The organism is Halorubrum xinjiangense, assembly GCF_049604745.1.
In the GTDB taxonomy this organism is placed as follows: domain Archaea; phylum Halobacteriota; class Halobacteria; order Halobacteriales; family Haloferacaceae; genus Halorubrum; species Halorubrum xinjiangense_A.
This window is the reverse complement of record NZ_CP187140.1, coordinates 1,374,211-1,429,624: the sequence shown is the minus strand read 5'-3', so window position 1 is coordinate 1,429,624 and position 55,414 is coordinate 1,374,211. Positions and strand designations below refer to the sequence as shown.

Below are 55,414 nucleotides of genomic sequence, written 5' to 3'. Positions count from 1 at the left end.
GCCCGACGTTCCAACACCAGAACGCCGCGCGGAGCCACGAGCCGTCCCAGCGCTCGGGGTCGATCGACAGCTGGAGCATGTACGTCACCATGCCGAGCGCGAGGAAGCCGAACGCGCCGAACATCGCGGCGTGGGCGTGGCCGACGGTGAGGTACGTCCCGTGCTCGTAGTAGTTGATCAGCGGGAGGTTGATGAAGAAGCCGAGGACGCCGGCCCCGACGAAGTTCCACACTCCGCTGGCGACGATGAACATGAAGGGGAGCTTGTACGGGAAGCCCGTCTCGCTCATCGCGCGGTACTGCCCGATGGCCTCGTAGAGGATGAAGATCAGCGGGAGCAGCTCTAAGGTCGAGAAGACGCTGCCGATCGGCACCCAGTAGTCGGGCATCCCGATCCACCAGTAGTGGTGCGAGACGCCGATGACGCCCGTCCCCATCACGAGGAGGGCCTGAAGCATCACCGCCTTCTCGGCGCTGCGCCGCGAGAGCAGGTTCATCGACACTAGAGTGAGCCCGATGATGGCGACGATGAAGAACTCGAAGGCGCCCTCGACCCACATGTGGACGACCCACCAGCGCCAGAACTCCGTGACGGCGATGTTCGTCGACGGCGTGAACATGAACCCGGCGACGAACAGCAGGGTGATCGAGCCGCCCGCGTAGAGGATCATGTGCGCGAGCCCGTACACCGGCTCGCGGTCGAGCAGCGGCTTGAGCCCGCGGATCGCGAGGATCGCCCACAGGATGAACCCGGCGAGCAGGCCGCCCTGCCACACCTTCCCGACTTCGAGGTACTCTAACCCCTCGTTGCCGAGCAGCCACCAGAGCTTGCCCGGGAGGTAGCCGTTCGCGCCGAGCCAGATGCCGCCCATCCCGCCGACCACGACGACGACGAGCGCGCCGAGGAGGACGCTCACGTACGTCCCCTGCCGCTTCGGCTCGTGGCCGGTGAGCAGCGGCGGGAGGAACAGCCCGGCGCCGAGCCACGTCGACGCGATCCAGAGGATGCCCAGATCGATGTGCCACGTCTTCGCGATGGAGAAGGGGAGCAGCTGGAGGATGTGTATCCCGAAGGCCTGCTCGATCCCGAAGAACCCGGCCCGCTCGATGTAGAAGTGCGCGAGCAGGCCGCCCAACAGCACTTGGGCTAAGAACAGTCCCGCCGCGATGGGGATGAACCGGAGCGCAGCGCGCTGGCTCGGGAAGACGCTCACGTCGCCGGGCTTGGGAACCGAGATCCCCTCCGAGGAGGGCTCGGGGAGCTTCACCGATTTATAAAGGAGGATCGCGGCGCCCGCGGCGCCGACGAGTAACACCATCGCGATGACGCTCCATATCATCGCCGAGCCGGTGGCGTCGTTGCCGGCGCCGGGCGCGTAGGGCCACTCGTTGGTGTACGAGTGGTCGGCGTTCGGGCGGTCGGTGTGCGAGAACCACGCGGTCCACAGCGCGAAGTCCGCGAACGCCTCGGCCTCCGCCTCCGAGCCGATCATCTCGACCGGGACGCCGCGGTCGTGGTCGCCCTCGTGGTAGCGCTCGACGTACGTCTCGCGCACCTGCTCGTGGGCGTACAGCTCCGCGGCGGAGTACTCCACGACGTCACCGCCGTCGTGCGACTCGTCAAGCTCGTCGCGCACGAGCGCGTCGACCCGCGACTGCTCGCCTGAGTCGAGATCGTCGTACGCCGCGCCGTACTCGGCGTCGGCGTAGTACTCGCGCATGTGTTGGGTCTTCAGCTCCAGCGTCTCGGCGGTGTAGTCCTCGCCGTAGTACGCGCCGTTGCCGAGGATCGACCCGTGGTTCATCAGCCCGTACTGCTGGAACGCCTCCTTCCCGTCCTGGACCTCGGCCCCTGTGACGACCGTCTCGCCGTCGGGGCCGACGACCTCGTCGGGTATCGGCGGCGCCTCCTGATACGCGAACCACGCCCCGGCGCCCATCACGACCAGGTTGAGCAGGAACGCCGCGACGATGACCTTCGCAATCGTCTTGCGTGTGAGCTCCATCGGGTGTGCGTACCGCCGAGACCGCCTATGCGTTTAGCGGCAACATGTTCGGTCGGATTCTCGACCGTCGAAACCGCTTCAGTCGGGCGATTTCGACCCTCTCGGACCGGTGTCGTCGAGGCCCCCGAACGAGACCCGCGCGTTCGAGGGCGCAGCCGACCGATCTCGCCCCGAACCGGCCGACATCTCTGCGAACATGTTCGCAACCCGTCTTACCCGGGACGGTCGCGTACGGTCGCGTATGTCTCAGACCAGCGAGGTGGCCGAGCCGGCGGCGACCGAGTCAGAGCGGAGCGCGGCCGAAACGGAGACGGGTGGAGACGAGACGGAAGCGACCGCGACCGAGGCGGAGACGACCGTCACCGTGCGGTGTACCGGTCACGTGCGCACGGAGCTCGACGTGTACGAGTTCGAGTACACCTTCGAGGGCGACACGCTCCGCGCGTTTCTCGACGAGTTGTTCGAGGACTACCCGCAGCTCCAGGACATGCTGATCGCGGAGTCGGAGTCCGACGCGACCCACAGCGGCTGGGCGCCGACGCCGGAGGAGCTGCCGGGCACGTGGTCGAAGAACCCGGTCGGCGAGCAGACCATCGCGTACGCCCGGATCCTCGTCAACGGCCACTTCAACGAGAACGAGAACGGCTTCGACACGAAGTTGGAGGAGGGCGACCGCGTCGCGCTCGTCTACCCCTTCATGTTCTGCTGTTAATCGGGCCGGATCGATGTCCCGGGGTCGCGGTGATATTCTCAAACCCCTTCAGTCGTTCAGTTCTAACTGGTTGCGAGGAGATCGGCGGCAAACACCTCCAAAGCCCCAGTCGCGAGGACTCGCGCGGCTCGCTGTGCGCTTCAGTCGCTCGCTTCGCTCGCTCCTTCCAGTGCTTGCGTCGCCGTGCTTCGTCCTCGCGACTGCCCCTTTGAGTCCCGCCCCGCCACGGCACCGCACAGCACCTCTCACCTCCCCAGCCTCGTCGCTGGCGGCTGTTGCCGCCAGCGACTCCCTCGCGCGTGCTCCTCGCGCCCGGTGGGCGCTCGGAGGCACGCAGTGAGGCGCGACGCGCCTCTTGCAGCCGGCGGCGGAGCCGCCGGCGACGCCACCGCGTCCGGTTTATAAGTGGCCGTGGCTGTCACTCATGAATCGCTCGCCGCAGCAATGCGGGGGAAGGGATTCGAACCTCACTCACTCCGCTCGCTGCGCTCGCTTCGTTCCCTGCTTCGAATCCCTTTTGTCTGATTGCTGTCGCTCGCGAGTTGCTCGCGACAGCAATGCGGGGGAAGGGATTCGAACCAACGAAAGACGGTCCGGGCATGCGGCTCGCTCCGCTCGCCGGTCCGGGCTGCGACTTTCTGGGTTCGAACCCTTCCTTGTCTACACCTGCGGCTCGCGAATTGCTCGCCGCAGGAGTGCGGGGGAAGGGATTCGAACCCTCGAACCTCTACAGGAGCGGATCTTAAGTCCGCCGCTTTTGGCCAGGCTCAGCCACCCCCGCGCGGATTCGGCTACCGGCGGCGGGGTAAAACCCCTTTCGGAAGTCCGGGCGCTACCAGTCGACCGAGAGCGTCCCGTCGCCGTGGGGGTCCGGCGCGATCTCCTCGTCCGTCCGGCGGTCGACGACGTGGATCACGCCCGCGTCCTTCTTGGCGGGACACGCCTCGGCCGCGCGGACGTTCTCCTCTAAGTCCTCCTCGCCGATGTAGTACGCCTCCGGCTTCGCCATCCCGCTCACGACGTCCATCACCCAGTTGTCCGCGACCTCCGCGCACTTGCCCGCCCCGAAGCACTTGTTCGCCTCGAAGACGATCTTGTACGGCTTCTCCTCGATCGGCGGCCCCTCGCCGCCGATGTCGCTGGCGCGGAGCACTTCGTCGCCCCCGTCGGTCGCGGCCTCGTCGCCGTCGGCCTCGTCGCTCATATCGCTCCCTCGGCGGCCGCGGAACTTTCGTCTGTCGGTCGTTCCCGTGCGCTCGGGAGGGGTGGAGCCGAAACGGGCGAGACCGTCACTCTTCGACGTGGTCCGCGAGCAGCCGCTCGGCGTGGTCGGGCGAGTCGGCCAGCTCCCAGCGCACCTTCGCGGCGTCGCCGTACGCGAGCGCCTCCTTCAGCTCGTCGCGGAGGACGCCCGTGCCGAACCCGACCGTGTCGCCGTCGGCGTCGCCGAGCTCGTACAGCGCGTAGCGGTCCGGGGCGCTCCCGACCGTCGATCGGTCGAGGTCGCGCCAGGGTTTCGCGAGGCTCATTTCGGTAACTACGGGGCGATCACCGGTGCGCGTCGAGACCGTCCTCGGGGCCCTCGACGATCTCGTAGCTCCCCTCGGTCCAGCCGTCCTCGACGAAGACGAACACGCGCCCGCCGGCGACCTCGGGGTCGGCGACGACCTCGTTGCGCTGCCCCTCGCGGCCGACGATCACGCCGGGGAACACCTCGTCGCGCTCGCCGTCCTCGACGATGACGCGGCCGACGCCGGACTCTTCGAGGATCTCGTCGTCGGTCTTGTAGTCGTTCACGTACGTCATCACGCCCTCCGTCTCCGTGGGGTCGGTGACGAGGACGTGGGTCTCCTTGCCGGGGCCGGCGGTCACCGATCCCTCGGCCGACTCGGGGACGCCCCGGTAGAGGGTCGTCCGGCCGTCGAGGTACTCGATGACGACGCCCTCCTCGCGGAGGTCGACGCCGATCGACGTCGGCGGCACGTCGCTGCGTGATGGCGCGGACATACGCGACGCTCGGAGTGCCGGCCTCAAAAGGGACGCGCTCGGGGGTCGCGCCGGACCGCGCCCGCAGACGACTCGACCGAGACGGTGCGTGACGGGGCGCCCTCAGGCGCGAGAATCGGCGTGCCACATTTAAGTTCCTGCCGCGGGGAGTGCGTGTCATGGAACGGACGCGACGGACGCTTCTCGGCGTCGGCGCCGCCCTCGTCGGGACCGCCGGGTGTCTCGGCGTCGAGGGCGTCGAATACCCCGACGACCCCGAGGGCGCCGACGCGCCGGGCGACGGGGACGACCCCGGCGACCCGCCCGAAGACGGCCCTCCCGACGACCCGCCCGAGCAGACCGACGGCGATCCGCCGGCCACGAACGCCGCGCTCGCGGACGCGACCCGCGCGGTCGTCGACGACGCGGTGTGGTTCGCGACCGAGTACCCGGACGCGGTGGCGACCTACCGCGACGCGGTCGCCGACGCGGCCTCGACCGTCCGGTCGGTCCGCGAGACCGTCGACGAGGAGGCGGAAATCACGTCCGAACAGGTCGACGCGGTCGCGACTGCCGGCGAGACTGCCGCCGATCGCGCGAGCAAGGCCCTCGAACCGCACTTCTCGCCCGGCCCCCGGATCCGCGCCCGCGTCGACCGCCACGTCGAGGTCCTCCGTGAGTTCGCCCCTCGCGGGGACGTCGACCGCGCCCTTGAGGAACTCGATCGGATGCGCACCGGACTCGCGAGCATCGGCACGGCCACGTACGTCGAGGAGGCCTTCTCTCGAAACCCGATTCACAACCGGCTGTTTCGACGGCTGCTGGCGCCGCTACCGCCGGACGATCCCGAGCGCGGACGCGTCACCACCGGAACGCTCGTCGAGCTCGCCGTCGCGAGCCGCGACTTCTCGACGTTCGCGCACCGACCGTACGACCGGGACGAGGTCGACCGCGACCGGATCCCGCGGATCTACGGGGACGCGTTCGCCCCCGAGCGACGACGAGAACTGCGCGCTCGCCTCGGCCCGATCCCGCAGCCGGAAGACCGCGTCGAGGAGCTGTTCGTCGCGTTCGCCGACCGCCCGCCGCTGGGGAACCGCCGCCGGGAAGCGTTCGAGGGCTGGGCCCGCGAGCTCGACGGCGTCCCGGTCCACGTCCAGCGGTACCCGGACGCCGAGACCGCCGAGGCGCGGCTCTCGACGGCCCTCGACGAGGGCGCGACGGAGGGCCGCGCGTCGATCGACCCCGAGGCCACCCTCGCCGGCTCTGACTTCGACGGGAACGCGTCCGATGGCGGGAACGCCTCCACGGAAGAGAACGGTTCCGGGCCGGACGACGGTCCGACCGCCTGGCACCGCTTCTACCACCGCGAGGCGGAGGGCGAGCGGTACGGCTTCGACGAGCACGCCGGCGTCCAGTACGGCTACGTCGTCCGGGCGGGCGAGTTCCTGCTCGCGACCGGCTTCTCCGGCGACGCGTGGGAGGAGCGGACCGGCTGGCACGGCCGATTACGGCACGGGTGGGTGACCGGCGCATGAACGCGAACCAGATCGGCCTCGTGGCCGCGGCGTTCGCCTTGGTCGGCGCCGGCGTCGGGATCGTCGCCGCGGCCGCGACGGGCTGGGCGGAGGCCGCGCTCGCGACCGCCGCGACCGGCGAGACGGCGCGGTTCGGGCCGGTGTTCGTCGCGCAGTCGTACCTCGCCGCGACCGCGACCGTTCTCATCGCGGCGGTCCCGCTGGCCGGCTTCCTCGGCGTCCTCGTCGGATCGCGGGCTCGCAGCGTTGTCGGCGCGGCGACGACCTGCGGGCTCGGGACCGGCCTCGGCGCGCTGGCGTACGGGCTGATCGCGGTCACGGTGATCGTCGTCTCGCAGGGCGACGCCGCCGCGCAGGCGCACGGGCTCGCGGATGCGGCCCTGCCGACGCTCGCGACCGCGTTCGTCTCCGGCGCCGTCGGGGCGTCGACCGGGGTACTCGGGACGGTGATGCGATGACCCCCGACCGAGACGGAGCGGACCGGAGCGGCGCCGACAGCCGCGACGCCGGCCGATCCGACCGACCGATCCGACGCGCGTCGCGCCGGGGGGTCATCGCGGTCGGCGCTGCCGGGCTGCTCGCCGGCTGTCTCGTGACTTCCGAGGAAGAGGGCTCCGACACCCGACAGACGGACGACGGCGACGGCGGTGACGATTCGGACGCGGACGGCGACGGCGGCGACGGGTCGAGCGACGACGGAGGATCCGGTGACGGCTCGGGAAGCGACGACGCCGACGAATCGACCCCTGATGAGGTCGGTCCCGACGGATCGGGACTCGTCGTCACCGACGCGTCGGTCTTGGGAGTGAGCGACGACGGGGGACGCACGACCGTTCGCGCGCGCCTGACCGTCGAGAACGCGGGGCGGTTCGAGTACGGCGTCGTCGAGTTCCGCGTCGACGCGTACGCGACGCCGGCGGGGTCGGACGAGCGCGAGGCGGTCGGGTTCGAGTACGACACCGAGCGGTTCACCGCCGAGAACCGGTTCGACGGCTCGCGGCCCCGACGGTTCACCGTCGAGATCACGTTCCCGAGCCGACGGAGCAACGTTCGGCCCGAGACGGACCGCTACGCCGTCGACGCGGCGGTCAGGCGCGCCGAGCCGATCTGAGGCGGCGGGTAGGGACGCAGCCGTGTTCCGCCCGGGAGAGTCTCGCCGTGATCGCTACCTCTTTGTCCGCGCTCGCGAGCCGTGAACCCATGGAGGGACGGGCGGCGGCGCTCGGCGCCGGGACGGTGTTGAACGCGCTCGCGACCGGCACGGGCGCGGCGTTCGGTATCGACGTCGAGACGCGCGCGACGGTCGAGCTCGACCCCGCGGCCGACGGCGTCGACGGGGAGATTGCCGAGGACGCCGACGCCGACACCGACCTGATCGAGCGCTGCGTCGCGCTCGCGACCGAGCGCTGGGGCGACGGCGAGGGCGGCCGCGTCCGGACCGACAGCGACGTGCCGCTGGCGGCCGGCCTCAAGAGCTCCAGCGCGGCCGCCAACGCGACCGTCCTCGCGACCTGCGACGCGCTCGGCCTCGTGGTCGGCGACGGCGACCGCGCAAGTGACGACCCGGACGACCCCGCGGTCGACGTCACCCGCCTGGAGGCGTGCCGGCTCGGCGTGCGAGCGGCCCGGGAGGCCGGCGTCACCGTCACCGGCGCGTTCGACGACGCGACCGCGTCGATGCTCGGCGGCGTCACCGTCACCGACAACGACGCGGACGAACTGCGCGTCCGCGAGGCGGTCGACTGGGACGTGCTGGTCTGGACCCCGCCCGAGCGAGCGTACAGCGCCGACGCCGACGTGGCGCGCTGCGAGGCTGTGGCGCCGATGGCCGACCTCGTCGCCGACCTCGCGCTCGACGGCCGGTACGGCGAGGCGATGACCGTGAACGGGCTGGCGTTCTCGGCCGCGCTCGGCTTCGACGCCGACCCCGCCGTCGAGGCGATGCCGCACGCCACCGCGGTGTCGTTGTCCGGCACCGGGCCGAGCGTCGTCGCCGTCGCGGACCCCGGCGACCCCGAGACGGACCTTGACGCGGTCGCCGACGCGTGGGGCGACCGCCCCGGTACGCTGCGCCGAACGACGACCAGAAACGACGGCGCGGCCGTCGAGTGAACACCCGCGAGTACACCACCCACCGACCCCACTATCCACCAATGAGCGACACACCCAACGCGGAGGACCGGAGCCTCGACGAACTGCGACAGGAGATCGAAGACATCGACCGCGAGATCGTCGAGCTGATCGCCCGCCGAACGTACGTCGCCGACACCGTGGCGGCCGTGAAAGAGCAGCGCGACCTCCCGACCACCGACGAGGGACAGGAGGAGCGCGTGATGGAGCGCGCCGGCGAGAACGCCGAGCGCTTCGACGTGGACGCGAACCTCGTAAAGGCGATATTCCGGCTACTTATCGAGTTGAACAAGGTGGAGCAAAGAGAGAACCGGTAGCTCAGTCGAGGTCGAGACTCAGCTGTAACGCCTCGTCGACTTCAGCCATCGTGGGCCCGTCGAGCGAACCGACGACCGAGTGAATCCGTTTCGGAACCGAGACTGTTCGAATCTGGTCGAGCCGGATTGCCGAATCCTTTTCGAGCGGTGACCCGCTCGCCTCGACGAACACCTCGAACGGATACTCGCGGTAGGTCCCCGTGACGGGCGCGACGATGGTCGTACTGGAGTTCCGGTTTCCGATATCGTTTTGAATGACCACGGCCGGCCGCGTCTTCTTCATCTCGTGTCCTTCGGCGGGGTCGAGTCGGACGATAACCACGTCGCCCCGTCGCACGTCCGTGCCGTCACTCATCGAGGCTTTCCCACGCTTCGTCGGACGTTCCGCTCCACTCCTCGGCGAGTGCCTCCGCGCTCTCGGAGGCCTCCCGATACGCGGCTGCCAGCTCGTCGTCGTCCGGCCGGTCGGACTCCACCTCAACGACGGCGACGGTTACGCGCTTGTTCGCGTACTCGGTGCCGAGATAGACTCGCCCTCGGTCGTCCGTTTCGTTCGTTTTGAGGTCTGTCGCGTCGACTTTCATCGATGAACAGTACGGACCCACCGCTGATATGTGTTGCCCACTATTACCCACGAATTTCCCCGTAGCGGGTACAGGTGTATTATGGATTTCAGCTACCTGAACAAAGTCGAACAGCGGGAGAACCGGTAGGCCGGGAACGCTCTCGAACCGCCGTCGACGCCGCCGAATTGGGAACGGAGGTGCCACTGTCGGGACTCTCGGGCGGTCACCGAAAGAATGAGAGGCGCGGCCGGCGCGTGCGGATCGCCGCGACCGCACCGCGGACGCGCTCTCCTACGTGTTGTCGCTCGGGCTGAACACCGATCGCGCGGTCGACAGCACCTCCGGAACGGCTCCCTTCGGTTGGTCGACCCACGGTGAGCGGACGGTTTTTTCCATGATGCGTTCAGGGGGAGAGTCCCCGGTGGTCTCTGGTCCCATAGTGAGTTCGCGGTGGATTTTGACGGCCCGACGCGAACGGCGCGTCGCCGCCTTGGCGGCGTTGCTGCGTCGCCCGATCCGGCGTGAGCGCATTCGGCTCCTGCCTGAAATCGCTGGCGGTCGAACGCCACCGGTTTCGTCACGCTTTACACCGCCCCGAACAGAGTCGCCGGCAACGACGTGGTATCGGTACTGCTTCTGACCGGCGCGTTCGTCGTTTCGTTCGCTGTCGCGGCGGTGACCGGCGCGAGCAGCGTCTCCGTCTCCATGGCGCCGGCGGTCGGGGCCAACTCGACGGGGGTGCTCCGTGGCGCGTTCCTCGTCGGACTGGTCGGGTTCGTTGGCGCCGTGGCCCAGGGCACGGCGGTGACGCGGGGGGTCGGGACCGAGATCGTCTCCGGACCCGTCTCCTTCGAGATGGGGACGATCGCCTTGATCGTCATCGGGCTGTACGTCGGCCTCGGGATCTACTTCGAGCACTCGATCCCCGTCGCGTTCTCAACCTTCGGCGCGATCGCCGGGGTCGGGCTGGCGGCGGGCTACAGCCCGAACCTCGACTACTGGTCGCTCACTATCACCTCGTGGATCGCCTCCGGTATCGCCGCCGTGTTCGTCGCGTACGGCCTGGTCGCCCTCATTCGTCGGTACGTGCCGGTGTCGGACCGGATGGACCGCTGGGTCGAGAACGCGGTCCTGTTCGGCGGGATCGTGTTCTCGTTTATCGGCGGCGGCAGTCAGGTGGGGCTGGCGGTGGGACCGCTCGTCGGGACCGTCAGCGAACTCGGCGTCGGAATCTTGCCGCTGATCGCCTTCGGAGGACTCGGTATCATGGTGGGCGCGTGGACGAAGAGTCCCGTCATGCTCCAAGCCGTCGGGCGGCAGTACGCCAGCCTCGGCCAGCGGACCTCTCTCGCGGTGCTTTTGACTGCGATCCCGACGGTTCAGATCATCGCCAACACGCTCGGCGTGCCGATCTCGTACAACCACATCATCATCAACAGCATCGCCGGATGCGGGTTCGCCGGCGCGGGCGCCGGCGTCGACACGCGCAAGTACGCCGGGACGCTCCTGAGCTGGCTGCTGACGCTGGTGGGTTCGACGGGAACGGCGTACTTGCTGTACCTCGCGACCCAACACCTCTGATAGCGCCCGTCGGCGACCAGCACCGGGCTGTTCCGCGTGGACGCCGTCCTCGTGAAAGCGATCGTCCGGCTGCTGATCGAGTTGACCAATCGAGGAACGGGAAAGCCGCTGACCCGGACGGCTCAGCTCACGCTCTTCGAAAGCTCGGCCCCCGCTTTGAATTTCACCTCGTTCGACGCACTTCCCGCGTTCACCAAGTGAAGCACCGGCGCATCCAGCGGACAGTGCGTCACGACGATCTCGCCGCCGGCCTCGTCGGTCTCTCCGCAGGAGCCGGCGTCGTCTCGCGACCGACTGCCGTCTCCCCAGCAGTACACCTCTCCGTCGGTGTCCTCCGAAAGCGTCCCCGCCTCGATTAGCGCACTGACCGTCCCCGTCTCTACTCGTGCCCCCCGGCGAGCCCGTTCACCAGATACCGACCGCGATACCAAGTCGGCGTACCCGTCGCCGCCCCTGTCGGTCGAGAAGTCGAAGCAACACTCGATGTCGACCACCTGCGTCTCACCCGCGACGGTCAACGCCGTCACCGACCCCTCGTACAGTCCGGCCGCGTCGAGGACCCACCCGCCCGTGTAGACGAGCTGCTCGGCGCTCCGACACCGCTTCACGTACAGCAGCGCCCGTATCGGAACCGGGCACTCGGGCGGCCGCACCATCACCTGACACACGATGGTCGGCGTCTCCGAACTCGCACCCGACTCCGGGCCCCACTCGGTCAAGTCGGACGGCTCGAACGCCTCGCCGTCAACGGGACAGACGAGAATAGACGTGCCCGCCTCAGCGCGCGGCGGGTCGTTCACAACGGTAACGCCGACGTCGGTCCGAGCCGAGCGGAGTCCGCCGCCCGTGTGATGCGGGCCGGACACGGCGGACCGCAGATGCCTCGGCGTACACACGTCGTCCGGACGGATTCTGGTGTCCCTGTCGTCGCAGTCACCGCCACCGTTACCGGAGGCCGTCTCCGCGCGGGCACCCCACGCGTACACCTTTCCGCCATCACCGTCAGCGGCCGCCCGGCCCGTGATGTAATCGATGAACCGCCGTGGAGTCACCTCCCGGGCGAGGCTCCCGTTCCCACCGGGCACTTCCGCGTCGGGCAGACACACGGTGAACCGTTCACCGATCGTCGGCGACCCCGACAGGTACTCGCCGAGCGCCGCCCGCTGCTCGTCGCTAAGCGGGTCACCTCCCGGCGGCGCGAGCCCCTCGGCGAGCGGGTTCTCCCCGCCGCGAGTTTCGGCCTCGTAAAGGGGATTACTACCGCTCTCCAGGCGTTCGATGTCTCCCTCCACGATCTCGAGAATCTCGTCGACGGCCACCGCCGCGTCGTCCCACTCGCCGTTTTCGACATTGTCCTGTGCCTGCCGGACGAGCTGCCCCCGGATCTCCGCGTTCTCCAGTACTGTCCGGCACACGTCGTCAGAACACCGCGCTACCGTCGCCTGTACCTCCTCGATAGTGTTCCCCATATCCGCGAGTTGGCTCCGGCCGGTGCGCGCAGAGCGCTTACTGATCGAGTCCGCCGCGGCCGTCGTCTGCGAGAGAAGTTTTCTCTCAAGCTCCAGCGCTGTCTCCCTGACGTCGACTTCGTCGTCTACCCCGTCGCCGTCCGAATCCGTGTCATCCGGGTCGGTGGCTGACCGGTTACTCCGGGGTGAATTGTAGTCTTCCAGCGTGACGGCCGTGACCCACGCTTCGAGCTCTACGTCGCCGGAGAGCGGTCCGGACGAAGCCGACACCGACGGGGTCAATCGGCTCACGTGCGGTTCCCCGAGCGACTCGTCGTCACCTGCGAACACCGCTGCGGGCGACGCCTTCGTACTCGTCACTCTCGACGCGACCCGGCTCAGGCACCCGCTCAATCCGCCGACCGCGACGACTCCGCTTGCCGCGAGAAGGCGACGACGGCTCATGGTAGCATGCGACAAGTCGCGTGCGCCACCATGTGGTCTTCGTGAACTCATGATCAGATCATGAAAGCGAAGGTACAGCATAAGCTTTCGTATATAATCGGTGTTGCGCAGCGGGAGCGCCGCTAGAGCTCTCGCAGCCCGAGGCTGTACCTGAGCGCCTCGTCGACTTCCCCCAGACGAGAGTCCGGAACGGAGCCGATATTCTCCCTGAGCCGGTGTCGGATCGACACCGTCCGAACCTAACTACAGAGCGGGACGGAGCCCTCTCGAAGCGGCGACTCCGCCGTTTCAACTATCACTTCGAACGGGTCACGCTCGTCGCCTCGCGCGGTCGTGAGTGGCACGACGACGGTCGTCGGTGCGTTCTCGTTCCCGACGTCGTTCTGGATTATTCGTCGCCGTCGCGGATCAGCATCACCTTCACCCGGCGAACGGCGTCGAAGTCGCGGAGGCGGTACGTCAGTTCGCGGACGCGCTCGGCGTCGCCACGGCAGAACAGCGATTCGAGACACCACTCGCCCTGATGGGTGTGGCTCGTGTTGAGGATCACGTCCTGGTACTCGTGTTGGGCGCCGTGGAGCTCCCGGATCACCTCGTGGTGGCGGTAGTCGAAGCCGACGAGCGCGACGACCTCGCCGGACGTCTCCTCGAGCCGCGAGTGCGACTCGACGAACTCCAGCATCGCCTCGCGCACCGCCCGCGACCGGTTCTCGATCCCCTCGTCTCGCCACGCCCGATCGAACTCCTCGACGAGCCCGTCGGGGATGTTGAAACTCGTTCGCATTACCTCGTCGTCGGACCCGGGGACACAAGAGGCTCCGTATTACGATCCCCCCGGTTCGGTACTAACAACCGCTAAACGGTCCCGTTCCCGACCCTCGACCAACGATGCTCCCAAGCGAACTGTTCGGACCGCTCGCGGGCGCGATCCTGCTCGGCGCGGTCCACGGCGTCGAACCGGGGCACGGCTGGCCCGTCGCCGCCTCCTACGCGCTCGACCAGACCAACAAGTGGCTGTACGGGTTCGCAGCGAGTCTCATCATCGGGCTCGGCCACCTCGTCAGCAGCATCGCGATGGTTGCGGTCTTCTTCTACGCGAAGAACTACTTCGATCTCACGCAGGTCAACGAGCCGATCACGGTGCTCGGCGACATCCAGATCGGCGGCCCGGTCAGCCTCGTCGCCGGCGTGCTGCTGATCGGGCTCGGCGTCCGCGAATACGCCCACGGGCATTCGCACGGATCTCCGGGTGAGGCGCACGATCACGCGACAGACCACGACTCGGAAGGGGATCACGACCACCACGAAGAGCATGACCACCACGACGAGCATGACCACCACGACGAGCATGACCACCACGTCGAGCACGACCACCACGACGAGCATGACCACCACGACCACGGCCACGGCCAGTCACACGATCACGACGGCGGCGGACGCCTCGCCAGTTTAAAAGGAATTCTCCCGTTCGTCGGCGGCGGCTCCCACTCGCACGGCGGCTTCGACGAGAGCGCCGACAGGGGGCTCCTCGGCATCGCGTGGTTCGCGTTCGTTCTCGGGTTCGCTCACGAGGAGGAGTTCGAGATCATCGCGCTGTGCGCCGGATCGAACTACTGCCTCGAACTGATGAGCGCCTACGCGCTCACCGTCATCGCGGGCATCGTCGGCCTCACCATGCTGCTGATCGCGGGCTATCACCGCTCCAAGGAGCGCGTCGAGCGGTTCACACCGTACCTGCCCGCGTTCTCCGCGGCGGTCCTGGTCGTCATGGGGATCGGGTTCATCGCCGGACTGTTCTGAGCCGCCGGCGTGTCCGGCGGTTCGGTGATCCGGACCGCGACGGAGCCGGGGTTCACCGAGATTGTACTCACATGAGAAAGCTTGTCTCCCACCGAGACGGCGACCGCGCGGGCCCGTCAGCGCCCGCCGTCGGTCATCGCGACCGGCTCGTCCGCGTCGGCGTCGGCCGTCGCTTCCGCCGCCGACTCGGTGCTCGACGCGGGGTCGGCCGCGGTGTCCGTGACGGCGAACTCCGTCCAGAGCGTGGCGACGACGACCGCGTACGCGACGAGGTCGTAGTGGACCGCCCCCTCCAGCCCCGTGAACGCGGTCAGCGTGCTGTATCCGTACAGCGCGACGACGCCCCCGACGAACGCGACCTCGTTGGTGAACCGGCCGTCGCGCACGGCGGCGGTCGCGCGGCGGATCGCCGGGCCGCAGGCGACGAGGAACGCGAGCCCCGAGAGCGCGCCGAGGTTCACGAAGAAGTGCGTCGTCATCGCCGAGTCGAGGATCGACTGGAGGTACTGGACCGTCACGGGGTCGTAGAACAGCCACTCGACGCGGGTCGGGTATAACACCGCGACGTACGGCGTCGCGACCATCAGGCCGAAGAGGACTGCGACCGCGACGCGGGCCGACGCGAACTGCGACGCGCGCCGCGCTTCGAACGCCTCGTCGCCGGGCGCGACGACGAGCCCGCACGACTCGAGGGTCTCGCGGAGCGCGTCGCGCGACAGAGACGGGTCGTGGTGGACGCCCACCGTCCCGTTGCGCCGCGTCGCGGAGGCGTCGCTGACGCCGTCGACGTCGCGCAGGACCGCCTCCAACAGCCCCTCGCGGCGGTCGGTGTCGATCCCCTCGACCGAGAACGTGTCGTGGTCGTGGTCCGCCGGCACGCGGGCCGTTCGCGGTCCCGAGTCGACGGCCTCGCTCGGGGCCGTCTCGCCGGCGGGCGAATCGCCCTCCTGCGCCCCGGCGAGCGCGTCGATTCCCCGTTCGCGGACCACGGCGTCGAGCGGCGTCTCGCCGCCGCGGTGGTCGTTATCTCGCATGAGAGATACCTACGGTTACAGGAGCTTGAAACTTCCCCCGGGCCGAAGCCTCGCGTTCGGCCTCGAACGGGTCAGGACCGACCCACAACCGCGCCGAGTTCGACCCTTGACCGCGTCGCGTCCGGCTGTCAAGCGTTCACCGACTCGAGGTAGGAGCTCACGATCATCTGTCCCTTGCGGGTGAGCGCGGCCCCGCTCTCGCCGTCGGCGACGAGGTCGGCCTCTCGGAGCGTATCGAGGATCATCGACGTCTGGGTGACGTCGCCGGTGACCACGTCCGCGATGTTTGCCTCCCCGCCGGCCGAGTAGATGGAGACGAGAATCTCCAGCTGCTCTTCGGTCGGGTCGAACGAGTCGAGCTCCTCCATCGCCTCGTCGTACTCGGTCTTGATGTACCGGCCGAGGACGTTGAGCGCGCGCCCGTTCGGCACGGTCGCGATCGACGTGACCGTCTGGCCGTCGGCGACGTGCCGGAAGACGAGCGCGGGCCGCTTTTTCCCGCCGAGAGTGCGGTCGGTGCGCTCGTAGTCGATCACCGCGGAGAGGTCGACGGTGAACGGTTCCGGGCAGTTGTCGAACCGGATCTCGCCCGGCGCCACCGACACCGATGCGCGGTGGTCGCTCGCGTCCGTGACGCGCCCGCCGACCTTCGCCGGGTGCCGCACCGTGACGGTGACGTTCCGCAGCAGCGCTTTGAACAGCAGCCTGACGAACTTCTCCATGTCCTCGGGCTCGCCCTCCACGAGCGCCGTGCGCCGCGACCCGTCGCGCTCGTACGCGACGGTAACGCTGTCGTTGAAAAACGAGCGCAGGTCGCCCGGGACGCTCCCGACAACGACGTCGAACACCCGCGAGAGGGGGACAGTCTCCTTCCCGTCGTCCGTCGCGATGACTAACCGCCGCTGGCTCAGCAGGACGCGGCCCGTCACCGGCTCGTCGGTTCCGAAACTCGCCGCGTGGACGCGGCCGACGAAGTCGGCGACGACGGACTCCTCCATCGACGGTTACTGAGCGCTGTACGCTATTTATTGTTACTCACCTTGTATCAGTCGTGATAATGGTTTGTCACGCGAGCGGCCGCGGACGGATCCGCGCGGCGAAGGCGAGGATCGGGCGCTCCGACCCCCGCCGTCGCCGCCGAGACGAGTCGAATATGTTCGGTCGGCGACGGTCGCTCGGGAGGCGGTCGGGTGGGGAACAGCAAAGCCTAATGAGGTGGGCATCAAATCGGCAGGTGATGCCCACAGTAGAATACCTCAACTACGAAGTGCTCGACGACCACGGCTGGTCGATGGACGACGACAACCTCTTCGAGGAGGCCGCCGACGCCGACCTCGACGCCGAGGACTACGGCACCCTCGAAGTGAACCAGGGCGAATACATCCTCGAATCGGCCGAGGCACAGGGCTACGACTGGCCCTTCTCGTGCCGCGCCGGCGCCTGCGCGAACTGCGCGTCCATCGTCAAGGAGGGCGACATCGAGATGGACATGCAGCAGATCCTCTCCGACGAGGAGGTCGAGGAGAAGAACGTCCGCCTCACCTGTATCGGCAGCCCGGCCACCGACGAGGTCAAGATCGTCTACAACGCGAAACACCTCGACTACCTGCAGAACCGCGTCATCTAAGCGGCTCTCTCCTGCGGTGACAGGCCGTTCTCACGCGGGATCGCGCCGCCTGCGGTCCTCGCATCTCACCCCGCTTCGGTAGCGGCTGGTCCATCGTTCGTCGTCTGCCGATCGCCGCTCCCCCCCTCCCGAGCGGCGACCGCGCCGCACCGCCCTCCGTCGCCCGAACCTGTTCGGGCGAATTTCGCGGCCGTGAGAACGCGCGAAACCCCGTTCGGGGGACCGTCCGTATCGGGGGTATGGTCGAGAAGACGAACCGAAGCGAGGACGCGAACGGGCCCCGGTCGGCCGACGGCCGCCGGTTCGAGGTGTTCATCCGCGAGGAGGAGTCGGACCCGCTCCGCCACGTCGGCACCGTCGCCGCGCCGACGCCGGACGTCGCCCACGAGGAGGCGAGCAAGCTCTTCGCGTGGTACGCCCGCGACGTGTGGGTGTGTCCGGCCGCGGAGGTGTCCCGCTACTCCGCGGAGTCGCTGGCGGGCGACGAGGAGGGGGGCGACGAGTCGTCCGACGACGCCGACGAGCCGCGCGTCTACGAGGAGACCGAAGGGACGCCGACGGTCGCGTGCGGCAGCGCGCCGGTCGACGAGGAGGAAGACGCCGCGGAGCCGCCCGCGGAGGGATCGCGATGATCTCCGTCAGCAAGCTGCTCTGCGGGCTCGACGCCGAGAGCGACGGGCTGCGCTACGACGCGGCCGACGGCTCGAAGGAGCCGCAGATAACCGAGGAGAAACAGCGCCGGCCGGTCGTCGTCTGGAACACTACGAAGCGGTGCAACCTCTACTGCGAACACTGCTACGCGGGCGCCGACACCGAGGGCGCCCCGAACGAGCTGTCGACCGCCGAGGGGAAGGCGCTCATCGACGACCTCGCGGAGTTCGGCGTCCCGGTCCTCCTCTTCTCCGGGGGCGAACCGCTCGTCCGCGAGGACCTCCCGGAGCTCATCGCGTACGCCGACGACAGCGGGATCCGGCCGGTGCTCTCGACGAACGGCACGCTCCTCACCCGCGAGCGCGCCCGGGAACTGAAGGAAGCGGGGCTCAAGTACGCCGGCGTCTCCGTCGACGGGCTCCCCGAGCGCAATGACCGGATCCGTGGCGAGGAGGGGGCGTTCGACGCCGCGGTCCGCGGCATCGAGGCCTGCCTCGACGTCGGGCTCAAGACGGGGCTCCGGTACACGATCACCGAGCACAACGTCGACGACCTGGCGGGCGTCGTCGACCTGCTCGCCGATGTGGGCGTCGACCGCTTCTGCTTCTACCACCTCGACTACGGCGGCCGGGGCGCCGACATCTCGAACGTCGATCTCTCGCCCGAGGCGACCCGGAAAGCGGTCAGGGACCTCTGTGACCTCACCCGCGAGTACCACGAGCGGGGCGAGGAGATAGAGACGCTGCTCGTCGGCAACTACGCCGACGCGGGCCACCTCGTCGAGTACGCCGACCGCGAGATGGGGACCGACCGCGCTCGGCTCATTTATCAGTATCTCCGACGCAACGGCGGCGACCCGACCGGCGAGCGCGTCGCGGACGTCGACCCCGTCGGCAACGTCCACCTCACGCAGTTCTGGCAGGGGTACTCGCCCGGCAACGTTCGCGACCGCTCGTTCGGCGCCATCTGGTCCGACGAGTCGAACCCGCTTCTCTCCGGGCTCCGCGAGCGAGAGGAGCGCCTCTCCGGGCGCTGCGCCGACTGCGCGTACCAGTCGATCTGCCGCGGCGGCTCGCGGCTCCGCGCGCTCTCGGCGCACGGAGACCCGTTCGCGCCCGACCCGAAGTGCTACCTCACGGAGTCGGAGCGCGCCGGCGAGGAGGCGCTCGCGCGGATCGACGGCGGGGACCGATCCGCGCCAGCGGACGACTGAGCCGGCTTCGGGCACGCTCGGCGTGCCGTCGCTGTTCCCTACTCCTCGTCGCCGGCGGTCCCGGACTCCCCTCCCGTGCCGTACTTCGCCGAGAAGCGCTCCGCGGGCACCTCGCCGCGCGCGACGCCGATTGCGTCGCGCACGAGCTCGACGGTCGCGTCGTCTCGGACCGGCTCGACGGCCGGCGGATCGTCGTCGCTCATGGCCGAACGGTGACGGTCGCGCCCCCTCGGCGTCCCGCTTTACCGGTGTACCGATTTAAAGGAGACCCCTCACCGCTCGGCGCCGTCGAAGACGTCCGTCACCAGCTTCGCCTGCGCGGTGCGCAGCCGCTGGGAGAGCGCGGACTTACTGATACCGAGTTCGTCGGCGAGCTCGCTCAGGCGCACGTCGCGGTCGTCGTCGAAGTAGCCGCGGACGACCGCGAGCTCGAGCCCGCGGCGCTGCTTCGGCGTCAGCGCGGAGAGGTCGAAGGTGACCTGCTCGGTCGCGTCCGGCCCCTCGACGACCGCCAGCCGGACGAGTCGCACTCGGTCGACGACCCCGCGAAGTGCCTCGACCAATCGGCGGACCGCGGCCCGGTCGTCGACGTACGCGGTGACGAGTATCGTCCCGTCCTCGACGCGCCGGAAGTGCGGGACGCAGCCGAGCCCCCCGAACGCGTGACAGAGGCAGTCGGCGTCGACCTCGCCGGTCCCGCGGCGCACGTCGCCGTCCGGCGTCGTCACGTCGACGACGCACTCGTCGCCGACCGCGTTGACCGCGACCTCCGCGGCCTCGTCGGCCTCGGAGACGATCGGACAAGCGCGGTCGCCGGCCGGGTCAACGTCGAGGTCGACCCGCAGGCGACGGTCCCCCTCGGCGCCGGCGGCGTCGGACATGTCAGTTGCTACGGACGGCGTCGGTTTTACTTTTCGGCGGATTCCCGCGATCCGGCGCGGCGGTCGACGGGTTTAAAAATCGGCGGGCGCTCGCCCGCGCCTCAGTCCTCTGACTCGGGGGCGGCCTCCTCGGCCGCGGGCTCCTCGGCGGCGCCCGAGTCGTCTTCGCCCTCCTCGGAGCGCGCGGCGACGAGGGCGCCGCTGGCGACGCTGTACATCGGCTCGTCGGCCGAGCGCACGCCGCTGATCGAGAACGGGATGTTCGCGTCCGCGAGGTGGTCGGCGAACAGGTCCTCGAACCCGTTCGGGCTGGAGGTGCCGCCGGTGACGACGACGGGCACGTCGAGGCCCTCCTCGACGTCCTCCTCGTCGACCTCGCGGGTGATGTTCTCGATGACGTAGTCGAGCAGGTTCTCGTAGTAGATGGCGAGCGCGCCCTCGACGCCGCCCACGTCGGTGCGGAAGTCGAGCTCGAAGTCGTCCTCCTTGATGCTCGTCACCTTGTCGACGGGCGTGCCCGTCGCCTGCGCGGTCTGCTCGTCGACCCAGTCGCCCCCGCGGGCGATGGAGAACTTCATCACGGGGACCGCGTAGTAGGCGAGACAGACGTTGGTCATCCCCGCGCCGAAGGAGATTCCGAGGCCGGTGAAGTTGTTGTCGGCCAGCTCGGAGTAGATGACGGCCATCCCCTCGTTGATCGGCTCGGGGTCGTACCCCATGTCGCCGAGCATCGATTCGAGCGTCTTCTCGTGGTACAGCGTCGTGAGCGGCGAGTCGATGGGGTCCGCGGGGCTGGAGTAGAACAGCCGCTCGTTCGGCTTCGAGGGCTCGCCGACCACCTGCTCGGTGATCAGTTTGATCATCGGGATGGCCGACGCCTCCTCGCTGGAGAGGATCCCGTGTTGCATCGGCCGTCGGGTCTCCTTGTTGAAGATGTTCGCGAAGTTCAGGGCGTCGTCGCCGACGACGTACACCTTGTCGTCCTTGCGGATGTGGAGGACGTCGCTGCGCGAGAGCATCTGCTCAGCCATGTCGCTGTACTCGATCTCGACGAAGGAGTTGCGCTGCTGTACGAACACCGTCTCCGCGCCCTCTTGCCGTCCGGAGAGGATGTTCATCGTGCCGACGTCTAAGCCTTTGGCCATGTCCGTGTGTTTCATTTCGGACCTGATAAACGTTCGTGGCAGACCGACCGACAACCGTCCGAGGCCGGACGAACACCTTCGGGAGGGGGCGACCCCTCGGCGACGAATCGACCCCGCGGGGACAGACAGCCCTCGGCGCGTCGCCCGTCGAGTCGCCGACCGATCCCGCACCGTTTATTCCCCGCGGGCGGGAGTACGCGGACGACGTGCGAGACACGCTCCGCGGTATCGTCGAACTCGCGCGCCTCGGCAACTGCGTCGCGGCCGGGGCCCTCACGGCCACCGGCGCGTTCGTCGCGGGCGCGAGCGGCGCCGCCCTCCCGACCGCGCTCGCGGCCGCGACGACCGCATTCGCGGTCGCCGCGGGCAACGCGATAAACGACTACTTCGACCGCGAGATCGACGCGGTCAACCGTCCAGACCGGCCCATCCCGCGGGGCGCCGTCTCGCCCCGGGGCGCGCTCGCGACCGCGACCGTCTGGTTCGCCGTCGCCGTCGCGGCCGCGGTCTTCCTCCCGCCGCTCGCGATCGCCATCGCCGCGGTGAACCTCGTCGCCTTGGTCACCTACACGAGCATTTTTAAGGGGACCCCCGGCCTCGGCAACGCCCTGGTCGCCTACCTCGTCGGCTCGACGTTCCTGTTCGGCGGGGCCGCCGTGGGGAACCCGCGTGCGGTCCTCGTCCTCGCCGCGCTCGCCGGGCTCTCGACGTTCACCCGCGAGGTGATCAAAGACGTCGAGGACGTGGCCGGCGACCGCGAGGAGGGGCTCGCGACGCTCCCCATCGCGGTCGGCGAGCGCACGGCGCTGTGGATCGGCGCCGCCGCGCTCGTCGTCGCCGTCGCCGTCAGCCCCCTCCCGTACCTCACCGGGACGCTCGGCGCGGCGTACCTCGCGGTCGTCGCGGTCGCCGACGCGGTCATGCTGTACGCGACCTACGAGAGCTTCGCCGATCCCGCCGCGGCGCAGCGACGATTTAAATACGGCACCTTCCTCGCGGCGGCGGCGTTCGTCGTCGGGCGGGCCGTCGTGGTGGCGTGAGGGACAGCGCGGTCGCTCGTCGGCTAATCGGGGTGAAAAACTGCGCGGAGAAGCGGCGCTCGACGGCGGACGGTCAGGTGACGGTCACGCGACGTTGAAACCCTTGTCGCGGAGGAAGTCCTCCACGCGACCCGAGTGGTTCCCCTGGAGTTCGATGGCGCCGTCCTCGACGGTGCCCCCGCAGGCGAACTTCGACTTGAGATCCGACGAGAGGGAGCTCAGGTCCACGTCCTTCGGGTCGAATCCTTCGATGACCGTTACCTCCTTACCGTACCTGCGCTCGTCGATGCGGATGCTGATCTGCTGGGACTCTTTCGCGACGTCCTCGCAGACGCAGAGTTCCTGGGGCAGTCCGCACGTCGAGCAGACTTCCGACATTACAGCCCGAATCTACAGGACGCCCGTATTAAATAGTGTCGGGAAGCCCCCCGATCAGCGGACGAACCGCCCGATGAGCGGCAACCGTTCGAGCGCGAGCCGACGGACGGCCCGCCGGGCCGCGTCGGCCTCGTCGCGGGTCACCGATCCGGCGTACGCGGCGCGCTCGTACGCTTCCGCGACGATCTCGACGCGCTCGTCCGCGCCGAGCGTCCGGACCGCGTCGACGTAGCGCCGCGGGGTCTCGCCCGGTCGCCGCTCGCGGTAGCGCCCGGCGAGCAGCCGTTCGAGGTCGGCGAACGCCCGCTCGGCGTCCGCCGCCGGCTCGCCGCGCCGCCGCGGGAGCACCGGACCGATCCGTCGGCTGGCCCGGCTCGGTATCCCCGTTCGGCGGGCGCCCGCGACGCCGAGCCCCACGACGAGCAGCCAGTAGAGCGCGGTCTCCGGGTCGGGGAGCGGGAGCCCCTCTCCGTCTCCGTTCCCGGAGCCGTCGGGCCGGTCGTTCGGCGTGAGGCCCTCCGACTCCGCCCCTTCGAGGCGGGAGATGTCGGTGGCCGATCCCCCCTGCGAGCCGTTGGTGTCGTTCGCGTCCGCCGCCGTCGGGCCGGCGGAGTCGTTCCCGTCCGTGGTCGGTCCCGACTCGTTGCCGATCGAGTCCGGGCGGTTCGAGCCGGCGGCCGCTTCGAGCGTCTGATTGGGCGCGGACGCCTCGGTGTCGACGTCTTCGGCGCCGTCGGCGCGCGCCTCCGCGAGCCGGGTGTCGCGCGCCTCGTCGCGGGGGTCCGAGGGGGTCGGGTCGAACGCCACCCAGCCGTGGTCGGGCACGTAGATCGACACCCACGCGTGGGCGTTCTGTCCGCGGACGACGTACTCGCCGTCGCCCACCCGCTCGCCGGAGGTGTAGCCCGTCTCCATCCGCGTGGGGATCCCCTGCGACCGGAGCATCGCCGCCATCGTCGTCGCGAAGTACACGCAGTAGCCGGCGTCCATCTCGAAGAGGAACGCGTCGGCGACGTCGCCCTCGGGCCGCTCGACGGTCAGCGAGTAGTCGTACTCCGAGCGCAGGTACGCCTCGACGGCGGCCGCCCGCTCGTACGGCGACTCCGCGTCCGCCGCGGCCGCGATCTCCTCGGTCCGCTCGCCGACCCGGTCGGGCGTGCTCTCGGGGAGCTGGGTGTACCGCTCCTCGATCGCGGTTGGATAATCGGTGCTGGCGTTCCGGAGCGTCGCGGGGTCGGCCTCGAGGACGCGGCTCTCGACGGTCACCTGATCGCCCGGTTCGAGCGAGTTCGCGAGCCGGAGGCTGCCGCGCTCGTCGACCTCGACCGCGCCACCGCCGGAGGCCGCGACCGGCTTCCACGGCGCCGGGAGCGCGCTCGACTCGGTCTCCGCGCTGATCGTCGTCTCGACGCTGTCGTTCGCTCCCGGCGGGCCCGGCAGCGTGCCGTTGACCGCGGACCGCTCGCCGCTCCTGACCCAGCCGTCGCCGGTGTAGGTGTCGTACGCTCCGGTGTGCCAGTTCCGCTCGACGGGGCTCTCGATCGTGTACCGGACCTCCGGGGAGAGCCGCGTGGTGCCGACGACTTCCAGCTCGTCGTCGCCGCTCAGGCTCGACTCCAGCGTCGCCGAGCCGCGGTCCAGCCCCAGCGGATCCGCCGCGCCCGCCGGGATCACGGTGACCGTCGCGCTCGCGACGACCATCGCCGCGACCACCAGCGCGAACGTGCCCGCGTGGCCGCGGCGGCGGCTCGGCGTCGACAGCGTGGAGAGCCCCACCGCGAGCGCGAGGCCGACGACGCCGGCGACCGCGGCGCCCGTCCCGGCGTCGCCGGTGAGCACGAGGAAACCGAGCGTTCCGCCCGCGACCGCCGCGGCTGCGACGTGGCGTCCGCGTCCCGCGAAGTAGCCGACGAGGAACGTCGGCACCGGCGCCACCGCCAGCACCCAGACGTCCGCGAGCGCCAGCCGCAGCACGGAGAGCCCGGTCGACAGCGCGAGGACGTCCAAGGCGACGCTCCGGACGGTGAACAGCGCGCGCTGACTCTCGGGGATCGCGAAGAGGTACCCACCCAGTCCGGCGACGAGGACCGCCCCGGCCAGCAGGACCGCGGTGCGCTCGCGGAGACTCCGCGCCAGCGCGATCCCGCCCAGCCCGGCGACCGCGACGACGCCGGCGGTTCGGCCCGTTCCGCCGACGACGTTCGTAATCCGGAAGAACACGGCGAGGTACGCCGCGGCGACGACGGCTACGCCGACGACCGCCGGGTCGGCCAGCCGCCGGTTGATCCCGTCGGAGTCGGTCCGGGAGCGCCGCTCTCGGACGGACGTGCCTCGGCTCACGGCGACGCCACCTCCCGCTGGTCCGTCGCTCCGTCGGCTCCACTCGGGTCGGAGCCGTCGCTCGCCGTGCGCTCATCCTCCGCCTCGCGGCGCAGGTCCGCGAACGAGACCGACCGGTCGCCCGTACGCAAGCTGCTGCCGTCCGCCCCCGCGACGATCGTCACGTCGGCCTCGTCGTCGGTCACCGCTCCCGGACCGGTCCGCGCCGCGAGCTCCAACACCTCGCGTCGGCCGCGCCCGCCCGGCGCCGCCGAGACGCGCCCGCCGGGCAGTCGCACGTCGACCGGGACGCCGTCGTCGAGCAGCGCCAGCGCGAGGCTCGCCGTCGCCCGCGCGAGCTCGTCGGCCGCGGCCGCGCTCGCGGAGCGATCGCCGTCCGAATCGCCGTCGGAGCCGCTGGGACGAAACCCGGCGACTCCGCCGGCGTCACCGCCGCGAACGTCGGTCCCCCCCGCGATCGTCACGCGGTTCCGAGCGGTCTCGGCCGCGAACTCCTTGACCACGATCTCGTCGCGCTTGGCGGTCGTCGCCCAATGGACGTCGCGGACCGCGTCGCCGCGGGCGTACTCCCGGAGGCGGTCGAACTCCTCGCGCTGCCGGCTCACGTCGACCGCGTCGGCGGCGTACAGCTCGCGGCGGAACCGCGTCGGGACCGGGTCGCGAGGCGGGTACACGGTGACGGTGTCGGTCTCCTCGACGACCAGCTCGCGCTCGAAGAGGCCGAACACGTCGGTCACGGTGAGCTCGACCGGGCCGAGCGTCCGCTCGCCGCGCTCGCGGTACGTGACGGCGTACGACACCGGCTCTGTGCCGACGGACGCCCGGATCGGCGCCGTCGGCCCGTCGAGCCCCTCGTCGACCCGGACCAGGACGTCGGCGAGGAACGAGGGCCCGCCCGCGTCGCCGCTGTCGCCCCGCGCGGCATCGGGGCCGAACTCCAGTCGGACCTCGGGCGTCTCCCCGACGAACCCGTCGGGGGGCGTCACGTGTCGGACCGCAGGGAGGTCGACGCGCGACACCTGAACGTAGCCCGCCGCGAGCGCGATGGCGACCGGGATCACGATCGCGTCGAGCGCGCGCCCGCCGGCGGCGAGTGCGCTAGCGGCCGCGACGAGACCGACGAGGCCGGCGACGCGTCCACGGCGGGTGAGGTCGGGCGTCATCGGGACGAGAGGGGTGTCGGCGTCATCGGCGTCACTCCACGCGGATCCGGTCGAGCGCGTCGTCGACGACGTCCGCGCCGTCGGTCCCGCCCGACTCGGTCCGGATGCGATGCGAGAGCACGGTCGGCGCCTCGGTCTGGACGTCGTCGGGGATCACGTACCCGCGGCCGTCGAGCGCGGCGCGGGCCTGCGACGCGCGGATCAGCGCGAGGCTCCCGCGCGGGCTCGCCCCGAGCTTCGCGTTCCGGCGGGTGAACACCGCGAGCCGGGCCACGTACTCCCGGACCGCCTCCGAGGCCTCGATCTCGCCGACGGTACGGCGGGCCCGCCGGACGTCCGCGATCGTGGCCACGGGCTCGACCGCGTCGAGCGGGTGGTCGCCCGTGAGCCGTCCGAGGATCGCGGCCTCCTCCTCCGTGTCCGGGTAGCCGAGGCGGATCTTCTTCGTGAAGCGGTCGACCTCCGCCACGGGGAGTTCGTACGTCTGTCCGGGCTCGACGTCGTTCTGGGTCGCGATCACGCAGAACGGGTCCGGAAGGTTGCGGGTCGTCCCGTCGGTGGTCACCTGATTTTCCTCCATCGCCTCCAAAAGCGCCGACTGCGTCTTCGGCGGGGCCCGGTTGATCTCGTCGCCGAGGACGACGTTCGCGAAGATCGGACCGGGCTGGAAGTCGAACTCGTCGGTGCGGCGGTTGAACACGTTGACGCCGGTGACGTCGGAGGGCAGCAGGTCGGGCGTGAACTGGACGCGCTTGAACGAACCGTCGATCGAGCGCGCGACCGACTTCGCGAGCGTCGTCTTCCCGACGCCCGGCACGTCCTCGACGAGGAGGTGGCCGCGCGCCAGCATGGTGATGAGGACGTGTTCGACCGCCTCGCGCTTGCCGACGATCACGTCCTCGACGTTGTCGGCGATCCGCTCCGCGAGTTCGGCCACCGCCGCGGGCTCCATCGGGGGGTCTCCGGCGGCGCCGTCGTCCGGAGCGACCGCTCCTGAGTCGCTCTCCCCGACGCCCGCCCCCAGCGGCCCCGGCTCTCTCGGGTCAGTCATGGCGTCGCCCGTCCTCGCGGACCGCGGTCCGAGCGCGCGCCGGTCTCCCCGACGGCGACACCGCGGTCCGAGCGCGCGCCGACGCGCCGGAGGGAAACCGTGCGAGTGATCCCCACAGTCATGGATATGGAGCGGGTAAGGGTGGAAGCGGCATATGCGTTCCGCCGACGCCTCGGCGGCGCGTGTCTCCGACCGATCCCGACGGGTTTGGAGGCGGCTCTTGGACCGCGGCACTCGTCGCCGCGTGACCCGCTCCGGCCCGACGTGGGCAGTACGGACACAGCGGTGAGAAACGCCGGGAACGGGTGAAGCGGATCGGTTCGGCTGTCGTGTATACGCGAACGAGCAGCGTCGCTATCGGTGGTTTATAAGCGATCGTCGCCGTCGCTCACGACGCTTTCGGGAGGCGAATCGCGACCGTCGTGCCCTCGTCCCCAGCCGTCGTTTCGAGCTCGCCGTCGAGGCTGGTGACGATCCAGTGGATCAGCCACAGACCGAGGCCCTCGCCGTGAACCAGCGGCGTCTCCACGCTCGACCGCAGGACGTCCCGTTCCGCCTGGGGGAGTCCGGGTCCGTTGTCCCTGACGGCGATCGTCACGTCCGTCTCGGTGACCGTCACGTCGATGTCGACGACTGGCGGGTCACCGCCGTGCTTCGCGGCGTTTTCGAGGACCTCCCACAGCGCCGTCTTGAGGCGCTCGTGGGTCTCCGCGACGACGGCGTCGGGCGCGTCGATGGTCACCGACGCCTCGGGGTGTTGCATCCGCAGTTCCGAGACGGTGTCCTCGAGCAGCGGGACGACGTCGACCGGTTCGAGTTCGGGCGACAGCTCCCGGTACTCCTCGAGACGCTGCGCCGACTCGGTCAGGTCGAGCAGCTGGTCGGCCGTGTCCTTGATCTTCGTCGCGTTCTCGGCGTCTTCGCCGCTGAGTCGGCCTTCGAGCATCTCCGCGTACCCGGTGATGATGCCCATCTTGTTCCGCATGTTGTGGCGCAGCACGCGGTTGATGACGCTGATGAGCCCCTCGCGCTCCCGGCGTTTCGTCGCGTCACGCACCATCAACTGGACGCCGACGATGTCGTCCGGCGTTCGCTCGGCGGCGGGAACGCTCCCCTCGTAAATGGGGACGCCTCGCACGTCCGTGAACACGGTGGTCCCGGCTTTCGTCTCCAGCGGGAAGTCCCGGACCGTGTTGCGTTCGCCGTCGAATATCGGCGCGATCTCCTCCCACGCGCGTTCGACCGTCGCCTCGTCCGGGAGAGTGACCGAAACCGGTTGCCCCTCGAGCTCCGCCGGCGAGTAGCCGAGGAACTCCTCCACGGACGGCGAGGCGAAGGTGAACCGGCCCTGCTCGTCGATTCGGAAGACGAAGCCGAAACTGACGTCGATGACGCCCCGGTAGAGTTCGTTCTGCTCGTTGACTTCGGCCTCGCGCTCGGCGAGCTGGCGGCGCTGGCGCTCCGTCTGGGTCACGTCCGACAGCAGCACGATCTGCGCTCCGGCGTCGCCGAGCGTGGCGGTGCTCGTCGAGACGAAGTAGTACCGCTGGTCGCCGGCCCGCTCGCGCTCGAGTATCTGGTCGTCGCTCTCGAGGGCCTCGACGACCGACGGAACGGCCTTGGCGAGGCGGTCGCCCGTCGACTCGCCGAGCTCCGGGAACACCTCCCCGACGCTCGCCGAGTAGTCGCGGACGCGCCCCCGTTCGTCGAGGTAGATGGAGAGGTCGTCACCGAACGACGCCCGCTGGACCGCGAGGAAGCGGCGTTCGAAGACGAACAGCACGCCGACCGCGAACACTGCCACACCGATGGGCGCGTAGATGATGTTGATGAGCAGCGGCGTGAACTGAGCGGCGATGTCGAACACGACCGGGAGCCCGATCAGGACCGACAGCGCGCTGAGGGGCCGAGTGTCGTACCCCGATTCGAAGAAGAGCTGGAAGATGATGAACAGCCCCACCGCCGACAGCACGTACGACAGGCCCGTTGCGGTCCAGTGGAGCACGTTGTGTTCCACCGCGAGGTGGACGAACGGCGTCGACACCTCACTCGCGGTGAAGTACGCCCCGTGGATGGGGTTCGTGGCTTTCACCGCGATCACGGTGAGAAAGACAGCCGCACTCGCTCGTCGTAGCGATGTGTCGCGGTGGTAGGCCCGTCCGGAGTAGGCGGAACAGAAGTAGAGCCACGCCCAGACGGTGGCGAACCCGATGGCGAGTCCGACGATGTACGCCGGCACGCGGAACGAATCGGGGAGCAGGAACCCGGCGGCCCTGAGGAGCGCCCACCCGCCGGACGTGGCGAGCAACCCCACGAGCCCCCGGCGGACATCGGGGTCCTGAAACTTCTGCGCCCGACCGATAGCGGCGAAACAGACGATACCGCTGAGCGCGAAGACGCCGGTGTACAGTTGTCCGACGACACCGAGATCGTGGAGCATCCACCCTGATTGACTCCGTTCTGACGGTAATAAACGTCGGTTCGCGGAACACGGATCGGTCCCGCGGGAGCGTCTCGCGGATATCCGACCGGCGGATGAGTTTCACACCGCGACCCCCGTCTCAAATCCCGATCGCGACCTACCGCTCCCGCACGTTCCGGCCGACGGGTTCGCCGAACGACTCCGCGCCGGTGACCGGGTCGCGCTCGTAGACGACCTCGCCGCGGACCGTCGTCAGCTCCGGGAAGACGCCCAACAGCCCCTCGAAGGGGGTCCAGCCGGAAGCGCCGTGGAGCGCGCCGGCCTCGATCTCGCGCGGGTCGGCGGTGTCGACTAAGACGAGGTCGGCGTCGCGCCCCTCGGCGACCCGCCCCTTCCGTTCGAGGCCGAAGATCTCGGCGGGGTTCGCCGCGACGACGTCGCGGACGCGCTCCATGGAGAGGTTCCCCTTCCGGACGGACTCCAGGAGAAGCGGGTACAGCGTCTCGACGCCGGGGACGCCGCTCGGCGCGTCGACGAGCCCCTGCCGCTTCTCTTCGACCGTGTGCGGCGCGTGGTCGGTCGCGACGACGTCGACACCGCCGTCGCGGAGCCGCTCGAAGACGGCCGCGCGCCGCTCCTCCGAGCGGAGCGGGGGGTTCATGCGCCCGAACGTTCCGAGCCGGCGCGCGTCCTCGCGCGAGAGGAAGAGGTGGTGCGGCGTCACCTCGCAGGTGGGCCCGGCGTCTCCCGTTGCGTCCCCTCGCGCCGCGACGACCGCGTCGATCCCCTCGGGCGTCGACGTGTGCGCGATGTGTACCTGCGCGTCGCTCTCGGCGCCGGCGTCGAGCGCGCGCTCGACCGCCGCCGCCTCCGCCTCGGCCGTCCGGTAGGCGGACCACGCGTCGGCGATCGCGGCCGTGCCGACGCCGCCGAGGTCTCCATCGAGCGCCGACTCGTCGAACAGCGTCGCGTCCTCGGCGTGGACGGTGACCGGCACGTCGCGGGCCGCGGCCGCGTCGAGCGCGTCGGCGAACAGGTCGGCGTCGATCCCCATGTCGCCGGTCGAGTCAGCGAGGAACACCTCGCCGAGCGCGAAGAGAGGGCGCTCGAAGAGGCTCTCGGGGTCCCAGTCGCCGGTGACGCCGCCGTTGATCCCGTAGTCGACGAGCGAGCCGGCCGCGAGCGCGGCCTTCTCGTCGAACGCCGCGCCGTCGACGGTGGGCGGCGAGGTGTTCGGCTGGTCGACGACGGTCGTGACGCCGCCGGCGGCCGCACTCTCGGAGCCAGAGGTCCACGTCTCCTTGTGGCTCCCGCCCGGCTCGCGGAAGTGGACGTGGACGTCGACCGCGCCCGGGAGGAGGTGTCTGCCGCGCGCTTCGAGGACGCGCTCGCCGGCGTCGGCGCCGAGCCCCTCGGCGACCGCGGCGATCCGTCCGTCGTCGCCGATCCGCACGTCTCGAACCCGGCCGTCGGCCAGCGTCGCGCCCGTGATGAGCATCGTTGTCGACCGGTCGCGGCGAGCGGGATAAACGCTGGTGGTTCCGGCCGCGGGGTTGGCGGGGGAGGTGGCAGGGAAGTGGAGAGCGGTGGGGGGAGGCGGCGCGCGGCGACCGCGACCGGTGAGGATCCGCCGCGGGCCACCACAAGACGTTTGCCGCCCGCGGCGACTCTCACGCGCATGGCCATCGCCCTCCCCGCGCTTCCGTCGGTTTTCCCCCCGCTTCTGACGGCCCTCCAATCGCTCTCCGGCTCGGTCTCCCCCCTCGCGATCTCCGGCATCTCGGACTCGGTCGTCGGGTGGCTGTGGACGGTCGCGCTGTTCCTCTTTCCCGGGATCGTCGCCGCTGGGTTGTGTGCGCCGTTTCTCGCGACGATGCGCCTCCGGGCGCTGTTCGACGCGCTCCCGCCGGCGGGACGCGTCTTGCCCTCGTATCTCGGGGTGTCCGTCGGGCTCTCGGTCCCGTACATCGCCGGTGTCGGCCTTACCGTCGCGTACGCCGGTGAGGCGGGCCCCGCTTGGAGCGAGGGGTTCCTCACCACGGCGCTGTTCGGCGCGGTCCTCGTCGCCCTCGTCGCGCCGGCGGTCGCCGTGATCGGCCTGCCGCGACTCGGCGTCGACTGGGACCCGACGGGGTACGGCTACTCGACGTGGCTCCTCCTCGTCGGCGCCGGACTGTGGTACGCGGTCGTCGCCGCGGTCCCGCTCGTCGCGCTCGCCGTCGGCATGGCGCTGCCTGGCGGGTACTGACCGCGGTTCTCCGGGGCGTCGAGATTCCGTAACGCTTTGTTGGCTCGCGCGACCACTGCTCCGCGCATGTTCCCCGCACCATTCCGACTGTTCTTCGTCGCCGTCCCCCTCCTCGTCGCCGCGGGCGCGCTGGCGATGGCGGCGTTCCCTCGCAAGATGACGAGCTGGCAGACGCGCTCGCCCGACGGCTCGACGCAACGGATCGAGCCGAGCGACACGCGGATCCTCATGATGCGCGTGATGGGTGTCGTCGTCGCCGCCCTCGCGCTGTTCATGCTGTACAGCGTCTTCACCGTGATCCCCTGACCGGCAGGCGGCGACCCCCGTGGCCGGCCACCCCTCTCGAATACGTCGACCCGTCGCGACGGGACGGAGACGCTCGGTACTCCGTTCCTACGACAGGTATATATGGTCTGCTTCTCTTATCATAATAATAATAATCATAAATTTTATCCTACACTTACTGCCCGGTAGGGTGTTATTCATGACAGACTATGACAATCACACACCAGCTCAACGGAAGCGGACTCTCCGCTCGGAGACGCCTCGATCAACACGGATCTCCCCGAACTCAATCCCTGCGGACTCGGTCGCCTCGAACTCGAATCCGATCGGGTTCGGAGAGTCGCGGCCGTGAAACGGGCCGATCTCTCGGCACCGCTCGAATCCCCTCGGAGAATCGGTGGCTCCGATGACGGACGAGCGAACGATCAACCGGCGTCGTGTCCTTCAGACGGTCGGCGTGGGCGGCGCGATCTCGTTGGCCGGCTGTACCTGGCCGCCTGATGAGCGGTGTGACCTCTCTGTCACCAAGGAACACGTCGGCGAAACCGTCTCGTACGGGAGCGCCACCGAGTTCGAGATCACCGTCTGTAACGACGGCGACGGTACCTGTGAAGACGCCGTGACCGTCACGGACGACCTGCCGAGCGGCGTGACGTACGCCGGGGACACTGGGACCGACTGGGACTGTACCGAAAGCGGCGGCGTCGTGACCTGCGAGCACCCCAACGCGAACGGCCTGAACCCCGGGGAGTGTCTGCCAACGCTGACCCTCGCGGTCGACGTGGGATCTCCGGACGAAGTCGGTGACGCGGTCCGCAACTGCGTCACGGTCGAACAGGGCGACCCGGACCTGAGTTACAAGACCGACTGCGTCACCGTCCCGGTCACGAGGACCGGCGAGTGTGACTTGTCGATATCGAAGGAGCACCTCGGTGACCTCGCCGTGCCCGGTAGCGCGAGCGAGTTCGAGATCACCGTCTGTAACGAGGGAGACGGGCTCTGCCGAGGGCCGGTCCCGGTTGTCGACTCGCTGCCGAGCGGCGTGACGTTCCTCGGCGGGAGCGGGAGCGGCTGGTCGGTCAGTGAATCCGGCGGCGTCGTCAGCGCAGAACACCCGAACAGCGGCGGTTTAGCTCCGGGCGACTGCCTCCCGACGCTCACGCTCGAGGTCGAGATCGGCTCGATAGACGAGACCGGCGACGCGATTCGCAACTGCGCGAGTGTCGAGAGCGACGACGCGGACTCGACCAACAACCGCGACTGTATCAGCGTCCCCGTCGACACGGACAGCGTCGGCGGCGCCTGTGACCTCTCGATACGGAAGGAACACGACGGCGAGGCGGTCGCGCCCGGCGGCACGACCGAGTTCCAGATCACCATCTGTAACGTCGGCGGAGAGGGCTGTCGCGGCCCGGTGCCGGTCGTCGACTCGCTGCCGAGCGGCGTGACGTTCCTCGGCGGGAGCGGGAGCGGCTGGTCGGTCAGCGAGACCGGCGGCGTCGTCACTGCGGAACACCCGAACAGCGGCGGCTTAGCCGCGGGCGACTGCCTCCCGACGCTCACGCTCGAGGTCGAGATCGGCTCGATAGACGAGACCGGCGACGCGGTCCGCAACTGCGCGAGCATCAAGTTCGACGACGCGAACTCGGACAACAACCAGAGCTGCGTCAGCGTCCCGATCGACACGACCGGCACCGGGGGCGACTGCGACCTGTCTATCGAGAAGATCCACGAGGCGGACAGCGTCGCGCCCGGCGACACGACCGAGTTCACGATCACCGTCTGTAACGACGGCGACGGCAGCTGTCTGGGACCGGTCCCAGTTATCGACGCACTGCCGAGCGGCGTGACGTTCCTCGGCGGGAGCGGGAGCGGCTGGTCGGTCAGCGAGTCGGGCGGCGTCGTCAGCGCGGAACACCAGAACAGCGGCGGCTTGGCCGCGGGCGACTGCCTCCCGACGCTCACCCTCGAAGTCGAGATCGGCTCGATAGACGAGACCGGCGACGCGATTCGCAACTGCGCGAGCATCGAGAGCGACGACGGTAACGCCAGGAACAACCGGAGCTGCGTCAGCGTTCCGGTTCAGCCCCCGCAGGCCTCCTGTGACGGGCTCAACATCGAGAAGACGACCGGCGGTCAGTTCCAGTACGGTCAGCAGTCGAGCTACGAGATCGACGTGTGTATGCTCCAAGAGCAGACCTGTGACGGCCAGATCACCGTCACTGACACGCTTCCGGGCGGGATATCGTTCGTCTCGGCGTCCGGAAGCGGCTGGAGCGCCTCTGCGAGCGGCGGGACTGTCACTGCCACGCACTCGAACAGCGGTGGACTCAGCGCGGGGCAGTGTCTCCCGACGCTCGTGTTGACCGTCGCGGTCGCGCCGGTCGACCAGTTCCCCGGCGGCTCCGACGGCGTCCAGAACTGCGCCCAGCTGTCCGCAGACGGCACCTTCGTGGACGAGGACTGCGTCGCTCACGTGATCACCAACTAGGCCGACTCCGGATCGGCCGAAACCGCAGACGGGCGGTCAAGTCGAACCGACGCTGCGACTCGGCGTCCGTTTCTCGGGTGCGTCTCTCCCGCTCGTACTGACGCTCCGACCACCGCACCGACCACCGCACCGCTCCGTGCCAACCGATGCCGACGCTCCGATACGGTTTTGAGTCGCCCCGCGGAACTCCCGACAAATGCTGTCTCGACAGTTCGTCCGGGAGAACCCCGACGTCGTCCGCGAGGCGCTCGCGAACAAGGGCGTCGACGTGGACCTCGACCGGATACTCGACGTCGACGAGGAGTGGCGGGAGCTGAAACAGCGCGGCGACGACCTGCGCCACGAGCGCAACGAGGTCTCCTCGAAGATCGGCGAGCTGAAGGCGGCCGGCGAGGAGGAAGAGGCTCAGGAGGCGATCGAGCGCTCGCAGGAGCTCAAATCGGAGCTTCAGGAGATCGAAGAGCGCGCCGACGAACTGGAGGCTGAACTGGAGGAGTCCTTACTCGAACTGCCGCAGATCCCCCAAGACTCCGTGCCGGTCGGCGAAGACGAGTCGGAGAACGTCGAGGTGCGCCGCGAGGGGTTCGACGACCTCCGAGACGTCCCCGACAAGGTCGAGCCGCACTACGACCTGGGCGAGGACCTCGAAATCCTCGACTTCGAGCGCGGCGCGAAGGTCGCCGGCGGCGGGTTCTACGTCGCGAAGGGCGACGGCGCGCGGCTCGAGCACGCGCTGATCCAGTTCATGCTCGACGTCCACCGCGAGCAGGGGTACGAGGACGTGTTCCCGCCGATCCCGGTCAACTCCGCGTCGATGCGGGGCACCGGGCAGCTGCCGAAGTTCACCGAGGACGCCTACCGCGTCGAGGGGACGAACGAGGACGAATATGACGACGACGACCTCTGGCTGCTCCCGACCGCGGAGGTGCCCGTCACCAACCTCCACCGCGACGAGATCCTGCTCGGCGAGGACCTTCCCCTGAAGTACCAGGCGTACACGCCGAACTTCCGACAGGAGGCGGGCGAACACGGCACCGAGACGCGCGGCATCGTCCGCGTCCACCAGTTCAACAAGGTGGAGATGGTGAACTTCGTGCGGCCCGAGGAGAGCGACGAGCGCTTCCACGGGCTCGTCGACGAGGCCGAAGAGGTGCTCCGCCGCCTCGAACTTCCCTACCGCATCCTGGAGATGTGCACCGGCGATCTGGGGTTCACGCAGGCGAAGAAGTACGACGTCGAGGTGTGGGCGCCCGCCGACGACATGGACGAGGGTCCCGAACAGGGCGGCCGCTGGCTGGAGGTCTCCTCAGTCTCGAACTTCGAGGACTTCCAGGCGCGCCGCGCCGGAATCCGGTACCGCGAGGAGCACCACGAGTCCGCGGAGTACCTCCACACCCTGAACGGCTCGGGGCTCGCAGTGCCGCGGATCGTCGTCGCCATCCTGGAGTACTACCAGAACGACGACGGCACTGTCACCGTCCCCGAGGCGCTGCGCCCGTACATGGGCGGCACGGAGGTCATCGAGGGTCACGACGCGGTCGGCGAGTCGAAGCTGGGCGGGGAGTAGGCGGCGCGACGCGGTCGATGTCCGCCGGGGCGTCCCCGCGCGGATTGAGGCTGAATATCTTATACGCGAGGCGCCGAACGGAGCGTATGGAATGCGCCTCCGCCGGCGAGGAACACTCGGAGCGACCGACCGTGGACCCCGTCCTCGTCACCGGGGCGACCGGGACCGTCGGCGAGCCGCTCGTCCGAGACCTCCTAGAGCGGGAGGCGTCGGTCCGCGTCGCGACCCGGAGTCCGGAGCGTGCGCGAGACGGACTCGGCGAGGGGCCGGAATACGTCGAGTTCGACCTCGATCGCCCCGAGACGTGGGGAGCAGCCTTGGCGGACGTCGATCGGCTGTTCCTCCTGTATCCGCCGGGGAGCGCCGTGACCGACGTCCGCGCGTTCGCCGACGCCGCCGACCGAGTCGGCGTCGAACACGTGGTTTTCCTGTCGATTCTGGGCGCAGAGAAGCTCCCGATCCTTCCGCACCGGCGGATCGAGACCCACCTCGCCGGGACCGGCATGGGCCATACGTTCCTGCGGGCCTCGTGGTTCGCGCAGAACCTGAGCGAGATCCACCGCGCGGAGATCGTCGACCGCGACGAGATCTTCGTTCCGGCGGGCAACGGCGTCTTGAGCTTCACCGACGCGCGAGACGTGGCGGCGGTCGCCGGGACGGTGCTCACTGACCCCGGCCACGGGGACCGCGCCTACGACCTCACTGGTCCGGCCGCGCTCGACTTTTACGAGGTCGCCGCGGTGTTCTCGGACGTGCTCGACAGACCGATCGAATACGCCGACCCGTCGCGGCTGACGTTCGCGCGGCAGATGTACCGACGCGGGTTCTCCCCGGGATTCGTCGTGTTCATGATCGCGGAGTACTCGGTCGTCCGGCTGGGTCGCTCCGGACGGACGACCGACGACGTCGAGACGCTGCTGGGGCGTCCGCCGCGGACGGTGCGCGAGTTCGTCAAGGACTACGCCGACGAGTTCCGCGCGTAGCGCGAGCCGGGTGACGGTCCACCAAAGTCGACGCGCAGTCGGCGAGTCTCACTCGAACAGTTCGCGCGCGTACCGGTGGATCGGCGCCTCCAGCCAGTCCCGCTGCTCTGCGATCGTCTCGAACGCCGCCTGTGCCTCGTCTTCGCTGAGCACGTCGCGCTTAACCAACGCTCGGAGTACGATCGGCGACAGAGCGACCCGAGAGTCGACTGCCGCTCGCAGCTCCGGGAGCGCCCTGTAGTCGTCGGTGATTAGGAATTCTGCGCTCGTCTCGCGGGCGGCGACGACGCAACTCGCCTCACCCTCATCGATCCGACTCGTGACAAGGCCCTCACTCTCGTCGGCGACAGCGAGCACGTCGATATCTTCGATCAGTTCCAGTGCCCGACCGGCGGCATCGCCGTGTCGATCGTCGTACTCGGCGGTCTCTCGGAGCTCGCCGCGAACGGTTTCCGTGGTGGCGACCTCGAACTCACGGACCACGACGCGGAGGACGTCGCCGATCGCGAGCGAGACGAGCGCGCTCGTGTCCGCGACCAGCATTCACAGGTCCGCGAGTTCGTCGGCGAGCGTCTCGCCGTCGTCGAGGAGTTCCTTCGAGGCGCGGACCGCCTCCGCATCCTGCCGCCCGATAATTTCGGCGAGCGTATCGAACTCGACGGTCCCGTTGAGGTACAGTTCGACGACCGCCTCGCGGAACCCCTCGTCGTCCTCTATCTCGGCTAAGTACCGCCGAAGGGCCTCGACGATTATCTCCGTGCGGTCCTTGTGCGTCACCTCCGCGGCGATGTCCGCCTGCTCCACCAGCTCCTCGGGGAGCCGGAAGTTGACGCGCTTCGTGCTCATGTATGTACACTGTATGTACAGATTAAAAATCGTGTCGCTGATTCTGCCTGCCGCCGCGACCGCCGCTACTGATTCTCCAACGCGTCGAGGATACACGCGGCCGCGACGACAGCCTCCTTCGGCACGTCGCTCGCGTCGTCGACGGTGACCGTGTAGGCGTCCCGCATCGAGAACTGCCCCTCGATGTCGCCGACGTGGCCGCCGTCGGCGTCGAATATCTCGTACTTGTTCGGGATCAGGTTCGCGGCGCCGACGAGGTGGCGGAGCCCCGAGAGCAGTTTGTTCTTCGACTGGATGGTCGCCAGCGCCTCGCCGGTTTCGGGGTCGCGGATCGTCCAGTTCTCGACGAACAGCGAGTAGTCCTCGTCCAGCACGACGACCTCCTCGCCGGTGCCCGCGTCGACGATGGCGTAGTTCCCGCCAATGTCCATGATGCCGCCCGCCTTCACCGAGAAGGCATCCTCGTCGTCGCCGGTGACGAACGGGAACTCCTCTTTCAGCTTGAACATCTTCTGTTTCCCGCGGAGGACGACGTCGCCGGCGCTGTCGCGGACGGTGTACTTGTTCCGGACCAGCGACTGTTTGACCTCGTAGCGGTCGTCGTTGAGATCGACGGTCGAGATGTCGTACTTGTCCGATTCGGACGGGAACATGGAGGGATCGTCCATGGGTGGCGAAGCGCGTCACCGCGGGAAAAAACCTCCCGTTCGCTCGCCGGCGCCCGCGCTCGGAAGCCGTAGTTCAAGCGATCGTCGTAGCCTCCGTCATCTCTTTTTGAACGGCGAGCCCTCGTGACGGTGATGTCTCGGTTCGCGCTCGTCGCCGTCGGTTGCGTCGTCGCGGTCGTCCTCGCCGGCTGCCTGTCGGGGGGCGCCTCGGGCTGTCCCGCGATCGGACCGGACGGCGAGCGGGTCGACGACCCGGTGTGTCCGGGCGAACGGGCGGGCGGCCTCTCGCTGTCCCTCGAACGGGACGGCGAGGCGATTCGGGCCACCGCCACGAACGTGGGAAACGAGACGGTGCCGGTCAACCCGGACCGGTGGGTCGTCTTCCGGAACGCCGCGGAACGGGGAGCGGACGCCCCCGAGTGGGAGGCGGCCGCGAACGCTCCGGTGGGCACCCACAACCTGACCGTGCGGGAACTGGCCCCGGGCGAGACGGAGACGTGGGAGATCCGCTACGACCCGACCGCGCCGGACGCGTCGGACCGCCGCGACGCGGTGATACACCGGCCGGGCGAGTACGTCTTCTCGCTCGGGGCGGGCAATCGGACCTACGTCGTTCCCTTCGAGATCACGGAATGAGCTACGGCGCCAGCCGATCTACGGAGAGCCACTCCACGTCGGCGTCGATCGGCGCGTCGGCGGCGCCGTTTTCGTGCGTCTCCCTCGCGGACGCGTTGCCCCCGGCACCGGTCCCCGATTCAGCTCGGCCCCTCGCTCTGCTGTTGTCGGTGGTGTCGTCGGAGGACGCCGACCTTGTTCGCGACCGCGGCCGCCAGGTCACGGAACGCAGCCGCGGTGTCGCCGTCGTCACCGAACACGATCGGCTCGCCGTCGTCGGCCCCCGCGCGGACGGCCGGATCCAGCGGCAGCGATCCGAGGTACGGTACGTCGACCGCGTCGGCCAGCGTCCGGCCGCCGTCTTCGCCGAAGATATCGTGGGTGTCCCCGCAGTTGGGACAGACGAACCCGCTCATGTTCTCGACGACGCCCAACACGTTTGTCTGGTACTCCCCGAACATCTGAACGCCCCGGCGGGTGTCTCCCACCGCGACGGACTGGGGGGTCGTGACGACGACCGTTCCCGTGACGGGGAGGTTCTGAAGCACCGTCAGCTGGACGTCGCCGGTCCCCGGCGGCAGATCTACGACGAGGTAGTCCAGCGACCCCCACGACACGTCCTCGAAGAGGTCCGTGAGCGTGTTCTGTGCGACCGGACCGCGCCAGACGACCGGGTCGTCGTCGTCGATCAGCAGTCCGACGCTCATCAGTTCGAGCCCGTGAGCGGTCGGCGGTTCAATCCGGTCTTCGCCGTCGACGGTCGTCACGTCCGGGTCGGCGTCGGCGCCGAGCATCTGCGGGACGTTCGGGCCGTACACGTCGGCGTCGAACAGCCCGACGTTCGCCCCGCGGTCGGCGAGGCCGGCGGCGAGGTTGACGGCGACGGTGCTTTTCCCGACGCCGCCCTTCCCGGAGGCGACCGCGATCACGTTCTTGACGCCGGGCAGTACTGACGACTCGGTGGCGTCGAACAGCGGCACGCTCGCCGAGAGTTCGACGTCGATCCCCGCGTCGTCGGCGACCTCGCGGACGCGCTCCGCGATGGCGGCCTCGTCCGGCGCGTGCGGCGCGCCGAGCGCGAGCTCGACGGCGGCGGTCCCGCCGTCGACGGTGACGTCGGTGACGAGGCCGGCGCTGACGATGTCTGTCCCGAGCGCCGGGTCGTCGACGGTGCGGAGGCGATCACGGAGGTCTGCGTCTGAGATGTCTGTAGTTGTCATTAGTTGGGTGGTTACGCGGGTGTGGTTTCGGACGACCGTCGTTCAGCGTCGACGACTTCCCGTGCGTCCCACGCGGTGAACGTCCGTGCGAGGCGAGCGATCGCGGCGAAGACGCCCTCGGCGGTGTCGCGGCTCGCGACGGCCTCTTCGAACCGATCGATCCACCCCAGCCGGGAGAGCGTCCGGGCTTGGAGGTCGCGGACCGCGTTGAGGTCCGCTTCGGCTCCTCCGCCGTCGACGAGCGCCGCCTCCCGCTCGCAGAGCGCGCGCATGAACTCGAGGCAGGCGGCGACGTGATCTGGGATCTCGTCGCCCCGCTTGGGCGAGAACCCGGCGGCGCCGTACAGCTGCGCCATGTCGGCGGCCGGGTCGCCGAGGAGCTCGCCGGCCTCCCCGACGGTGTGGTACCGCGAGTCCGACTCGAACTCCTCGCTCGGGTCGACCGCGTGGGCGGACGCGAACGGCGGAACGTAGTGGCTCCCGGGCACGACGAACAGGTTGTCGTACCCGATCTTCAGCGCGTCCGCGTCGTACTCGTCGCCGCGCAGGGCCGCCGTCTCGATGTCGATCGGGAACACGTCGGCGACGGTCGCGAAGGCCCCTCGATCGAGCGCGTCGGCGGTCGTCTCGACCTCGCCGTCGAAGGTCGCGGCCAGCAGCCCGTACAGCCGCGCACGGGCCGTCGCCATCGCCGCCTCGTCGCTGCCGGCGTCCGCGTTTGCGTCTGTGTCTCCGGACATACGGATCACCGCCGCTCCACGTCGACGAAGGCGTCGTACTGCGCGTTGCTCCCGCCGACCAGGTCCGAGAGGCCGGTGTCGCCGAGCCGCTCGTCTAACGGCTGGATGTGGTTGATCGCGAAGCCGGCGTCGCGGCCCTTCGCGTACCCGGCCTCCTCGCTCATCGGCTCGTCGAACTGGTAGTCGCTGTGGCCGTCGGCCTCGACCGCCGGCCGCGTCTCGCCGTCGACCGTCTCGGCTGTCGCCCCGTCGCCGGTCCGGCCCCAGCCCCACATCGCCCCGACGACGCCGGGGCGGATCCCGCTCGTGACCATCGCGACCCCGTCGACGGTTCCGCGACCGGCGTCGATGGCGATCTCGTCGCCGTTCTCGATGCCCCGCTCCTCGGCGTCCCGGGGGTTGATCCACAGCGGGTTCTCGGGACGCGTCTCGCGGAGCCACGGGCTGTTCTGCGTGCGGTGCATCCCCTGCGTCCGCGGCTTCCAGTTGATCAGCCGGAGCGGCCGCTCCCGATCGCCGTCACCGCTCACCGCGGCCTGAACGGTACCGTCGTAGTGCTCGACGTCGTCGACTCTCGGGAGCGGGTCGAAGCGCTCGCCGGTAAAGGAGTGTTTCCCGTTCGGGACGACCTCGCTGTAGAAGTCGACACGGGACTCGAGTTTGTACCGCATGTGCTCGCCGTCGTAGGCGTTCGAGTCGTCTTCGCGCTCGGCGTAGTCGTACCCGTGGCCGTGTTCGGCGAACGCCTCGTCGTACCCCTCGGTCGGCTCCTCGAAGCGACCGCCCCGGTTCAACACCGTGACGACCTTCGGCCACTCCTCGTCGGTGACCGCGGCCTTCCAGCGGTCGAGGTCGAACCGGTCGCCGAGACCGTTCTCGTGACTCTCGCGGAACACCCGCCGCTCGTCCTCGCTCGCGTCTTTGACCGGGTCGCGGCTGTACGCGATGTTGGCCGCGAGCTTCAGGTAGAAGTCCTCTGCCTGTTCGAGCGGCCACAGCTCTCCGTCCGCGTCCGGGATGGCCTCCTCTCCGACGCCCGGCAGGTCCATCTCCGACCACAGCTCGATGAGCACGTCCTCGAACGGGCGCGCGTTCGGGACGACCGAGACGGCCGGCTGACTGATCTTCTCGTCGGCCAGCCGCTTGTTCGGGTACGTCCCGAAGTTCTCCCACCGTTCGAGGTAGGTCGGCTCCGGTAGGATGTAGTCGGCGTACTGGCTCGTCTCACCGATGACCGTGTCCGAGGCGACGATCAGCGGGATCGCGTCGGTGTCCTTCAGTATCGCCGGGATCTCGTCGCCGCCGGCGACCGCCATCACGTGGTTGTTCGAGTACGGCCGGATGAACAGCGCCTCGACGCCGTACGGGTACTCGTCGGCGGCGCTGCCGTAGAGCTCTTGGGTCGCCTGCGGCGGCGCGACGGGGAACCACGGTCGCTTCGCCGGGTAGCCGTCGTCGCGGTCGAACAGCGAGGTGTCCTCGTAGTTGACGCCGCCGCGGAGCAGGGGGATACCCCACGGTGAGTGACCGTCAGGGACCGAGCCGAGCTGGTACCGCCCGGACATGGTGTCGTAGCCGGCGTACGGCGTGATCTGGCCGCCTTTCCAGTCGTAGTTGCCGATGAGGTGCTGGAGGGTGGCGATCGCCCGCGTGTTGTAGAAGCCGTTCGTGTGCTTCGCCGGGCCGCGGTAGGCCATGATCGCCGCCCGCTTGCCGTGGCTGGTGAATTCGTCGGCGATCTCGGCGATCTGGTCGGCCGGCACGCCGGCCATCTCGGCGTACTCCTCGACGGTGTGCTCGAAGACGCGCTCGCGGTACTGGCTCCAGACGCTCCGGACCGTCCTCCCGTCGACCGTCACGTCGACGTCGAGGACCGCGGTGTCGACCTCGCTCGCGGGGCGCGGCTCGCCCGTGGCCGCGTCGACGGCGACGAAGTCGTCGGCGGTCTCGGCGTCCTCCGCGACGAGCCCGAGATCGGCGGCGCGCGCCTTCGGCCCCGCCGGCTCGTCGACGAGGACGAGGTGCGTCGCGTCGCTCCACGTGGGTTCGTCGTCGTCGCTCGCGGCCGACTGCGAGGGGTTCTGGAGGTACGTCAGGTCGTGGCGGTCGTTCTCGATGATCCACCGCGCCATCCCGAGCGCGAACGCGCCGTCCGCGCCGGGTTCGACGGGGACCCACGTGTCGGCCTTCTCCGCGGTCTTCGACAGGCGCGGGTCAACGACGTCCATCCGCATCCCGTCTTCGATGGCGTTCGTCAGCTTTGGCGCGAGCCACGTCGGCCCCTTGTTGGCGACCATCGGATTAGTCCCCCACGCGATGAGGTACTCGCAGTTCTCGATGTCGGGGTACTGCCGCTTCTTCTTGGCACCGTGCGAGCGCACGTTGCCCATCACGCTCGAGACGCCGCAGGTCCCGGCGTGGTGGATGCTGTTTATCGACCCGAGCCCCTGGTGCCAGAGCCGATTGCGGATGAAGTTGCGGCGGAACCCGCCGACGTCGACGATCTGGTTGGACTTCGGGCCGAGATCGGGGTGGTCGGTGTCGATGAGCTCGTCGGCGTACTTCTCGTCGAACGCCGACTTGGACAGCTCGCCGTTCTGGACGGCCTCCCAGTCGCTCATCACCGCCTCCTGCGGGGCGTACCCCCAGATGTCTTCGAGTCCGGGGTGGCCGAGGTCGTCGTCGCCCTCGACGATGTCCCGAATCGCCTGGTCCCACGAGACGGTCTTCCACTCGCCCGAGCCGCGCGGACCGACGCGCTTCATGGGCTGTCGGACGCGGTAGCTGTCGAAGGCCGTCTGGATGCCCGCCTGTCCCTTCAGGCAGATCCGACCGCCGGAGAGCGACCAGCGGTCGGTGTCGACGTCGCCGCTCCCCTCGACGTCGCCCATCGCCACGTCCTCCGGGTCGCTCTCGTAGGGCACCTGCGAGAACGGCTGCGTGGTGAGGAACGAGTACGGGTTCCCGGCGAGCTTCCGGACGAGCGAGCTGTACTCGCCGGTCCCGCTCCCGTCCGCGAGTCTGACCTTGATCGGACAGAACGTGTTACACTGTCCGCAGGTGGTGTGTATCACGTCGCTCGCGCCGTACTCGCCGTACTCGTTCCCGACGTAGTGGTGTTCGTCGTCCGTCCACAGGTCGTCGACGTCCACGTCGACCGCGGCGTTGCTCGCCGCCGCGATGACGCCGATACTCCCGGCCGCCTTGACGAAGTCGCGGCGCGAAACCCTCGCGCCGTCCTCGCCCGAATCGTCAGTACTCATTCGTGGTCACCTCCGGTAAGCGGCGTCAACGGCAGCGTCTCCGCGCCCAGCGTGTACAACAGCAGGCCGACGCCGATCATGCCGACGCTGGTCCCCCACTCCACGAGGGTTGGGAAATACGACCCGTGGGGGAGTCCCTCCATCACGGGCATGACCTGCGCCGGAACGACGATGTTGAACCGCACCGCGACGATTCCGACGACGACGCTCAGTCCGGCCAGCACCATCACCGACGGCGAGCGCCGCCAAGACCGCTTGCTCAGTAACACCATTGGGAACACCCAGCTGAAGCCGACCATGAACCACCAGAACGACCACGACATCGGGCCGTACATGATCACCTGCCAGGTCTCGATCTCGTGGGGGTGGAGGCTGGCGATCGCGATGAACGTCTCGATGGCGGTCAGGGCGGCGTCGATGACGATGAACCCGACGAGCAGCTGTGCGAGCCGGTCCAGTAGGTCCGGATCGACCGAGTCGCCGTCGAACAGCCGGGTCCGAAGCACGTAGATCACCATCACCAAGGCGGTCCCGCTGAGAAGCGCCGAGACGACGAATATCACCGGGAACAGCCCGCTGTTCCAGTACGGACGGGCCTTCGAGACGGCGAACAGCACGCCGGTGCCGCCGTGGACCATGAAGATCGCCAGCGGGATCCCGACAACGCCGGCCCGCTTGAGCCAGCGCCGGTCGAACGCCTGCGACGCCTCGCTCGTGTCCAGCCGGCCGAGCGCGAGCGTCGCGTAGAACCGCTTTTTGAGGCCCGATGTGCGCTCAGCGACCCGCGCGAGGTCGATCCGCATCGAGAAGTACAGCTCTGTGACTAAGATTCCGATGTAGGCCACGTAGGCGTGGACCTCCCACGAGAGCGCAGAGGTCAGCTGGCGCCAGATGAACGGGAAGTACATCCGGTCCATCCGCCCGAGGTCGATCCAGACGAACAGCAGCGCCACAGCCATGCTGATGATGGCCGCGAACAGCGCCTCGCGGTCGATCCGGTGCATCCCCTCGACCTCGAAGACGTTGGCCATCGTGCTCACGAGGAACGCGCCGGCGGAGAGGCCGACGAAGTAGATGTAGAAGGCGACCCACGCGCCCCACGGGACGATGCTCGTGAGGTTTGTGCTCGCCATCCCGCCCGTGAGCCGGAGGTACGTCGCGTACGCGCCGACGGCGACGAGGACGCCGACGACCGCGTACCAGGCGACGCGCAGCCGGTCGTCCTCGAACCCCGGATCGAACTCGAAGCGTGAACTCTGTGTCGACATGGGGTTACTTGAGGTAGTAGACGTTGGGGTCGGTCCCCTCGTCCTCTTTTAGTTGGAACGCGCGCGACGAGTCGGCCATCTTCGCGACATCGCTGTCTGGGTTCTCGAGGTCGCCCATGTTCCTGGCGTCGCCGACGCAGGTCTCGACACAGGCGGGCTCCTCGCCGCGTTCTAATCGATGCGTACAGAAGCTACACTTGCGGATATTTCCGATCGGCGACTCTCCGTCCTCGCGCGGACCACGGTCGACGCCGTACTCCGGGCTCGTGATCTCCCCCGCTTCCTCGACCTCGTCGTCGTAGTTTTCGCCGAAGTCGAAGTACCGCGCGCCGTACGGGCAGGCGATGTTACAGTACCGGCAGCCGATACAGCGGTCGTAGTCGATGTTGACCACACCGTCGTCCATCTTGTACGTCGCCGAGACGGGACACACCTGAACGCACGGCGGGTTGTCACACTGCATACACGGGCGCGGGACGTTCGTCCGCGTGACGTTCGGGAACTCGCCGTGTTCCTCCTCCATCACGACGTTGTACGAGACCCCGGGAGGGGTCCGGTTCTCGGACTTGCACGCGACCGTACACGAGTCGCAGCCGACACACTTCTGGAGGTCGATCACCATCCCCCACTTCTCGTCGCCCGCGCCGATCCCTCCGTCCGACTCGCCTGCCCCCTCCTCGCCCTCGACTTGCGCCGTCTCCGTCGAGAACGTATCCATCGACCCGACGGCGCAGCTCAGCGACTCTGCCGTCTCGGTCGAGACGGTCTGGTCACCTGAGTCGACCGCTGGGTTCGGCGTCTCGCGGTACGCCTCGCCGAACTCCGCTGCGGCGGCCTCGTCGTATTTTTCCCAGTAGTCGTCGCCGGTGATCTCACCGCGGGCGACGCGCTGCGCGTCCTCGGCCATCGCGACGCCGAGGTCCGTGTCCGCTTCGACGTCCGCGAGCTCCTCCCGCGGGTCGGGCCGTTCGCTCTCCACCATCGCGTCGAGGTCCGCCTTCCCGACGTTCGGGATACCGGGAAGGGTGTCCCCGTTGTCGGCGGTGCTCATCGCCACCACCCGCCGTCGGTCGTCCCGCCGACGAGCGGTCGGTTCCGCGTCAGCCGGTTTGTCCTGGAAGTCATACGCATGAACGTACGCAGAGCCCGGCGGAAAGGATGATACCAATACAGTTTGCCCCGGTTTTCCCGCGGCGATACACCCCACATTCCGGGTACCAATACTGTTTGGATCGGAGCGATCGCTCCTCCGGATCGGTCCGATCCGCACCGCGCACCGGCGACCGCCGACATTATCAACGGGAACGGATACCTCCCGAACATGAACGCACCGTACCGAAGCGGACGAACGACCGGTCGGGCGAAGCCAACCGTCCACCCAGGGGAGAGCCGGAGCACATGAACTGGATCATCGCGCTCTCGATCGGGCTCCGGTTGCTCGGCGTCGGCTACTCGGTCCTGCTGCTCGCGAGCACCCGCGATCGGCGGTTCGGATTCCTGACGCTGCTTTTGACCTTCATGACGCTTCGGCAGCTGCTCACTGTCCGGACGGAGACCACCGGGATCGAGGAGCTCCCCGGTCTCGTCGTGAGCGGGCTCACCCTGCTGACGGTGTATTACCTCTCCGAATACGTCGACGAGGAAAACGCCATCAAAACGCAGCTACAGCGGGCGAACAAGCGCCTTCGCGGATTCCAGAAGGCTATCGAACACGCCGGGCACGCGATCTTCCTCACTGACCCGGAGGGAACCATCGAGTACGCGAACCCGGCCGTCGAGACCGTCACGGGGTACGAGCCGGATGAGGTGATCGGCGAGAACCCGCGGCTCTGGCAGTCGGGAAAACACGACGACGAGTTCTACCGGGGGCTTTGGAAGCGGATCGAGTCCGGGTCGGTCTGGGAGGGAGAGCTGACCAACCGCCGGAAGTCGGGGGAGCTCTGTTGGATCGACGCGACGATCGCGCCGATTACCGAAGACGGGGACGTGGAGCGCTACGTCGCCATCGAGCGCGACGTCACCGAACGGAAGGAACGCGAGCTGCGCATCGAGGACCAGAACGAGCGGTTGGCCCTCCTGAACAACACGAACGAGGTACTCCGCGACGTCAACCGGGAACTCGTCGCCGCGTCGACGAGAGAGGAGATCGAGTCCGAGGTGTGCGAGCAGTTCGCGTCCTCCGAGCTTTTCGACGTGGCTTGGACCGGCGGCCGCGGTCTCGTCGACGGCACCGTCAGTCCGCGCTCGTGTGCGGGCACCGACGTCGACTCGCTCGACGGCCACATCGAGACGCTGTGTGCGACCGATCCGACGCCGATCGAGGCGGCGCTCGACGCCTCTCGTCCGGTGTTCACCGAGATCGACGACGACCTCGGCGATCGCCCTGGCGAGGCGAACTGCGTTGTAGTGCCGCTCGCGTACCGCGGCGCGGAGTACGGCGTCCTCGTCGTGATGACACGCAACTGCGACGCGTTCGACCTGATCGAACGCGACATCTTCGCTGAACTGGGCCGCACCGTCGCGGACGCGATCAGCGCCGTCGAGAGCAAGCGGACGCTCGCCGCGGACAGCGTCACCGAACTGGAGTTCCAGCTGACCGGGATCGACGAGCCGCTGGCGAACATGGCGGCGGAACTGGACTGTACGGTCGACGTCGAGCACATCGGTGGCGGCGACAGCGAGCGCGTCCAGTACGTCACGGTCGCGGACGCTGAACCGGAGGCGGTCTCCGAGTACGCCGCCGAGGCCGACCGCGTCGACGCGGCACGGCACCTCTACACCCACGAGGGCCGTTCGCTGTTCCGGATCTCCATCGGCGAGCGGTCGATCGTCGGGACGCTGGCGCAGTACGGGGCGGGTCTCGAGTCGCTCTCGATCACCGGCACGAGCGGGACGCTGGTCGCGCACGTCGCCAGCTCGAACGACATTCGGTCCGTCGTCGACGCTCTTCAGAGGGCGTACGATGGACTGACGCTGGTCGCGCAGCGCGAGCGCGAGCGGGACGTCCAGACCGAAGCCGGGTTCCGGAAGCGGCTGGCGGGGACGTTAACGGACCGACAGCGCGAGGCGGCGCGCACCGCGCACTTCGCCGGGTTCTTCGAGTGGCCCCGCGAGCACTCCGGCGAGGAGGTGGCGTCGATGATGGACATCTCGCAGACGACGTTCACACAGCACCTCCGCGCGGCCGAGAACAAGCTGTTCGCCGCGCTGTTCGACGAGACGATGACGACCTCGTAGCACCCGAGGAGAAACGCTCGACCGACCTACGGCGTCAGCCGATCTACGGAGAGCCACTCCACGTCGGCGTCGATCGGCGCGTCGGCGGCGCCGTCGCCGGAGTGCTCGCCGCCGACCGCCGTCAGCGCGAACACCATCTCCTTGCGGACGCCGCCCGCGAGCCGCACGTCGAGCGAGAGTTCGCGCGGCGAGAACTCGTGGTCCGGTCCCACCACGCGCACGAGGTGTTCAGAGTGCGGGAGGTCCTCGACCGTCTCCACGTCGAGGTACGTCCGGAAGTCGGCGCCGAACTTGAAGCCGGTCTTCGGCACCGCGTCGGCCGCGCGGAGGCGCTTATAAACCGCGAGCCGGCGGTCGAAGCGCTCCCCCTCCACATCCCGGCCGCGAGCGACGACGCTGGCGGCGGCGTCGGCCCCCTCGGTCGAGTCGCGGGCTCCTTCGCCGACCGACGCCGAAAGCGACAGCCTCCCGTCCGCAGCCAGCGACGCGGCTTCGACGAGCGAGAGCTGGAGCGCGCCCTCGACGTCGGCCGCGCGGCCGGTGAGCGGGCGGCCGTAGAAACCGTGTTCGTAGAGGTCTTCGGGGGCGTCCCAGACGACGACGCGGTCGGCGAGGAGCACACCCGTCAGGTCGGTCGGCGGCTCGTAGTCGGTCGCTCCGTCGATGCGACCGCCCTCAGCCGCGAAGTAGGTGATGTCGGACTCCTCGTCGACGACGGCGAGGGTTCGCCCGGCGAGCCCGGCCGTCGCGACGGACTCGCGCTCGCCGACGACCTGGATCGGGTACTTCACGTTCCCCGTGTCGGGCGTCTCGCCGCGCTCGTAGGCGACGAAGTCGACCGCGTCGTTCGGCGCGTCGCTCCCGCCCGGCCACGGATCGCGGGCGGGCGAGAGGTAGAAGCCGCGGTCGCGCAGGTCCGAGTAGACGAGGAAGCGCACCGCGAAGCGGTCGGCCGCGGCCGCGCTCGCGACGAAGAAGCGCTCGAAGTCGACGGGATCTGAATCGTCGTCGGCCGCGTCGTCCCCGAGTTCGATCCCGGAGAGGTCGCCGCGGAACAGCAGGTGCGCGGCCTCGACCCGCGAGAGCGCGATCTCGTTGCCGTCGAGCGGTCGCCCGTACCCCCGGGCGTCGTAGAAGCGCTGGCGGGCGTCCCCGCCGACGTGGACCGCGTCGCCCCGCAGGTGGCCGGTCGGTTGCATACCCGTCAGACCGGCCGGACGAGGGAAGGGGGTTGCGGTCGGTACTCGCGATACAATAGTGAATCTGGTCGGGGAGGTGATTATTTATAAGTGGAGAGAGGTGATGTCGTCGACTATTTATAAACGATCGGCGACGCTGTGGTGATCGCCTCCAACCCCCTCGCCGCACGCTTACAAATGACCGACCGCGGATCGGCGGAGAACACCGCCAAAGCCCCAGCCGGGAGGGCAGCGTACACTCGCTGCGCTCCTCACTCGGTCGCTCACTCCGTTCGCTCCCTCGTTGCGGTGCTTACGTCGTCTACGCTGCCCTCCCGGCTGCCCCTTTGAGTCCCACCCCGCCCCGCACAACACCGCAGCCTCACGCCTCCCCAGCCTCGTCAGTCGCCTCCACTTCGCTCCGGCGACTGACTCCCTCGCACGCGCTCCTCGCGGCCGCCGGGGGCGGCCGCTTGGAGGCGCGCGCCACCGCAACCGCTTTTATAAGCAATCGTCGATGCTCCTCCGGCCATTTTGGATCGACCTCCACGGGCGGGAACCGACTCAAGACGGCGCCGGACAAGGATAAAGAGCCGCCGGCGAGAACGACGGGTATGAACGACACCGCAGGGCTCCGGCTCACGGTGCGTGCCGCCGAGAAGCGGGACGCAGGCCGGGGCATCGCCAGGCTCCCCGAGTCGGCCCGCAAGCGGCTCGCCCTCCTCAGCGGCGACACGGTCGAGGTGCGCGGCGAGCGCACCGCCGTGGCAAAGGTGTGGCCGGGCGGCCCCGACGCCCCCGACGGCTCCGTCCTCATCGACGCCGACACCCGCGCGAACGCCGGCGTGAAGGTCGGCGACACCGTCACGATAGCGGCCGTCGACGTCTCCGACGCCGACCGCGTGACGCTGTCCGCGCCCGGCCGCCTCGCCGAGGTCGACGTGAGCCGCGAGGTGGTCGAGCGCGCGCTCTCCCGCGAGCTCCGCGACCGACCCGTCACCGAGGGCGAGGCCGTCCACGTCGAGCGGCTCGGCGGGCTCCGCTTCGTGGTGGCCCGGACGGCGCCCGCGGGGACCGTCCGGATCACCGCCTCGACCGACGTGTCGGTCGAGTACGAGGGCGACGTCGGGGCCGCGAGCGACCGAACCGACGCGTCGACGGACACGAGAAGTGAGCGAGCCGACACCGACCGCTCCGCGACCGGCGCGGGCTCGGGGACCGATCTACCCGGTGACGACGCTCGCCCGAAGGCGGGCGACGCTCCGCCAGCCGAGCACACCGCGGGCGCGACCTACGAGGACATCGGCGGCCTCGACGAGGAGCTGGAGCTGGTTCGGGAGACGATCGAGCTCCCGCTCTCCGAGCCGGAGGTGTTCACCCGGCTCGGCATCGATCCGCCGAAGGGAGTCCTCCTCCACGGCCCCCCGGGGACCGGGAAGACGCTCATCGCCCGCGCCGTCGCCAACGAGGTCGACGCGACGTTCATCACCGTCGACGGCCCGGAGATCATGTCGAAGTACAAGGGGGAGTCGGAGGAGCGGCTCCGCGAGGTGTTCGAGCGCGCGAGCGACGACGCCCCCGCCATCATCTTCTTCGACGAGATCGACTCGATCGCGGGAAAAAGGGACGACGGCGGCGACGTGGAGAACCGCGTCGTCGGCCAGCTGCTCTCGCTGATGGACGGGCTCGACGCCCGCGGCGACGTGATCGTCATCGGCGCGACCAACCGCGTCGACACCATCGACCCCGCCCTCCGGCGCGGCGGGCGGTTCGACCGCGAGATCGAGATCGGCGTCCCCGGCGAGGCGGGGCGCCGGCAGATCCTCGACGTCCACACGCGCCGGATGCCGCTCGCGGACGACGTGGACCTAGACCGGATCGCGAGCCGGACGCACGGCTTCGTCGGCGCCGACATCGAGGGGCTCGCGCAGGAGGCGGCGATGACCGCCCTCCGGCGCGCCCGCGAGTCGGACTCGCGCGCGCTGAACGACGTGACGGTCGGCAAGGCGGACTTCGAGGCGGCCCACGCAAATGTCGAGCCGAGCGCGATGCGCGAGTACGTCGCCGAGCAGCCGGCCACCGACTTTGCCGACGTCGGCGGGCTCGACGACGCGAAAGAGGAGCTGGAGCGCGCCGTGACGTGGCCCCTGTCGTACGGGCCCCTGTTCGACGCGGCGGGCGCCGACCCCCCGACCGGGGTCCTGCTGTACGGCCCGCCGGGGACCGGGAAGACGCTGCTCGCGCGCGCCATCGCCGGCGAGAGCGGCGTCAACTACATCCAGGTCGCGGGCCCCGAGCTCCTCGACCGGTACGTCGGCGAGTCGGAGAAGGCGGTCCGTGAGCTGTTCGACCGCGCTCGACAGGCGGCGCCCGCCATCATCTTCTTCGACGAGATCGACGCGGTGGCGACCGACCGCGACGCGGCCGGCGGCGATGGCTCCGGCGTGAGCGAGCGCGTCGTCTCCCAGCTGCTGACCGAGCTCGACCGCGCCAGCGACAACCCGAACCTCGTCGTCCTCGCGGCGACCAACCGGCGGGACGCGCTCGATCCGGCGCTGCTCCGGCCCGGTCGCCTGGAGACCCACGTCGAAGTCCCCGAACCGGACCGGGAGGCGCGCCGCAAGATCCTGGAGGTCCACACCCGCGAGAAGCCGCTGACCGACGACGTCGACTTAGAGCGGGTCGCCGACGAGACGGAGGGGTACTCCGGCGCGGAGATCGCCTCGCTGACGCGAGCGGCCGCGATGCGCGCCATCGAGCGCGTCGCCGACGAGCACGGCGAGGCCGCCAACGACCACGCAGAAGCGGTCGGGATCACCGGCGAGGACTTCGACGCGGCGCTCGAGTCAGTCCGTCCCGAGACCGCCTGAGCGCGGTGAAATAGAAATCGGCGTGGCGGTCCGGCTCGGTCAACTCAGTCGTCTTCGACGGTCGCGCTCTCTTCCGTTTCGTTCTCTTCGGACGCGCCCTCGTCGCTCCCGTGCCCGCCGTGCGCGTGGGCGTCGCCGAGCGCGCCGGCGCCGAACTCGTCGACGGGCGTGACGCTGTAATCGACGGTGAGCGTGTCCTTCGTCGCCCGGACCTTCCCCACGAACGCCGAGATTTCCTCTAAGCCGCCCTCCAGCACGAACAGCTCCATACAGTACTGCGAGCCGACGTGGCTGTGGAAGTTCGAGGCGACGATCCCCTCGTGTTCGTGTCGCAGCCGCATCATCCGCTCCTCGACGCTCGTCGTCTCGTAGTTGAAAAGCACCGTCACCACGGCCATCAGCGCGCGGTCCTCCAGCTTGGCGTCCTCGAACTCGCCGAGGAGGTTCCGGGAGGCCTCGCGGACGACCTCGCTGCGGCCGGTGTACCCGTGTTCGTCCGCGAACTGGTCGATCCGATCGAGTAGCTCCTCCGGCATGGACACGCTGACGACGGTCATGTATTAATTCACGCCGGCGAAGTTGTTAATCCTTGAGGTCCGAGGCTCCGTCGCCCCCCTCGATCCGCTCGCCGAGCCACGCGTAGTGGTCGAGCAGCGCCGTCTCGCCCGCGTCGGTGAGCGCGTACACGTCGGCGATGCCCTCGGTCCGGCGGTCGAGGTAGCCCGTCTCGACGAGCGCGGAGAGCGTGCCGTAGAAGGATCCCGGGTCGATCCGCTCGTCGTAGTGGGACTCGAGCCGGCTCTTCGCCGACTGCGCGCGCAGCTCGCCGTGGTCGTACAGCAGCGCGCAGAGGTCGCGGCGCCGGCCGCTGTGGAACCACTTCGTCATACCCCCGCTTTCCGCCGTCGCCACAGGACCGTTTCGGTCGCGGCCGGCGGACGCGGATAGACGGTGACTCAAACTGACTTGATCAAATAGCTTCGTTAGGCAGAATACATCAAATGTACGGCCGCAATCGCGAGGAATATCTACATGATATGCGTGTTTTATGTGTATAAATGTCTGCTACGGAACTTTCTTTACTCGTGATAGAGGTACCTCCGCGTATGAAGACGACGATCGAGCGCCTCATGTGTCGGCACCGGTACGAGCGGCGGGCCGTGGTGATCGACCCCGACGAGGTCGTCGAGCGCTGCCCGAAGTGCGGCAAAGAGCGGATCCGGGCCGCGGCGGGGTCCTGAGAGCGGTCGCGGACCGCGAGGAGAGACCGATTGCCCTCGGTGCCCTTACCTCGCTTCGACCAGCTCGTCGAGGCGGCTCACACGCCGGTCGCCGAGGACGCACCGCCCGCGCTCGCCGTGGCCGACGCGCTCGACGTGGACCGCGTCGAGGCCGGCGCTCCAGGCGGCCGCCACGTCGCTCTCGCCGTCGCCGACGTAGTAGCCGCGGTGGCGGCCCGGGTCGACGCCGAGCTCGCCCATCGCGGCCTCGATCGGATCGGGCTCCGGCTTCCACCCCGTCTCGTCGGTGCAGCAGACGACCGCGTCGAAGCGGCCGTCGAGGTCGACATGATCGAGGACCGGCTCCGCGAGGAACTCCTGACAGTGGGTGACGAGTCCGGTCGGCCCGCCGACCTCGCTCACGCGGTCGAGCAGGCGCGCGGCGTCGTCGTGGAGGTACGTCGCCTCCGCGCGGGCCGCGGGGTCCTCCACGGCGTGGAACGCGGGCCAGAACGCGTCGGGGTCCACCCCCATCCCGCGGAGGGTCTCGGCACGAGAGCCGCCGAGCCCGTGCCAGAGGACGCGCGCCTCCCGGTCGGAGAACTCGCGGCCCAGCCGGTCGCCGACGCGGTCGAAGACCGCGCGGGTGTACTCCCACTCGGCGTCGACGAGGGTCCCGTCGAGGTCGAACAGGTGGAAGTCGTAGTCGGCGACGGTCATAGATCGCTCCGTAGGCGTGCGCCGGGCAAGTGCGTTGTGGGTTCGGAACAGCCTGAGTGTCCGACTCCCGCCTCCCGCTCACTCTCGGACGTGAACCGACGACCCGAGGTACTTGCGGAGGACCTCGTCGACCGAGTCGGCGTTGAACCGCTCGAGATCCGCGGTGATGGCGTCTTTCAGCGCGTCGAGGTACGCCTCGTCGGTGCGGAGTTCCCGGAAGTCGGCGGCGACGACCTCGACGCTCGCGGCGGGAGCGACGCCCAGTCGCTCTTCCGCTAACCGCCGGAACGACGACTCGTCGCCGATCTCGCCGCGCCACAGGCGGTCGCGGAAGAACAGCCAGCCGTCGGTCCCGGGCTCGCTCGCCGCGAGTTCCATCGTCGTCTCGAAGCGGTCCGGATCGACGGCGGCGTCCGGCGGGTCGAGCCGGAATGCGACGCGGACGACGTAGGCGGCCTCCATGAGTCGCTCGTCGCCGGATCGATCCATAAAGGTATACCGC

At 69.2% G+C, this 55,414-nt stretch carries 53 protein-coding genes, 1 tRNA gene and 1 pseudogene (1 of these 55 cut by a window edge); 21 read left to right on the top strand and 34 right to left on the bottom strand.

The genetic code is table 11. From position 1 onward, the window contains the following. Positions 1-2,005 carry the 5' portion of a nitric-oxide reductase large subunit gene (locus ACOZ35_RS08305; RefSeq protein ID WP_424015905.1) on the bottom strand. The gene continues 284 nt to the left of window position 1, outside the view, so 2,005 of the gene's 2,289 nt are visible here — the first part of the coding sequence; the start codon lies at positions 2,003-2,005; its stop codon lies off the left edge, out of view. 241 nt (positions 2,006-2,246) lie between these two features. Here ACOZ35_RS08305 and ACOZ35_RS08300 point away from each other — a divergent pair, with 241 nt between their 5' ends. After that, complete coding sequence (locus ACOZ35_RS08300) at positions 2,247-2,717, top strand: MoaD/ThiS family protein (RefSeq protein ID WP_424015904.1); 471 nt, start codon at positions 2,247-2,249, stop codon at positions 2,715-2,717. Between the two features lie 696 nt (positions 2,718-3,413). Here ACOZ35_RS08300 and ACOZ35_RS08295 read toward each other — a convergent pair. The 4 genes from ACOZ35_RS08295 to ACOZ35_RS08280 all read right to left on the bottom strand — a co-directional run bounded on the left by ACOZ35_RS08295 (position 3,414) and on the right by ACOZ35_RS08280 (position 4,724). Beyond that, positions 3,414-3,498, bottom strand: a tRNA-Leu gene (locus tag ACOZ35_RS08295). A gap of 51 nt (positions 3,499-3,549) precedes the next feature. Further along, positions 3,550-3,921 (bottom strand): ferredoxin, encoded by a 372-nt coding sequence (locus ACOZ35_RS08290; protein WP_424015903.1) that lies wholly within the window; start codon positions 3,919-3,921, stop codon positions 3,550-3,552. Positions 3,922-4,006: 85 nt separating this feature from the next. Further along, the gene (locus ACOZ35_RS08285) at positions 4,007-4,246 is read right to left on the bottom strand and encodes a DUF7508 domain-containing protein (protein ID WP_017344186.1); all 240 of its coding nucleotides are present in this window, start codon (positions 4,244-4,246) and stop codon (positions 4,007-4,009) included. A 19-nt stretch (positions 4,247-4,265) separates the two neighbouring features. Continuing rightward, the gene (locus tag ACOZ35_RS08280; protein WP_424015902.1) at positions 4,266-4,724 is read right to left on the bottom strand and encodes a DUF5796 family protein; all 459 of its coding nucleotides are present in this window, start codon (positions 4,722-4,724) and stop codon (positions 4,266-4,268) included. Positions 4,725-4,882: 158 nt separating this feature from the next. Here ACOZ35_RS08280 and ACOZ35_RS08275 point away from each other — a divergent pair, with 158 nt between their 5' ends. The 5 genes from ACOZ35_RS08275 to ACOZ35_RS08255 all read left to right on the top strand — a co-directional run bounded on the left by ACOZ35_RS08275 (position 4,883) and on the right by ACOZ35_RS08255 (position 8,688). Beyond that, positions 4,883-6,241 carry a hypothetical protein gene (locus ACOZ35_RS08275; protein ID WP_424015901.1) on the top strand — a complete coding sequence of 453 codons (1,359 nt, stop codon included), beginning with the start codon at positions 4,883-4,885 and terminating at the stop codon, positions 6,239-6,241. Next, positions 6,238-6,699, top strand: coding sequence for a hypothetical protein (locus ACOZ35_RS08270; RefSeq protein WP_424015900.1), 462 nt, complete (start codon positions 6,238-6,240; stop codon positions 6,697-6,699). The genes ACOZ35_RS08275 and ACOZ35_RS08270 overlap by 4 nt, the downstream gene beginning before the upstream one ends. Then, positions 6,696-7,352 (top strand): hypothetical protein, encoded by a 657-nt coding sequence (locus tag ACOZ35_RS08265; RefSeq protein WP_424015899.1) that lies wholly within the window; start codon positions 6,696-6,698, stop codon positions 7,350-7,352. The genes ACOZ35_RS08270 and ACOZ35_RS08265 overlap by 4 nt, the downstream gene beginning before the upstream one ends. A gap of 89 nt (positions 7,353-7,441) precedes the next feature. Next, entirely contained in the window at positions 7,442-8,353 is a 912-nt protein-coding gene (locus ACOZ35_RS08260) for a shikimate kinase (RefSeq protein ID WP_424015898.1), read from the top strand. A 41-nt stretch (positions 8,354-8,394) separates the two neighbouring features. Next, on the top strand, positions 8,395-8,688 hold the full coding sequence (locus tag ACOZ35_RS08255) for a chorismate mutase (RefSeq protein ID WP_424015897.1): 294 nt from the start codon (positions 8,395-8,397) through the stop codon (positions 8,686-8,688). 1 nt (position 8,689) lies between these two features. Here ACOZ35_RS08255 and ACOZ35_RS08250 read toward each other — a convergent pair whose 3' ends face one another. Further along, complete coding sequence (locus ACOZ35_RS08250) at positions 8,690-9,043, bottom strand: type II toxin-antitoxin system PemK/MazF family toxin (protein ID WP_424015896.1); 354 nt, start codon at positions 9,041-9,043, stop codon at positions 8,690-8,692. After that, positions 9,036-9,272 (bottom strand): hypothetical protein, encoded by a 237-nt coding sequence (locus ACOZ35_RS08245; RefSeq protein ID WP_424015895.1) that lies wholly within the window; start codon positions 9,270-9,272, stop codon positions 9,036-9,038. Before ACOZ35_RS08245 ends, ACOZ35_RS08250 begins: the two co-directional genes overlap by 8 nt. 600 nt (positions 9,273-9,872) lie before the next feature. Here ACOZ35_RS08245 and ACOZ35_RS08240 point away from each other — a divergent pair. Beyond that, the gene (locus ACOZ35_RS08240) at positions 9,873-10,835 is read left to right on the top strand and encodes an anion permease (protein WP_424015894.1); all 963 of its coding nucleotides are present in this window, start codon (positions 9,873-9,875) and stop codon (positions 10,833-10,835) included. A gap of 122 nt (positions 10,836-10,957) precedes the next feature. On the opposite strand, the gene ACOZ35_RS08235 is transcribed toward ACOZ35_RS08240, so the two are convergent. The 3 genes and pseudogenes from ACOZ35_RS08235 to ACOZ35_RS08225 all read right to left on the bottom strand — a co-directional run bounded on the left by ACOZ35_RS08235 (position 10,958) and on the right by ACOZ35_RS08225 (position 13,532). Continuing rightward, the gene (locus ACOZ35_RS08235) at positions 10,958-12,664 is read right to left on the bottom strand and encodes a hypothetical protein (RefSeq protein ID WP_424015893.1); all 1,707 of its coding nucleotides are present in this window, start codon (positions 12,662-12,664) and stop codon (positions 10,958-10,960) included. A 206-nt stretch (positions 12,665-12,870) separates the two neighbouring features. Then, positions 12,871-13,242, bottom strand: a pseudogene (locus ACOZ35_RS08230) (type II toxin-antitoxin system PemK/MazF family toxin). After that, the gene (locus tag ACOZ35_RS08225) at positions 13,137-13,532 is read right to left on the bottom strand and encodes a CopG family ribbon-helix-helix protein (RefSeq protein WP_424015892.1); all 396 of its coding nucleotides are present in this window, start codon (positions 13,530-13,532) and stop codon (positions 13,137-13,139) included. Before ACOZ35_RS08225 ends, ACOZ35_RS08230 begins: the two are co-directional and overlap by 106 nt. A 104-nt stretch (positions 13,533-13,636) precedes the next feature. On the opposite strand from ACOZ35_RS08225, the gene ACOZ35_RS08220 reads away from it, so the two are divergent. After that, positions 13,637-14,548, top strand: coding sequence for a hypothetical protein (locus ACOZ35_RS08220; protein ID WP_424015891.1), 912 nt, complete (start codon positions 13,637-13,639; stop codon positions 14,546-14,548). Between the two features lie 116 nt (positions 14,549-14,664). Here the strand turns inward: ACOZ35_RS08220 and ACOZ35_RS08215 are convergent, their stop codons facing one another. Continuing rightward, complete coding sequence (locus ACOZ35_RS08215) at positions 14,665-15,582, bottom strand: hypothetical protein (protein WP_424015890.1); 918 nt, start codon at positions 15,580-15,582, stop codon at positions 14,665-14,667. 128 nt (positions 15,583-15,710) lie between these two features. Beyond that, positions 15,711-16,580, bottom strand: coding sequence for a CheF family chemotaxis protein (locus tag ACOZ35_RS08210; protein WP_424015889.1), 870 nt, complete (start codon positions 16,578-16,580; stop codon positions 15,711-15,713). Between the two features lie 239 nt (positions 16,581-16,819). Between ACOZ35_RS08210 and fer the strand changes: the two genes are divergently transcribed. The 3 genes from fer (at position 16,820) to ACOZ35_RS08195 (ending at position 19,073) form a co-directional block, all read left to right on the top strand. Continuing rightward, entirely contained in the window at positions 16,820-17,209 is a 390-nt protein-coding gene (gene fer / locus ACOZ35_RS08205; RefSeq protein ID WP_004596710.1) for a ferredoxin Fer, read from the top strand. A gap of 239 nt (positions 17,210-17,448) precedes the next feature. Then, a complete protein-coding gene (locus tag ACOZ35_RS08200) occupies positions 17,449-17,841 on the top strand; it encodes an Htur_1727 family rSAM-partnered candidate RiPP (RefSeq protein WP_424015888.1) in 393 nt (130 codons plus the stop codon). Continuing rightward, positions 17,838-19,073 (top strand): TIGR04347 family pseudo-SAM/SPASM protein, encoded by a 1,236-nt coding sequence (locus ACOZ35_RS08195; protein ID WP_424015887.1) that lies wholly within the window; start codon positions 17,838-17,840, stop codon positions 19,071-19,073. The genes ACOZ35_RS08200 and ACOZ35_RS08195 overlap by 4 nt, the downstream gene beginning before the upstream one ends. A 38-nt stretch (positions 19,074-19,111) precedes the next feature. On the opposite strand, the gene ACOZ35_RS08190 is transcribed toward ACOZ35_RS08195, so the two are convergent. The 3 genes from ACOZ35_RS08190 to ACOZ35_RS08180 form a co-directional block, all read right to left on the bottom strand. Next, a complete protein-coding gene (locus ACOZ35_RS08190; protein ID WP_424015886.1) occupies positions 19,112-19,276 on the bottom strand; it encodes a hypothetical protein in 165 nt (54 codons plus the stop codon). A gap of 69 nt (positions 19,277-19,345) precedes the next feature. Then, positions 19,346-19,954: a helix-turn-helix domain-containing protein gene (locus tag ACOZ35_RS08185; RefSeq protein ID WP_424015885.1), complete on the bottom strand. Its 609-nt coding sequence runs from the start codon at positions 19,952-19,954 to the stop codon at positions 19,346-19,348. Positions 19,955-20,055: 101 nt separating this feature from the next. Then, positions 20,056-21,072, bottom strand: coding sequence for a hypothetical protein (locus ACOZ35_RS08180; protein ID WP_424016052.1), 1,017 nt, complete (start codon positions 21,070-21,072; stop codon positions 20,056-20,058). A gap of 233 nt (positions 21,073-21,305) precedes the next feature. On the opposite strand from ACOZ35_RS08180, the gene ACOZ35_RS08175 reads away from it, so the two are divergent. Then, complete coding sequence (locus ACOZ35_RS08175; protein ID WP_424015884.1) at positions 21,306-22,139, top strand: geranylgeranylglycerol-phosphate geranylgeranyltransferase; 834 nt, start codon at positions 21,306-21,308, stop codon at positions 22,137-22,139. 84 nt (positions 22,140-22,223) lie between these two features. On the opposite strand, the gene yciH is transcribed toward ACOZ35_RS08175, so the two are convergent. The 6 genes from yciH to ACOZ35_RS08145 form a co-directional block, all read right to left on the bottom strand. Further along, the gene (gene yciH / locus ACOZ35_RS08170; RefSeq protein ID WP_004596695.1) at positions 22,224-22,517 is read right to left on the bottom strand and encodes a stress response translation initiation inhibitor YciH; all 294 of its coding nucleotides are present in this window, start codon (positions 22,515-22,517) and stop codon (positions 22,224-22,226) included. 54 nt (positions 22,518-22,571) lie between these two features. Then, on the bottom strand, positions 22,572-24,857 hold the full coding sequence (locus tag ACOZ35_RS08165; RefSeq protein ID WP_424015883.1) for a transglutaminase domain-containing protein: 2,286 nt from the start codon (positions 24,855-24,857) through the stop codon (positions 22,572-22,574). Further along, the gene (locus ACOZ35_RS08160) at positions 24,854-26,020 is read right to left on the bottom strand and encodes a DUF58 domain-containing protein (RefSeq protein WP_424015882.1); all 1,167 of its coding nucleotides are present in this window, start codon (positions 26,018-26,020) and stop codon (positions 24,854-24,856) included. Before ACOZ35_RS08160 ends, ACOZ35_RS08165 begins: the two co-directional genes overlap by 4 nt. A gap of 31 nt (positions 26,021-26,051) precedes the next feature. Next, the gene (locus ACOZ35_RS08155) at positions 26,052-27,071 is read right to left on the bottom strand and encodes an AAA family ATPase (RefSeq protein ID WP_424015881.1); all 1,020 of its coding nucleotides are present in this window, start codon (positions 27,069-27,071) and stop codon (positions 26,052-26,054) included. 388 nt (positions 27,072-27,459) lie between these two features. Further along, a complete protein-coding gene (locus ACOZ35_RS08150) occupies positions 27,460-29,511 on the bottom strand; it encodes an ATP-binding protein (RefSeq protein ID WP_424015880.1) in 2,052 nt (683 codons plus the stop codon). Between the two features lie 139 nt (positions 29,512-29,650). Then, a complete protein-coding gene (locus ACOZ35_RS08145) occupies positions 29,651-30,991 on the bottom strand; it encodes a dihydroorotase (RefSeq protein WP_424015879.1) in 1,341 nt (446 codons plus the stop codon). Between the two features lie 180 nt (positions 30,992-31,171). Here ACOZ35_RS08145 and ACOZ35_RS08140 point away from each other — a divergent pair, with 180 nt between their 5' ends. The 5 genes from ACOZ35_RS08140 to ACOZ35_RS08120 all read left to right on the top strand — a co-directional run bounded on the left by ACOZ35_RS08140 (position 31,172) and on the right by ACOZ35_RS08120 (position 37,067). Continuing rightward, positions 31,172-31,741: a hypothetical protein gene (locus tag ACOZ35_RS08140; RefSeq protein WP_424015878.1), complete on the top strand. Its 570-nt coding sequence runs from the start codon at positions 31,172-31,174 to the stop codon at positions 31,739-31,741. 66 nt (positions 31,742-31,807) lie between these two features. Continuing rightward, positions 31,808-32,047: a hypothetical protein gene (locus tag ACOZ35_RS08135; protein WP_424015877.1), complete on the top strand. Its 240-nt coding sequence runs from the start codon at positions 31,808-31,810 to the stop codon at positions 32,045-32,047. Positions 32,048-32,432: 385 nt separating this feature from the next. Continuing rightward, complete coding sequence (locus ACOZ35_RS08130; protein ID WP_424015876.1) at positions 32,433-34,517, top strand: hypothetical protein; 2,085 nt, start codon at positions 32,433-32,435, stop codon at positions 34,515-34,517. Positions 34,518-34,713: 196 nt separating this feature from the next. After that, positions 34,714-36,084 carry a serine--tRNA ligase gene (serS, locus tag ACOZ35_RS08125; protein WP_424015875.1) on the top strand — a complete coding sequence of 457 codons (1,371 nt, stop codon included), beginning with the start codon at positions 34,714-34,716 and terminating at the stop codon, positions 36,082-36,084. Between the two features lie 86 nt (positions 36,085-36,170). Then, positions 36,171-37,067: an SDR family oxidoreductase gene (locus ACOZ35_RS08120; protein WP_424015874.1), complete on the top strand. Its 897-nt coding sequence runs from the start codon at positions 36,171-36,173 to the stop codon at positions 37,065-37,067. Between the two features lie 48 nt (positions 37,068-37,115). Here the strand turns inward: ACOZ35_RS08120 and ACOZ35_RS08115 are convergent, their stop codons facing one another. From ACOZ35_RS08115 to ACOZ35_RS08105, 3 genes are all read right to left on the bottom strand, one after another. Beyond that, positions 37,116-37,610, bottom strand: coding sequence for a hypothetical protein (locus tag ACOZ35_RS08115; protein WP_424015873.1), 495 nt, complete (start codon positions 37,608-37,610; stop codon positions 37,116-37,118). Further along, positions 37,611-37,913: a ribbon-helix-helix protein, CopG family gene (locus tag ACOZ35_RS08110; protein WP_424015872.1), complete on the bottom strand. Its 303-nt coding sequence runs from the start codon at positions 37,911-37,913 to the stop codon at positions 37,611-37,613. It abuts the gene before it with no gap. A gap of 65 nt (positions 37,914-37,978) precedes the next feature. Next, a complete protein-coding gene (locus tag ACOZ35_RS08105) occupies positions 37,979-38,581 on the bottom strand; it encodes a hypothetical protein (protein WP_424015871.1) in 603 nt (200 codons plus the stop codon). A gap of 132 nt (positions 38,582-38,713) precedes the next feature. On the opposite strand from ACOZ35_RS08105, the gene ACOZ35_RS08100 reads away from it, so the two are divergent. After that, complete coding sequence (locus ACOZ35_RS08100; RefSeq protein ID WP_424015870.1) at positions 38,714-39,217, top strand: hypothetical protein; 504 nt, start codon at positions 38,714-38,716, stop codon at positions 39,215-39,217. A 119-nt stretch (positions 39,218-39,336) separates the two neighbouring features. Here the strand turns inward: ACOZ35_RS08100 and ACOZ35_RS08095 are convergent, their stop codons facing one another. Genes ACOZ35_RS08095 through ACOZ35_RS08075 form a run of 5 tightly spaced genes read right to left on the bottom strand, consistent with a single transcriptional unit; the run spans position 39,337 to position 46,738 of the window. Next, complete coding sequence (locus ACOZ35_RS08095; RefSeq protein ID WP_424015869.1) at positions 39,337-40,416, bottom strand: Mrp/NBP35 family ATP-binding protein; 1,080 nt, start codon at positions 40,414-40,416, stop codon at positions 39,337-39,339. A gap of 11 nt (positions 40,417-40,427) precedes the next feature. Continuing rightward, entirely contained in the window at positions 40,428-41,156 is a 729-nt protein-coding gene (locus tag ACOZ35_RS08090; RefSeq protein WP_424015868.1) for a TorD/DmsD family molecular chaperone, read from the bottom strand. Positions 41,157-41,161: 5 nt separating this feature from the next. Continuing rightward, the gene (locus ACOZ35_RS08085) at positions 41,162-44,419 is read right to left on the bottom strand and encodes a molybdopterin-dependent oxidoreductase (RefSeq protein WP_424015867.1); all 3,258 of its coding nucleotides are present in this window, start codon (positions 44,417-44,419) and stop codon (positions 41,162-41,164) included. Further along, on the bottom strand, positions 44,416-45,687 hold the full coding sequence (gene nrfD / locus ACOZ35_RS08080; RefSeq protein WP_424015866.1) for an NrfD/PsrC family molybdoenzyme membrane anchor subunit: 1,272 nt from the start codon (positions 45,685-45,687) through the stop codon (positions 44,416-44,418). The genes ACOZ35_RS08085 and nrfD overlap by 4 nt, the downstream gene beginning before the upstream one ends. 4 nt (positions 45,688-45,691) lie before the next feature. Continuing rightward, on the bottom strand, positions 45,692-46,738 hold the full coding sequence (locus tag ACOZ35_RS08075) for a 4Fe-4S dicluster domain-containing protein (RefSeq protein WP_424015865.1): 1,047 nt from the start codon (positions 46,736-46,738) through the stop codon (positions 45,692-45,694). Between the two features lie 347 nt (positions 46,739-47,085). On the opposite strand from ACOZ35_RS08075, the gene ACOZ35_RS08070 reads away from it, so the two are divergent. Beyond that, positions 47,086-48,924: a bacterio-opsin activator domain-containing protein gene (locus tag ACOZ35_RS08070; protein WP_424015864.1), complete on the top strand. Its 1,839-nt coding sequence runs from the start codon at positions 47,086-47,088 to the stop codon at positions 48,922-48,924. 26 nt (positions 48,925-48,950) lie between these two features. Here ACOZ35_RS08070 and endA read toward each other — a convergent pair whose 3' ends face one another. Continuing rightward, positions 48,951-50,123 (bottom strand): tRNA-intron lyase, encoded by a 1,173-nt coding sequence (gene endA / locus ACOZ35_RS08065; protein ID WP_424015863.1) that lies wholly within the window; start codon positions 50,121-50,123, stop codon positions 48,951-48,953. Positions 50,124-50,716: 593 nt separating this feature from the next. Here endA and ACOZ35_RS08060 point away from each other — a divergent pair. After that, positions 50,717-52,972 carry an AAA family ATPase gene (locus tag ACOZ35_RS08060; protein ID WP_424015862.1) on the top strand — a complete coding sequence of 752 codons (2,256 nt, stop codon included), beginning with the start codon at positions 50,717-50,719 and terminating at the stop codon, positions 52,970-52,972. 44 nt (positions 52,973-53,016) lie between these two features. Here the strand turns inward: ACOZ35_RS08060 and ACOZ35_RS08055 are convergent, their stop codons facing one another. Both ACOZ35_RS08055 and ACOZ35_RS08050 read right to left on the bottom strand, forming a co-directional pair. Further along, complete coding sequence (locus ACOZ35_RS08055) at positions 53,017-53,529, bottom strand: CopG family ribbon-helix-helix protein (protein ID WP_424015861.1); 513 nt, start codon at positions 53,527-53,529, stop codon at positions 53,017-53,019. 25 nt (positions 53,530-53,554) lie between these two features. Further along, the gene (locus tag ACOZ35_RS08050; protein ID WP_424015860.1) at positions 53,555-53,860 is read right to left on the bottom strand and encodes a PadR family transcriptional regulator; all 306 of its coding nucleotides are present in this window, start codon (positions 53,858-53,860) and stop codon (positions 53,555-53,557) included. 218 nt (positions 53,861-54,078) lie between these two features. Between ACOZ35_RS08050 and ACOZ35_RS08045 the strand changes: the two genes are divergently transcribed. Continuing rightward, positions 54,079-54,213, top strand: coding sequence for a hypothetical protein (locus tag ACOZ35_RS08045; RefSeq protein ID WP_424015859.1), 135 nt, complete (start codon positions 54,079-54,081; stop codon positions 54,211-54,213). Positions 54,214-54,258: 45 nt separating this feature from the next. Here the strand turns inward: ACOZ35_RS08045 and ACOZ35_RS08040 are convergent, their stop codons facing one another. Both ACOZ35_RS08040 and lwrS read right to left on the bottom strand, forming a co-directional pair. Then, the gene (locus ACOZ35_RS08040) at positions 54,259-54,912 is read right to left on the bottom strand and encodes an HAD family hydrolase (protein ID WP_424015858.1); all 654 of its coding nucleotides are present in this window, start codon (positions 54,910-54,912) and stop codon (positions 54,259-54,261) included. Between the two features lie 78 nt (positions 54,913-54,990). Next, the gene (lwrS, locus tag ACOZ35_RS08035; RefSeq protein ID WP_424016051.1) at positions 54,991-55,374 is read right to left on the bottom strand and encodes an LWR-salt protein; all 384 of its coding nucleotides are present in this window, start codon (positions 55,372-55,374) and stop codon (positions 54,991-54,993) included. Positions 55,375-55,414 lie beyond the last annotated feature (40 nt).

Coding starts and splice junctions, on each gene's coding strand:
- ACOZ35_RS08300 (WP_424015904.1), top strand. CDS start 2,247: ATGTCTCAGACCAGCGAGGTGGCCGAGCCGGCGGCGACCGAGTCAGAG.
- ACOZ35_RS08290 (WP_424015903.1), bottom strand. CDS start 3,921: ATGAGCGACGAGGCCGACGGCGACGAGGCCGCGACCGACGGGGGCGAC.
- ACOZ35_RS08285 (WP_017344186.1), bottom strand. CDS start 4,246: ATGAGCCTCGCGAAACCCTGGCGCGACCTCGACCGATCGACGGTCGGG.
- ACOZ35_RS08280 (WP_424015902.1), bottom strand. CDS start 4,724: ATGTCCGCGCCATCACGCAGCGACGTGCCGCCGACGTCGATCGGCGTC.
- ACOZ35_RS08275 (WP_424015901.1), top strand. CDS start 4,883: ATGGAACGGACGCGACGGACGCTTCTCGGCGTCGGCGCCGCCCTCGTC.
- ACOZ35_RS08270 (WP_424015900.1), top strand. CDS start 6,238: ATGAACGCGAACCAGATCGGCCTCGTGGCCGCGGCGTTCGCCTTGGTC.
- ACOZ35_RS08265 (WP_424015899.1), top strand. CDS start 6,696: ATGACCCCCGACCGAGACGGAGCGGACCGGAGCGGCGCCGACAGCCGC.
- ACOZ35_RS08260 (WP_424015898.1), top strand. CDS start 7,442: ATGGAGGGACGGGCGGCGGCGCTCGGCGCCGGGACGGTGTTGAACGCG.
- ACOZ35_RS08255 (WP_424015897.1), top strand. CDS start 8,395: ATGAGCGACACACCCAACGCGGAGGACCGGAGCCTCGACGAACTGCGA.
- ACOZ35_RS08250 (WP_424015896.1), bottom strand. CDS start 9,043: ATGAGTGACGGCACGGACGTGCGACGGGGCGACGTGGTTATCGTCCGA.
- ACOZ35_RS08245 (WP_424015895.1), bottom strand. CDS start 9,272: ATGAAAGTCGACGCGACAGACCTCAAAACGAACGAAACGGACGACCGA.
- ACOZ35_RS08225 (WP_424015892.1), bottom strand. CDS start 13,532: ATGCGAACGAGTTTCAACATCCCCGACGGGCTCGTCGAGGAGTTCGAT.
- ACOZ35_RS08220 (WP_424015891.1), top strand. CDS start 13,637: ATGCTCCCAAGCGAACTGTTCGGACCGCTCGCGGGCGCGATCCTGCTC.
- ACOZ35_RS08215 (WP_424015890.1), bottom strand. CDS start 15,582: ATGCGAGATAACGACCACCGCGGCGGCGAGACGCCGCTCGACGCCGTG.
- ACOZ35_RS08210 (WP_424015889.1), bottom strand. CDS start 16,580: ATGGAGGAGTCCGTCGTCGCCGACTTCGTCGGCCGCGTCCACGCGGCG.
- fer (WP_004596710.1), top strand. CDS start 16,820: ATGCCCACAGTAGAATACCTCAACTACGAAGTGCTCGACGACCACGGC.
- ACOZ35_RS08200 (WP_424015888.1), top strand. CDS start 17,449: ATGGTCGAGAAGACGAACCGAAGCGAGGACGCGAACGGGCCCCGGTCG.
- ACOZ35_RS08195 (WP_424015887.1), top strand. CDS start 17,838: ATGATCTCCGTCAGCAAGCTGCTCTGCGGGCTCGACGCCGAGAGCGAC.
- ACOZ35_RS08190 (WP_424015886.1), bottom strand. CDS start 19,276: ATGAGCGACGACGATCCGCCGGCCGTCGAGCCGGTCCGAGACGACGCG.
- ACOZ35_RS08185 (WP_424015885.1), bottom strand. CDS start 19,954: ATGTCCGACGCCGCCGGCGCCGAGGGGGACCGTCGCCTGCGGGTCGAC.
- ACOZ35_RS08180 (WP_424016052.1), bottom strand. CDS start 21,072: ATGAACATCCTCTCCGGACGGCAAGAGGGCGCGGAGACGGTGTTCGTA.
- yciH (WP_004596695.1), bottom strand. CDS start 22,517: ATGTCGGAAGTCTGCTCGACGTGCGGACTGCCCCAGGAACTCTGCGTC.
- ACOZ35_RS08160 (WP_424015882.1), bottom strand. CDS start 26,020: ATGACGCCCGACCTCACCCGCCGTGGACGCGTCGCCGGCCTCGTCGGT.
- ACOZ35_RS08155 (WP_424015881.1), bottom strand. CDS start 27,071: ATGACTGACCCGAGAGAGCCGGGGCCGCTGGGGGCGGGCGTCGGGGAG.
- ACOZ35_RS08150 (WP_424015880.1), bottom strand. CDS start 29,511: ATGCTCCACGATCTCGGTGTCGTCGGACAACTGTACACCGGCGTCTTC.
- ACOZ35_RS08145 (WP_424015879.1), bottom strand. CDS start 30,991: ATGCTCATCACGGGCGCGACGCTGGCCGACGGCCGGGTTCGAGACGTG.
- ACOZ35_RS08140 (WP_424015878.1), top strand. CDS start 31,172: ATGGCCATCGCCCTCCCCGCGCTTCCGTCGGTTTTCCCCCCGCTTCTG.
- ACOZ35_RS08135 (WP_424015877.1), top strand. CDS start 31,808: ATGTTCCCCGCACCATTCCGACTGTTCTTCGTCGCCGTCCCCCTCCTC.
- ACOZ35_RS08130 (WP_424015876.1), top strand. CDS start 32,433: ATGACGGACGAGCGAACGATCAACCGGCGTCGTGTCCTTCAGACGGTC.
- serS (WP_424015875.1), top strand. CDS start 34,714: ATGCTGTCTCGACAGTTCGTCCGGGAGAACCCCGACGTCGTCCGCGAG.
- ACOZ35_RS08120 (WP_424015874.1), top strand. CDS start 36,171: ATGGAATGCGCCTCCGCCGGCGAGGAACACTCGGAGCGACCGACCGTG.
- ACOZ35_RS08115 (WP_424015873.1), bottom strand. CDS start 37,610: ATGCTGGTCGCGGACACGAGCGCGCTCGTCTCGCTCGCGATCGGCGAC.
- ACOZ35_RS08110 (WP_424015872.1), bottom strand. CDS start 37,913: ATGAGCACGAAGCGCGTCAACTTCCGGCTCCCCGAGGAGCTGGTGGAG.
- ACOZ35_RS08105 (WP_424015871.1), bottom strand. CDS start 38,581: ATGGACGATCCCTCCATGTTCCCGTCCGAATCGGACAAGTACGACATC.
- ACOZ35_RS08100 (WP_424015870.1), top strand. CDS start 38,714: ATGTCTCGGTTCGCGCTCGTCGCCGTCGGTTGCGTCGTCGCGGTCGTC.
- ACOZ35_RS08095 (WP_424015869.1), bottom strand. CDS start 40,416: ATGACAACTACAGACATCTCAGACGCAGACCTCCGTGATCGCCTCCGC.
- ACOZ35_RS08090 (WP_424015868.1), bottom strand. CDS start 41,156: ATGTCCGGAGACACAGACGCAAACGCGGACGCCGGCAGCGACGAGGCG.
- ACOZ35_RS08085 (WP_424015867.1), bottom strand. CDS start 44,419: ATGAGTACTGACGATTCGGGCGAGGACGGCGCGAGGGTTTCGCGCCGC.
- nrfD (WP_424015866.1), bottom strand. CDS start 45,687: ATGTCGACACAGAGTTCACGCTTCGAGTTCGATCCGGGGTTCGAGGAC.
- ACOZ35_RS08075 (WP_424015865.1), bottom strand. CDS start 46,738: ATGAGCACCGCCGACAACGGGGACACCCTTCCCGGTATCCCGAACGTC.
- ACOZ35_RS08070 (WP_424015864.1), top strand. CDS start 47,086: ATGAACTGGATCATCGCGCTCTCGATCGGGCTCCGGTTGCTCGGCGTC.
- endA (WP_424015863.1), bottom strand. CDS start 50,123: ATGCAACCGACCGGCCACCTGCGGGGCGACGCGGTCCACGTCGGCGGG.
- ACOZ35_RS08060 (WP_424015862.1), top strand. CDS start 50,717: ATGAACGACACCGCAGGGCTCCGGCTCACGGTGCGTGCCGCCGAGAAG.
- ACOZ35_RS08055 (WP_424015861.1), bottom strand. CDS start 53,529: ATGACCGTCGTCAGCGTGTCCATGCCGGAGGAGCTACTCGATCGGATC.
- ACOZ35_RS08050 (WP_424015860.1), bottom strand. CDS start 53,860: ATGACGAAGTGGTTCCACAGCGGCCGGCGCCGCGACCTCTGCGCGCTG.
- ACOZ35_RS08045 (WP_424015859.1), top strand. CDS start 54,079: ATGAAGACGACGATCGAGCGCCTCATGTGTCGGCACCGGTACGAGCGG.
- ACOZ35_RS08040 (WP_424015858.1), bottom strand. CDS start 54,912: ATGACCGTCGCCGACTACGACTTCCACCTGTTCGACCTCGACGGGACC.
- lwrS (WP_424016051.1), bottom strand. CDS start 55,374: ATGGAGGCCGCCTACGTCGTCCGCGTCGCATTCCGGCTCGACCCGCCG.